The organism is Bacteroides sp. An51A (assembly GCF_002161565.1).
In the GTDB taxonomy this organism is placed as follows: domain Bacteria; phylum Bacteroidota; class Bacteroidia; order Bacteroidales; family Bacteroidaceae; genus Phocaeicola; species Phocaeicola intestinalis.
Genome location: NZ_NFIC01000002.1, coordinates 519043 through 576713, shown reverse-complemented (window position 1 = coordinate 576713; position 57671 = coordinate 519043). Strand labels below are relative to the sequence as shown.

At 44.0% G+C, this 57671-nt stretch carries 51 protein-coding genes, 2 tRNA genes and 1 pseudogene (2 of these 54 only partly in view); 31 read left to right on the top strand and 23 right to left on the bottom strand.

Annotated elements, in window-relative coordinates; all coding sequences use genetic code 11:
• The 4 genes from B5G04_RS06080 to B5G04_RS06065 form a co-directional block, all read left to right on the top strand.
• Nucleotides 1–727, top strand: the 3' portion of a protein-coding gene (locus tag B5G04_RS06080) for a histidine kinase (RefSeq protein WP_087396261.1). Its footprint begins 332 nt before the window's first position; 727 of the gene's 1059 nt are visible here — the last part of the coding sequence; the start codon falls outside the window, past its left edge; the stop codon is at nucleotides 725–727.
• A 20-nt stretch (nucleotides 728–747) separates the two neighbouring features.
• A complete protein-coding gene (locus B5G04_RS06075; RefSeq protein ID WP_087396259.1) occupies nucleotides 748–1470 on the top strand; it encodes a LytTR family DNA-binding domain-containing protein in 723 nt (240 codons plus the stop codon).
• A gap of 510 nt (nucleotides 1471–1980) precedes the next feature.
• Nucleotides 1981–3483, top strand: a complete 1503-nt coding sequence (locus B5G04_RS06070; RefSeq protein WP_087396257.1) for a family 10 glycosylhydrolase — start codon at nucleotides 1981–1983, stop codon at nucleotides 3481–3483.
• A gap of 250 nt (nucleotides 3484–3733) precedes the next feature.
• Nucleotides 3734–4354, top strand: a complete 621-nt coding sequence (locus tag B5G04_RS06065; RefSeq protein WP_022039594.1) for a porin family protein — start codon at nucleotides 3734–3736, stop codon at nucleotides 4352–4354.
• Nucleotides 4355–4453: 99 nt separating this feature from the next.
• On the opposite strand, the gene B5G04_RS06060 is transcribed toward B5G04_RS06065, so the two are convergent.
• From B5G04_RS06060 to B5G04_RS06045, 4 genes are all read right to left on the bottom strand, one after another.
• Nucleotides 4454–5227, bottom strand: coding sequence for a prephenate dehydrogenase/arogenate dehydrogenase family protein (locus B5G04_RS06060; protein ID WP_022039593.1), 774 nt, complete (start codon nucleotides 5225–5227; stop codon nucleotides 4454–4456).
• 115 nt (nucleotides 5228–5342) lie between these two features.
• A complete protein-coding gene (locus tag B5G04_RS06055; RefSeq protein WP_022039592.1) occupies nucleotides 5343–6410 on the bottom strand; it encodes a bifunctional 3-deoxy-7-phosphoheptulonate synthase/chorismate mutase type II in 1068 nt (355 codons plus the stop codon).
• 136 nt (nucleotides 6411–6546) lie between these two features.
• The gene (locus tag B5G04_RS06050) at nucleotides 6547–7731 is read right to left on the bottom strand and encodes an aminotransferase class I/II-fold pyridoxal phosphate-dependent enzyme (protein ID WP_087248948.1); all 1185 of its coding nucleotides are present in this window, start codon (nucleotides 7729–7731) and stop codon (nucleotides 6547–6549) included.
• Nucleotides 7706–8548: a prephenate dehydratase gene (locus B5G04_RS06045; RefSeq protein WP_022039590.1), complete on the bottom strand. Its 843-nt coding sequence runs from the start codon at nucleotides 8546–8548 to the stop codon at nucleotides 7706–7708. Before B5G04_RS06045 ends, B5G04_RS06050 begins: the two co-directional genes overlap by 26 nt.
• Nucleotides 8549–8978: 430 nt before the next feature.
• On the opposite strand from B5G04_RS06045, the gene B5G04_RS06040 reads away from it, so the two are divergent.
• The 3 genes from B5G04_RS06040 to B5G04_RS06030 all read left to right on the top strand — a co-directional run bounded on the left by B5G04_RS06040 (nucleotide 8979) and on the right by B5G04_RS06030 (nucleotide 13149).
• On the top strand, nucleotides 8979–10157 hold the full coding sequence (locus tag B5G04_RS06040; protein ID WP_087208775.1) for a PatB family C-S lyase: 1179 nt from the start codon (nucleotides 8979–8981) through the stop codon (nucleotides 10155–10157).
• Nucleotides 10158–10265: 108 nt separating this feature from the next.
• The gene (locus tag B5G04_RS06035) at nucleotides 10266–11144 is read left to right on the top strand and encodes a hypothetical protein (protein WP_087248946.1); all 879 of its coding nucleotides are present in this window, start codon (nucleotides 10266–10268) and stop codon (nucleotides 11142–11144) included.
• A 46-nt stretch (nucleotides 11145–11190) separates the two neighbouring features.
• Nucleotides 11191–13149 (top strand): biosynthetic peptidoglycan transglycosylase, encoded by a 1959-nt coding sequence (locus B5G04_RS06030; protein ID WP_087248944.1) that lies wholly within the window; start codon nucleotides 11191–11193, stop codon nucleotides 13147–13149.
• 321 nt (nucleotides 13150–13470) lie between these two features.
• On the opposite strand, the gene B5G04_RS06025 is transcribed toward B5G04_RS06030, so the two are convergent.
• Complete coding sequence (locus B5G04_RS06025; RefSeq protein WP_087248942.1) at nucleotides 13471–14445, bottom strand: ROK family protein; 975 nt, start codon at nucleotides 14443–14445, stop codon at nucleotides 13471–13473.
• A gap of 160 nt (nucleotides 14446–14605) precedes the next feature.
• Between B5G04_RS06025 and B5G04_RS06020 the strand changes: the two genes are divergently transcribed.
• The 5 genes from B5G04_RS06020 (at nucleotide 14606) to B5G04_RS06000 (ending at nucleotide 20434) form a co-directional block, all read left to right on the top strand.
• Nucleotides 14606–15325, top strand: a complete 720-nt coding sequence (locus B5G04_RS06020; protein WP_022039062.1) for an ABC transporter ATP-binding protein — start codon at nucleotides 14606–14608, stop codon at nucleotides 15323–15325.
• 8 nt (nucleotides 15326–15333) lie between these two features.
• On the top strand, nucleotides 15334–16584 hold the full coding sequence (locus B5G04_RS06015) for an ABC transporter permease (RefSeq protein WP_087248940.1): 1251 nt from the start codon (nucleotides 15334–15336) through the stop codon (nucleotides 16582–16584).
• Nucleotides 16585–16611: 27 nt separating this feature from the next.
• Nucleotides 16612–17856 (top strand): ABC transporter permease, encoded by a 1245-nt coding sequence (locus B5G04_RS06010; RefSeq protein ID WP_022039060.1) that lies wholly within the window; start codon nucleotides 16612–16614, stop codon nucleotides 17854–17856.
• 142 nt (nucleotides 17857–17998) lie between these two features.
• Nucleotides 17999–19099, top strand: a complete 1101-nt coding sequence (locus tag B5G04_RS06005; protein WP_022039059.1) for an efflux RND transporter periplasmic adaptor subunit — start codon at nucleotides 17999–18001, stop codon at nucleotides 19097–19099.
• A gap of 12 nt (nucleotides 19100–19111) precedes the next feature.
• Entirely contained in the window at nucleotides 19112–20434 is a 1323-nt protein-coding gene (locus tag B5G04_RS06000) for a TolC family protein (RefSeq protein ID WP_022039058.1), read from the top strand.
• Nucleotides 20435–20638: 204 nt separating this feature from the next.
• Here the strand turns inward: B5G04_RS06000 and B5G04_RS05995 are convergent, their stop codons facing one another.
• The 5 genes from B5G04_RS05995 to rsmI form a co-directional block, all read right to left on the bottom strand.
• The gene (locus tag B5G04_RS05995) at nucleotides 20639–21454 is read right to left on the bottom strand and encodes an SDR family oxidoreductase (protein WP_022039057.1); all 816 of its coding nucleotides are present in this window, start codon (nucleotides 21452–21454) and stop codon (nucleotides 20639–20641) included.
• Between the two features lie 28 nt (nucleotides 21455–21482).
• Complete coding sequence (locus B5G04_RS05990) at nucleotides 21483–21932, bottom strand: transcriptional repressor (protein WP_022039056.1); 450 nt, start codon at nucleotides 21930–21932, stop codon at nucleotides 21483–21485.
• A gap of 21 nt (nucleotides 21933–21953) precedes the next feature.
• Complete coding sequence (locus B5G04_RS05985) at nucleotides 21954–22445, bottom strand: DUF4251 domain-containing protein (RefSeq protein WP_087208766.1); 492 nt, start codon at nucleotides 22443–22445, stop codon at nucleotides 21954–21956.
• A gap of 239 nt (nucleotides 22446–22684) precedes the next feature.
• Nucleotides 22685–23539 (bottom strand): hypothetical protein, encoded by an 855-nt coding sequence (locus B5G04_RS05980; RefSeq protein WP_022039842.1) that lies wholly within the window; start codon nucleotides 23537–23539, stop codon nucleotides 22685–22687.
• A gap of 29 nt (nucleotides 23540–23568) precedes the next feature.
• Nucleotides 23569–24243, bottom strand: coding sequence for a 16S rRNA (cytidine(1402)-2'-O)-methyltransferase (rsmI, locus tag B5G04_RS05975; protein WP_022039841.1), 675 nt, complete (start codon nucleotides 24241–24243; stop codon nucleotides 23569–23571).
• A gap of 183 nt (nucleotides 24244–24426) precedes the next feature.
• Between rsmI and B5G04_RS05970 the strand changes: the two genes are divergently transcribed.
• The 3 genes from B5G04_RS05970 to B5G04_RS20400 all read left to right on the top strand — a co-directional run bounded on the left by B5G04_RS05970 (nucleotide 24427) and on the right by B5G04_RS20400 (nucleotide 26335).
• Nucleotides 24427–25032 carry a thymidine kinase gene (locus B5G04_RS05970; RefSeq protein WP_022039840.1) on the top strand — a complete coding sequence of 202 codons (606 nt, stop codon included), beginning with the start codon at nucleotides 24427–24429 and terminating at the stop codon, nucleotides 25030–25032.
• Between the two features lie 120 nt (nucleotides 25033–25152).
• Nucleotides 25153–25225 (top strand) — tRNA-Lys (locus B5G04_RS05965).
• Between the two features lie 243 nt (nucleotides 25226–25468).
• Nucleotides 25469–26335, top strand: coding sequence for an Arm DNA-binding domain-containing protein (locus B5G04_RS20400; protein WP_239414034.1), 867 nt, complete (start codon nucleotides 25469–25471; stop codon nucleotides 26333–26335).
• A 97-nt stretch (nucleotides 26336–26432) separates the two neighbouring features.
• Here the strand turns inward: B5G04_RS20400 and B5G04_RS05955 are convergent, their stop codons facing one another.
• The 7 genes from B5G04_RS05955 to B5G04_RS05925 all read right to left on the bottom strand — a co-directional run bounded on the left by B5G04_RS05955 (nucleotide 26433) and on the right by B5G04_RS05925 (nucleotide 32819).
• Nucleotides 26433–27776: an MATE family efflux transporter gene (locus tag B5G04_RS05955; protein ID WP_087248957.1), complete on the bottom strand. Its 1344-nt coding sequence runs from the start codon at nucleotides 27774–27776 to the stop codon at nucleotides 26433–26435.
• A 126-nt stretch (nucleotides 27777–27902) separates the two neighbouring features.
• The gene (locus B5G04_RS05950) at nucleotides 27903–28406 is read right to left on the bottom strand and encodes an HD domain-containing protein (protein ID WP_072530493.1); all 504 of its coding nucleotides are present in this window, start codon (nucleotides 28404–28406) and stop codon (nucleotides 27903–27905) included.
• A 39-nt stretch (nucleotides 28407–28445) separates the two neighbouring features.
• Nucleotides 28446–29156, bottom strand: coding sequence for a DUF542 domain-containing protein (locus B5G04_RS05945; RefSeq protein WP_087248939.1), 711 nt, complete (start codon nucleotides 29154–29156; stop codon nucleotides 28446–28448).
• Between the two features lie 91 nt (nucleotides 29157–29247).
• Nucleotides 29248–30120: a bifunctional hydroxymethylpyrimidine kinase/phosphomethylpyrimidine kinase gene (thiD, locus tag B5G04_RS05940; RefSeq protein WP_072530490.1), complete on the bottom strand. Its 873-nt coding sequence runs from the start codon at nucleotides 30118–30120 to the stop codon at nucleotides 29248–29250.
• Nucleotides 30113–31261 (bottom strand): aspartate aminotransferase family protein, encoded by a 1149-nt coding sequence (locus B5G04_RS05935; RefSeq protein WP_072542228.1) that lies wholly within the window; start codon nucleotides 31259–31261, stop codon nucleotides 30113–30115. Before B5G04_RS05935 ends, thiD begins: the two co-directional genes overlap by 8 nt.
• 14 nt (nucleotides 31262–31275) lie before the next feature.
• Nucleotides 31276–31791 (bottom strand): pyridoxamine 5'-phosphate oxidase family protein, encoded by a 516-nt coding sequence (locus tag B5G04_RS05930; protein ID WP_072530488.1) that lies wholly within the window; start codon nucleotides 31789–31791, stop codon nucleotides 31276–31278.
• A gap of 254 nt (nucleotides 31792–32045) precedes the next feature.
• Complete coding sequence (locus B5G04_RS05925; protein WP_087396255.1) at nucleotides 32046–32819, bottom strand: IS5 family transposase; 774 nt, start codon at nucleotides 32817–32819, stop codon at nucleotides 32046–32048.
• Between the two features lie 282 nt (nucleotides 32820–33101).
• Here B5G04_RS05925 and B5G04_RS05920 point away from each other — a divergent pair, with 282 nt between their 5' ends.
• Nucleotides 33102–33791: a Crp/Fnr family transcriptional regulator gene (locus B5G04_RS05920; RefSeq protein WP_072532061.1), complete on the top strand. Its 690-nt coding sequence runs from the start codon at nucleotides 33102–33104 to the stop codon at nucleotides 33789–33791.
• A gap of 201 nt (nucleotides 33792–33992) precedes the next feature.
• Here the strand turns inward: B5G04_RS05920 and B5G04_RS05915 are convergent, their stop codons facing one another.
• Entirely contained in the window at nucleotides 33993–34175 is a 183-nt protein-coding gene (locus tag B5G04_RS05915; RefSeq protein ID WP_087248935.1) for a hypothetical protein, read from the bottom strand.
• A 337-nt stretch (nucleotides 34176–34512) separates the two neighbouring features.
• Nucleotides 34513–35811 (bottom strand): tRNA lysidine(34) synthetase TilS, encoded by a 1299-nt coding sequence (gene tilS, locus B5G04_RS05910; protein ID WP_087248933.1) that lies wholly within the window; start codon nucleotides 35809–35811, stop codon nucleotides 34513–34515.
• A 211-nt stretch (nucleotides 35812–36022) separates the two neighbouring features.
• On the opposite strand from tilS, the gene feoB reads away from it, so the two are divergent.
• From feoB to B5G04_RS05840, 14 genes are all read left to right on the top strand, one after another.
• Nucleotides 36023–38503 carry a ferrous iron transport protein B gene (gene feoB, locus B5G04_RS05905; RefSeq protein ID WP_087248931.1) on the top strand — a complete coding sequence of 827 codons (2481 nt, stop codon included), beginning with the start codon at nucleotides 36023–36025 and terminating at the stop codon, nucleotides 38501–38503.
• Between the two features lie 94 nt (nucleotides 38504–38597).
• Nucleotides 38598–38762, top strand: a complete 165-nt coding sequence (locus B5G04_RS05900) for a FeoB-associated Cys-rich membrane protein (RefSeq protein ID WP_022039495.1) — start codon at nucleotides 38598–38600, stop codon at nucleotides 38760–38762.
• 97 nt (nucleotides 38763–38859) lie between these two features.
• Complete coding sequence (locus B5G04_RS05895) at nucleotides 38860–39474, top strand: hypothetical protein (RefSeq protein ID WP_087396253.1); 615 nt, start codon at nucleotides 38860–38862, stop codon at nucleotides 39472–39474.
• Nucleotides 39475–39653: 179 nt separating this feature from the next.
• Nucleotides 39654–41441, top strand: a complete 1788-nt coding sequence (locus B5G04_RS05890; protein ID WP_087248927.1) for a hypothetical protein — start codon at nucleotides 39654–39656, stop codon at nucleotides 41439–41441.
• Between the two features lie 191 nt (nucleotides 41442–41632).
• Nucleotides 41633–42019 carry a hypothetical protein gene (locus tag B5G04_RS05885; RefSeq protein WP_087248925.1) on the top strand — a complete coding sequence of 129 codons (387 nt, stop codon included), beginning with the start codon at nucleotides 41633–41635 and terminating at the stop codon, nucleotides 42017–42019.
• Between the two features lie 187 nt (nucleotides 42020–42206).
• Nucleotides 42207–43289, top strand: coding sequence for a DUF4848 domain-containing protein (locus B5G04_RS05880; protein ID WP_087396252.1), 1083 nt, complete (start codon nucleotides 42207–42209; stop codon nucleotides 43287–43289).
• Nucleotides 43290–43406: 117 nt separating this feature from the next.
• Nucleotides 43407–44108: an outer membrane beta-barrel protein gene (locus tag B5G04_RS05875; protein WP_087396334.1), complete on the top strand. Its 702-nt coding sequence runs from the start codon at nucleotides 43407–43409 to the stop codon at nucleotides 44106–44108.
• A gap of 304 nt (nucleotides 44109–44412) precedes the next feature.
• Nucleotides 44413–44484 (top strand) — tRNA-Cys (locus tag B5G04_RS05870).
• Nucleotides 44485–44572: 88 nt separating this feature from the next.
• The gene (locus B5G04_RS05865; RefSeq protein ID WP_087248921.1) at nucleotides 44573–45832 is read left to right on the top strand and encodes a glycoside hydrolase family 88 protein; all 1260 of its coding nucleotides are present in this window, start codon (nucleotides 44573–44575) and stop codon (nucleotides 45830–45832) included.
• A 354-nt stretch (nucleotides 45833–46186) separates the two neighbouring features.
• Nucleotides 46187–47992: a LysM peptidoglycan-binding domain-containing protein gene (locus tag B5G04_RS05860; protein WP_022039502.1), complete on the top strand. Its 1806-nt coding sequence runs from the start codon at nucleotides 46187–46189 to the stop codon at nucleotides 47990–47992.
• A 281-nt stretch (nucleotides 47993–48273) separates the two neighbouring features.
• Nucleotides 48274–48966 (top strand): porin family protein, encoded by a 693-nt coding sequence (locus tag B5G04_RS05855; RefSeq protein WP_162612717.1) that lies wholly within the window; start codon nucleotides 48274–48276, stop codon nucleotides 48964–48966.
• A 129-nt stretch (nucleotides 48967–49095) separates the two neighbouring features.
• Nucleotides 49096–49851, top strand: coding sequence for an exodeoxyribonuclease III (locus tag B5G04_RS05850; protein ID WP_087396250.1), 756 nt, complete (start codon nucleotides 49096–49098; stop codon nucleotides 49849–49851).
• Nucleotides 49848–50213: a diacylglycerol kinase family protein gene (locus tag B5G04_RS05845; RefSeq protein WP_087396248.1), complete on the top strand. Its 366-nt coding sequence runs from the start codon at nucleotides 49848–49850 to the stop codon at nucleotides 50211–50213. Before B5G04_RS05850 ends, B5G04_RS05845 begins: the two co-directional genes overlap by 4 nt.
• An 8-nt stretch (nucleotides 50214–50221) precedes the next feature.
• Entirely contained in the window at nucleotides 50222–50782 is a 561-nt protein-coding gene (locus tag B5G04_RS05840) for a phosphatase PAP2 family protein (protein WP_087396247.1), read from the top strand.
• A 118-nt stretch (nucleotides 50783–50900) separates the two neighbouring features.
• Here the strand turns inward: B5G04_RS05840 and B5G04_RS05835 are convergent, their stop codons facing one another.
• Nucleotides 50901–52532: a DUF5123 domain-containing protein gene (locus B5G04_RS05835; RefSeq protein ID WP_087396245.1), complete on the bottom strand. Its 1632-nt coding sequence runs from the start codon at nucleotides 52530–52532 to the stop codon at nucleotides 50901–50903.
• Between the two features lie 20 nt (nucleotides 52533–52552).
• On the bottom strand, nucleotides 52553–52837 hold the full coding sequence (locus B5G04_RS05830; protein ID WP_087396243.1) for a hypothetical protein: 285 nt from the start codon (nucleotides 52835–52837) through the stop codon (nucleotides 52553–52555).
• A 37-nt stretch (nucleotides 52838–52874) separates the two neighbouring features.
• On the opposite strand from B5G04_RS05830, the gene B5G04_RS05825 reads away from it, so the two are divergent.
• A complete protein-coding gene (locus tag B5G04_RS05825) occupies nucleotides 52875–53969 on the top strand; it encodes an ISAs1 family transposase (protein ID WP_087396241.1) in 1095 nt (364 codons plus the stop codon).
• A 210-nt stretch (nucleotides 53970–54179) separates the two neighbouring features.
• Here the strand turns inward: B5G04_RS05825 and B5G04_RS05820 are convergent.
• Nucleotides 54180–55775: pseudogene (locus B5G04_RS05820) on the bottom strand (RagB/SusD family nutrient uptake outer membrane protein); the annotation flags it as partial.
• Nucleotides 55776–55834: 59 nt separating this feature from the next.
• Nucleotides 55835–57671, bottom strand: partial view of a TonB-dependent receptor gene (locus B5G04_RS05815; RefSeq protein ID WP_087396239.1) — the 3' portion only. Its footprint extends 1406 nt past the window's final position; 1837 of the gene's 3243 nt are visible here — the last part of the coding sequence; its start codon lies beyond the right edge, outside the window; its stop codon occupies nucleotides 55835–55837.

Sequence of the window (57671 nt, the reverse complement as noted above, 5' to 3'; positions counted from 1 at the left end):
TCCTCCACAATACATCTTTTATCTTCGCGACATGGCAGGCCTCATCTTCTCAACAGGACTGAGTGTTGCCATCCGCATGAGCATCCGTTGGAGCCAAGCTGAAGCCGAACGGCAAGAAGCGGTAAAAAGCCGCACCGAAGCCGAACTGAAAAACCTCCGCAACCAACTGAATCCTCACTTCCTGCTGAACACCTTAAATAATATCTATGCACTGATTGCCTTCGATACAGACAAGGCCCAACAAGCTGTACAGGAACTGAGCAAACTACTGCGATATGTGCTCTACGACAATCAGCAAATGTTCGTACCGCTAATAAAGGAAATCGACTTCATCCGGAATTACATTGAACTGATGCGCATACGCGTTTCCCCACAGGTAACGATAGAAACCGAATTCCACATCAAGCCGGAAAGCCAGACTCCCATTGCACCGCTCATTTTCATTTCCTTAATAGAAAATGCATTCAAGCACGGCATATCTCCTACCCATCCCAGCTTCATCTCCATCACTATCACAGAAACAGATGAAGAAATATGCTGTACCATACGCAACAGCAATTACCCGAAAACCCGTACAGACAAAAGCGGGTCTGGCATCGGGCTGGAACAGGTAAGCAAACGCCTGGAGCTGATTTATCCCGGACGTTACCAATGGGAACGACACGTGTCACACGATGGCAAAGAATATCTGTCCTCTATCAGCATCCGGCCATTTCACTCTGTATAACTCTAAAAATAGAAACTAACATGAACTTACGTTGCGCTATCATCGACGATGAACCTCTGGCATTAGGACTGCTGGAAAGTTATGTAAAAAAGACCCCTGTACTGACTCTATGCGGTACATACTCAAGTGCCATCCAGGCAATGAAGTCATTGCCCGAACATCCGGTCGACCTTTTGTTTCTCGACATCCAAATGCCCGATCTGAACGGACTGGAATTTTCACGTATGGTATCCGATACTACCCGCATCATCTTCACCACGGCATTCAATCAATATGCCATCGACGGCTATCGGGTAAATGCACTCGACTACCTACTGAAACCCATCAGCTATGCCGACTTCATGGAAGCTGTCAACAAAGCCATCCACTGGTTCGAACTCCAACAAAAAGCCGAAATTGCTTTCTCTTCTGCACAAGCCGAAAAATACATTTATGTAAAAAGCGATTACAAACTGATACAAATAGAACTAAGCAAGATTTTATACATCGAAGGCTTGAAAGACTACATTAAAATCCATGTAGAAGGAACAGACAAACCCATCCTGTCACTCATCAGCATGAGAGCCATGGAAGAAAAGCTGCCGGCAAGCCAGTTCATACGGGTTCACCGCTCATTTATCGTCCAAAAGCAGAAAATAAAAATAATCGACAAAGGACGCATTGTCTTCGGAAAAGATTACATTCCGATCTCTGATAGTTATAAGCAAGAGCTCCAAAACTATGTTAACGAACATATTGTTTAAACTTGTTCTCGTTTTTAATCTTCTTTAACGCCCTATAAGTGCGTTTTTCTTTTGATAAGTTTGCCGCTTCTAAATATAAGGCTTATATTTGCCGTGTACATAATAACAACAGAAGTTGTGAAACTTCTTATTGAATAGTTTAGTTAAGTCTAGTTTAGTTTTTGTGTTGTGATACTCCAACCATTAGAGAATGGCTGGAGTATCTTTTTTCGTGGGTCTCAGCCACTTGGAGAAAAGGTACTTTAACAGTTTGTTTCCACGGGCGGCAATATTTATTAGTCGTTTTTTAGTCGAAAACTTAGTCCGATAATCCAATCCGCATGGCCGCCTTACTTGTAAGATTATTAATCTTCACGCCGAAAGATTATTAATCTTCACGCTGTAAGATTAATAATCTTACAAACGATGCAGCTATATTGCGGAGTATTATTTTTCCGAAATCCATCCGTATTTGGGAGAGTTTCCCTATCTTTGTTCCCCGACTAAAAACATTGAAACGAAAAGACAATAATGAAAGCGAAATTTTTCTTGGCGGCTTGCCTCTTCTGCCTGTGCTTCTGGCAGGCAATGACGGCACAGAATGCTTATCCGAAGCGTGAGTTCCGCGGAGCATGGATACAATGTGTAAACGGACAGTTTCAGGGGATGCCTGCACGGACCATGCAGACTGTATTGGTGAACCAACTTGACAAGCTGAAGGAGGCGGGCATCAACGCCATTATCTTTCAGGTACGGGCAGAGTGCGATGCACTTTATCGTTCATCATACGAACCGTGGAGCCGCTTCCTGACCGGTGTACAGGGCCAGGCACCCACTCCGATGTGGGATCCTTTGCAATTCATGATAGACGAGTGCCACAAGCGAGGCATGGAGCTTCATGCGTGGATTAATCCGTACCGGGCACAGACCAAGGGCACGACGGTGCTTTCTCCGCTTCATCCCTATAATAAATATCCCAATCTTTTCGTACGCTATGCGGGTCAGTTGTATTTCGACCCCGGACAACCCGAGTCGCGCAAGTACATTTGCCGCATTGTGCGCGACATTGTCTCGCGTTACGACATAGACGCCATCCACATGGACGATTATTTTTATCCCTATCCGGTGAACGGCATGGACTTTCCGGATAACGTCAGCTTTGCGGCATATGGAAGGGGCTTTACAAACAAGGCAGACTGGAGGCGCGATAATGTGAACGTATTGATAAAAGAGATTCACGAGACCGTACGCCAGTGCAAGCCGTGGGTGAAGTTCGGCGTATCGCCTTTCGGTATCTACCGCAACAAGAAATCAGACCCGAACGGAAGCAATACGAACGGGCTTCAGAACTACGATGACCTGTATGCCGATGTACTGTTGTGGGTGAACAACGGCTGGGTGGATTACAACATCCCGCAGGTATATTGGGAAATCGGGCATCCAGCGGCAGACTATGACACCTTGGTGCGCTGGTGGGCGAAGCATTCGGCTGCACGTCCGTTGTATATCGGTCAAGACGTAATGCGTACGGTTTCGAATGCTGATATAAAGAATCCTCGTCTGAACCAGATGCCGGCAAAGTATCAGTTGCAGCGCTCGCTTCCTGCCATCGGAGGAAGTTGCCAGTGGTATGCCGCCGCTGTGGTGGACAATCCGGGTAATTATCGCGACATGCTGGAAAAGGTTTATCACAAATATCCTGCCCTCCAGCCCCGTTATCCGTTTATGGATGATAAAGCTCCGAAAAAGGTGCGCAAGGTGAAACCAGTATGGACCGAAGACGGATACATTCTGTTCTGGACGGCTCCGAAAGCCAAGGACGTGATGGATGAGGCGGTGCAATACGTGGTGTACCGCTTCGGGAATAAGGAAGATGTCAACCTGAAAGACCCTTCGCACATCGTAGCCATTACGCGCGATTGCTTCTATAAGCTTCCGTATGAGGACGGGAAGACAAAGTACCGCTATGTAGTGACTGCCCTCGACCGCTTGCAGAACGAATCGAAGGCGGTGAAGAAGAAAGTTAAATTATAGTCCTTAATTTGTTCCGGATAGTATCGTTTTATGTTGCGATGGTTATTAAAAAAGGCTTTTAGGCAGACTCTATGTTTGGAAAAGTTTGTATATTCCGTAAAATTTTCTAACTTTGTCTTAGTTTAATTTGCTGGAAGTGGGCTTTCTGTTCTTATCTAAAGGGAGCCATCCCTTCGCTTTCCGGCAAAAGAGATTATAAATGAGTTTCGGTCTGTTAAGGGAAGGGCCATGACTTAAAAAGAAAAGAGCTATGAAAAAGTTAGTGTTAACCGTATTGTTCGGCATGATTGCCTTGGTTGGTTTTTCACAAGTACGTTGGGATGCCCAGTTTGGCGTGAACTTCAGTAACATGACGAAGATGGACGATTCGAAAGCATTGCCTGGCTTTAATTTAGGTATCGGTATGGATTACAGCATCACGGATATGTGGTCGTTTAAGTCGGGGGTGATGTTTTCTTCCAAAGGATGGAAATATAAAGAGGATGGATACAAGGATACGTATCGTCCTGTTTATTTGGAAATACCGCTGATGGGAGCTTGGAAAACAAACATTACAGATAATGTTAAATTTGTTGTAAACGCAGGTCCTTATCTTGCTATCGGGCTTGGTGGAAAGAATAAGGAACATTGGGATAGTGGAGAAGATACTAAACTTTTTTCGGGAGAAGATGGACGTGATGCAATAATGAATCGCTTTGATCTTGGATTGCAATACGGAATTGGTTTTGAATTGGCAGACCGCTATCTGATTAATTTAACGGGACAGAACGGATTTATTTGTCCATTTAATGGTGACGTAATTGATGAAGATGGTGATAAAATTTCTCCAAAGAACATGAGTTTTGCTATTTCGGTAGGCTATATTTTCTGATAATTCAAACAATGTATAAATGTGCAAATGTGCTAATACGGAAATTGGCACATTTGCACATTCTTATATTAGCACATTCTTTATTTTCACATTTCCACATTACTTTATATGTCCTCGAATCTTTTCCAGATAGGCACGCATCCTCCCGGCGTCTTTTTTGCTGATGATGTCCAGCAGCTCGTTCAGTTCGGTGCGGATGCCTTCCACGTGTGCCGGGGTGCGGGGGTTGAACAGGATTTCCTGTAACAGGTAATCGTCTTCGCTCAATACGCCTTTGGCGATAGCCATGTGGCGTTTGAATGTGGTGCCCGGCGCATCCTGGTGCTTCATCACCGCCGCAAAGGCGAAAGTAGACACAAACGGGATGGAAAGCGAGTATGCCATGGTCTCGTCGTGCTCCTCGAACGTATATTCGAAGATGTTCAAGCCCAGGCGTTGATACAGGTCTTTAAAGAATATCTTGCCCAGATGGTCGCCTTCCTTGATGATGATGGCGTTCTCCGAACTCAGTTGGTCTAAGTTGGCAAAGGTCGGTCCGAACATCGGATGGGTAGATACATAACGGAATCCGCATTGCTCGTAGAACGCCTGCAGGTCGGTCTTGACCGAAGCGATATCGCTGATGATGCAATCCTTGGGCAAGAACGGCATTACCTGGTTGAAGGCTTGAAGGGTGTATTTTACGGTTACGGCGTTGATGACCAGTTCGGGACGGAAAGCCTCGATTTCTTCTTCTTTCGTAAACCGGTAGCAATTGTACATGAAGCGCAACCGCTTCGGGTCGGTTTCGAATACAGCCACTTCGTGCTCAAAGCTCAATACATCGGTAAAGAAGGAGCCCATTTTGCCGGCTCCCAATATCAGAATCTTCATCTTTTTTATTTACGATTTACTATTTACGATTTAGCGATTTATCATTTAGTAATTTGTATCTCATTCTTGTTGAAGCCCTAAATTGTAAATAGTAAATCGCTAAATCGTAAATCTTTTATTTATTAATGATTTCCAGTTGCTGGCGCACGCTTTCTTCGTGGATGGCTTCGAATACAGTCTTTACGAATTCGGGATCCATGCCGCAGAGGCTTCCCTGCGCTCCGCGCTTGTCGAGGATTTCGTTGTAACGTCCGGTCTGCAGGACGGTCATGTTGTGTTCCTTCTTGAACGTACCGATTTCGCGGCATACACGCATGCGTTTTGCCAAAATCTCCATCAGGTTATTGTCGCACTCGTCTATCTGCTGGCGCAATTCGTGCAAGCTTTCGGTGGTCTGGTGTTCCTTACGGATGACCAGCAGGTTGAGGATGTAGTCGAGTACATCGGGCGTGACTTGCTGCGAAGCGTCGCTCCAGGCGCTGTCCGGATTGCAGTGCGATTCTACGATGAGTCCGTCAAAACCTAAGTCCATGGCCTGCTGGCAGAGCGGGGCAATCAGTTCACGTTTGCCTCCGATGTGGCTCGGGTCGCACAGGATGGGCAGAGCCGGGATGCGGCGGCGCAATTCGATGGGGATATGCCATTGAGGCAAGTTACGGTAGATTTTCTTGTCGTACGAAGAAAAGCCGCGGTGGATAGCTGCCAGACGTTTCAGCCCTGCGGCGTTGATGCGTTCCAGTGCGCCAATCCATAACTCCAAGTCAGGATTAACAGGGTTCTTTACCAATACCGGGATATCCACGCCTTTCAGGGCATCGGCTATCTCTTGTACGGCAAAGGGGTTTGCCGAGGTGCGTGCGCCAATCCACAGGATATCGATGCCGGCTTTCAGGCATTCGTACACGTGTTTGGCAGTAGCCACTTCGGTAGCTACATACATGCCGGTTTCCTTCTTCACGTTCTTCAGCCAAGCCAGCCCTTCCACGCCGATTCCTTCGAAGCCTCCGGGTTTGGTGCGTGGCTTCCAGATGCCTGCACGGAAGATTTTGACTCCTTTGTTGGCAAGTTGGGTTGCGGTTGACATCACTTGTTCTTCTGTTTCTGCACTGCAGGGACCTGCAATGACAACGGGACGTTCTTTCGATACGCCTTCCAGTTCGATGGGTTGTAATTCGAGTTCCATATCTTTTGAATTTTTTGAGTTCGTAAGTTTAAGTTTGCTAAAACGCAGATTATTGCAGATTTTTATTGTTACAGAAAATGCAGAACTTTAAATTATTATCTGTGAAAATCTGCGTTAATCTGCGTTTCATATCTGATTACATGATTGCTTGAATCCGTTTGAGCGCTTCCGCCAGCTTCTCGTCTTTGGCGCAGAGCGAGATGCGGATATACCGCTTGCCGTTGCTTCCGAAGATGAATCCGGGGGTGATGAATACACGGGCTTCGTGCAATACCTTTTCGGTCAGGTCTTCCACATCGGCATACGTGTCGGGGATTTTCCCCCACAGGAACATGCCTACTTGTTCGGGGTCGAACGTGCAACCTAAGGCGTGCATGATTTCCTCTGCCAGCTTCCGGCGGCGAAAGTACACGTTATAGTTGGCTTCCTCGTGCCATTCCGCGCTGTTCCGGTATGCTTGCGCTGCGGCAAGCTGCAAGGGGCGGAACGTGCCCGAGTCGATGTTGCTCTTTATCTTCAGTATCCATTGGATGAATGTGGCATTTGTGGCAATCATACCTACACGCCAGCCCGGCATGTTGTGGCTTTTGCTCATCGAGTTGAACTCGATGCAGCACTCTTTCGCCCCTTCAATGTTCAGGATGCTGATGGGCTTGCGGTTCAGAATGAAGCTGTACGGGTTGTCGTTTACTATCACGATGTTGTGCCGGCGTGCGAAGTCTACCAGCTTTTGATACAGTTCCAAGGTGGCATTGGCTCCGGTGGGCATGTTCGGATAATTGGTCCACATAATCTTCACGCGGCTCAGGTCCATCCGTTCCAGTTCGTCGAAGTCAGGTTGCCAGTGATTATCTTCTCTGAGTGTATAGTTGACGATTTCGCTTCCCAGTATCTTGTTCAGGGATGTATAGGTAGGATAACCCGGATTGGGCACCAATACCTGATCGCCCGGATTCACCAAAGCCAGTGTCACGTGCAGGATGCCTTCCTTCGAGCCGATAAGCGGTTGGATTTCGGTATCCGGATTCAGGTCTACATCGTACCAGCGCTTGTACCAGTCTGCCATGGCACGGCGCAATTCAGGGATGCCTACGGTAGGCTGATAGCCGTGCGCGTCGGGTTTCTTGGCGTTCTCGCACAACACGTTGATGGTTTCTTCCGAAGGCGGCATGTCAGGGCTTCCGATACCCAAGCTGATGACGTCTTTTCCTTCGGCATTCATGCGTGCCACTTCTTTCAGCTTGCGGCTGAAATAATATTCGCTTACATTCGCCAGCCGGTCGGCAGGCTGGATGTTATAAAGTTGATTCTCCTTCTGCATATTCTCCTAATATTTTAAGTGCTTTGGTAAGCGGGGTTACAGCATCGATAGCTTGTTTATATCTCAGATAGTCGGTGAACATTACATCGACGTAGAACATGTATTCCCATTCGCGTCCGATGATGGGCAGCGACTGTATCTTGGTCAGGTTGATTTTATAGAACGAGAAGATAGACAAAACTTGCGAGAGGCTTCCTTCGTTATGGGGAAGAGAGAAAACGATACTCGACTTGTTCAGCTTCGGGCGTTCGCGTAAATCATCGGCTATCCAAGGGTCGCATACCACGAGAAAGCGGGTGAAGTTGTGTTTATTAGTTTCGATACCTTCTTGCAGGATTTTCATGCCATAGAGTTCGGCAGCATATTTCGAACAAATGGCAGCATGACCTTTCAGCCCTTTTTCTTTGATGTCTCGTGCACTGGCTGCGGTGTCTTCGGTTTCTACTACCTTCAGTTGCGGATGGTGCTGCAGGAAGTCACGGCATTGTGCCAGTGCTACAGGATGCGAGTTGACTTCGGTCAGTGTGCCCCAGTCTTCGCCGGGCAGGCACATAATGCTGTGGCTGATGCGCAATTTGTGTTCGCCTATGATGGTGGCTCCGCTATCACGAAGCAATTCATAGTTATGGAGCAGGCTACCCGCAATGGTATTTTCGATTGCCACCACTCCGAGGACGCTGTCGTCTTGCTTCATTTCGGCAAACACTTCTTCGAATGTGTTGCAACAAATCAGTTCGATGGTTTCATCCTTAAAGTATTTGTGGGCCGCAATGTCGTGATACGAGCCCAAGACTCCTTGTATGGCTACTTTTTTCATTTTCAAAATGCTTTAAATAAAAAAAATCCCGTCTTCGTTTCGGAAGCGGGATTTCGTATCATTTTTTAGTTTGGTTTTCTCTCTTGTTTGTTATCGTTTAACGTATGCATACAAACTCCCGCTTCACTTCATTGCTAAAGTAAAAGTAATAAAAGAAAAAGAAGAAGTATGTAGCAAATGTTTTCATACGTTTGTTTTGTTAGTTTGTTAGCTTTCTGGGTGCAAATGTAATACTTTTCTTTAAAAAACAAACAATTTATGAACTTTTTCTTGAAATAATTTTGGAGATAATCAGAATCGGCTACCTTTGTGAGCTGTTTTCGGGGAAGATTTGACACTGATTGATATCGGTGTCTGACCAATCGGTAAACGAACTTTCCTAACGTTTGATTTCTAGTCTTTATAATGGCTGATACCTAACATATACCGTATGATTTATAATTTTGATGAACAAATAGACCGTCGCGGCACGGATGCCGAGAAGATAGACGGCATGAGAGCAATTTGGGGAAGAAGTGATTTAATTCCGATGTGGGTGGCAGATATGGATTTTGCTACTCCTTCTTTTGTTGTTGATGCCATACGCCGGCGTTGTGAGTGTCCGGTGTTAGGATATACCGCAAAACCGGACAGTTATTATCAGGCTATTATCCGTTGGGTGAAGGCACGCTATGGTATGGAGGTGAAACAAAGCCAGCTTCATTATGTACCAGGTATTGTACCAGGGCTGGGGATGGCACTCAATGCCTTTACCCGTCCGGGCGATAAAGTGTTGATTATGCCTCCTGTCTATCATCCTTTTGCCTGGCTGGTGACCCGTAACCGGCGCGAATTGATTACGTGTCCGCTGGTATTGAAAGACGGGCATTACCGGATGGACTTGGAACTGTTTCGCCGATTGGCGAAAGACATAAAAGTATTTATCTTATGCAATCCTCATAACCCGGGAGGCGTGGTATGGACACGTAAGGAACTGGAAGCCATAGCGGCTATCTGTGCTGAAAACAATGTACTGGTATTCTCTGATGAGATACATGCCGACCTTACGCTTCCTCCCTACAAGCATGTGCCTTTTGCACTTATTTCGGAAGAAGCCCGTGAACATTCGGTTACGTTTATGGCCCCCAGTAAGGCTTTTAATATGCCGGGCTTGGCTGCTTCGCATGTCATCATATATAATAAGGAATTATTGAACCGTTTTCATACTTACGTGGAGGCAGGCGAACTGGATATGGGACACGTTTTTGCTTTCCTTGCAGTAGAGGCAGCCTATTCGCACGGCACGGAGTGGCTGGAACAATGTATCGCCTATATCCAAGGTAATATCGATTATGTAGACGAATGTCTGAAAACGCATATGCCCAAGATAAAGGCTATGCGTCCGATGGCATCCTACTTAATTTGGCTGGATTGCCGGGAACTTGGTTTACCGCAAAAAGAATTGAATGCTTTTTTTGTAGAAAAGGCTGGGCTGGCATTGAACGATGGAGAAATGTTCGGCAAAGAAGGCATTGGTTTCATGCGGATGAACGTAGGCTGTCCACGTGCTGTAGTAGAACGGGCGATGAAACAACTGGAAGCGGCATATCGCGGGTTACCAATTGCCTGAAATCCCTATCACAAATAGGAAAGTCCCTACCAATGTGTGGGGACTTTCTGTTGCAGGAGGAATTTTATCCTCCTATTTTTGTATCAAGAAATTTAAACCGTTACCCATATGAAGACAAAAAAATGTATATGGAGCCTGCTCCTTGTCATCTGTTGCCTGACATCATCGGCCATGGCTTCCGGATTGGGGGATATCCGCATCAATGCCCGCTTCCTTACCGACCGGATGGCGTTTGAACTGAATTTGACCCAAACACAGTACAACGATCTGTACGAGGTCAATTACGACTTTTTTCATTGCGTCGACCCGTATGTAGCCGCTATGGCACGTTCGGAGTCATATGCGCTTGATGCTTATTATCGTTATCTGGACGAACGGAACGATGACTTGCGCTGGATTTTGTCCAGTGCCGAGTATGTGCGGTTTATGGCATTGGATTATTTTTTCCGTCCGGTTTATGCGATGAACAATATCTGTTATCTGCGTGTTTACAAAATGTACCCCAATCGTACGTTCTTTTATTTCGACCGTCCGGCACACTACTTGACTTATTGTGGGGCACATAGCCGGCACCATTGTGGCGGAAGAAGTTTTTATCAGAAACGTTACCCAAGGGTGTACCATCATGCGATATATCGAGGAGATTTCCGTTGTCGTCCCGATAATAGGAAGCACGATTTTATGGCAAGGCGTCCATCCTCTGGACCCGGTTATCATTTTACCCCTGCGCATCGTCCTCCGCATCCGGCAATGAGTCCGGAGAAGCCCCACAGACCTGCGCATCGTCCGGACATCCGGCCTTCTCATCCGGCTAAACCACATCCCCGGCGTCCGAATGTAAAACCATCACGGACGGATAAACCCGGCAAACATCCGATAGCCAAGCCTGTACATCCGAACCGTAAACCACAGGCACGTCCGCGTTCGGAACGTCCGGAACGGAATGTATCAAAAGAAAGAGGCAACAGACTCTTGCACAGAACCTGAGGATGATGTATTTTTGTGGGTGATTAGTTGACAAGATACCCAGAATATGATGATATTGAAGCGAATCGGTATAGTGATAGTCTTGCTCGCGATATTTTCGGGAGCAGGACTTTTTTTGTTCCGTGGCACTTTGCTGCGTCATGTGGTAAAGGGAAAGATAGAAACTTATTCGGACCGTTATGGACTTCGGATAGCGTATGCTTCGTTAAAGATGCCTTCACTTGCTACGGTCCGGGTAGAAGGGGTAAGTGTGGTTCCTTTGCATCGGGATACGTTGTTGAAACTCCGTTCGGCAGAAGTTGAGCTCGAACTCTTACCTTTGTTGCAGGGAAATTTGTCGGTAAAAAGCATGCATACCGATGGCTTGACGTGCCGGTTTGTCAAATGCGGAGGTAAATCGAATTACGATTTGTTCTTTCAGCGTATACCACAGGAGCCGCGTGGGCAGGAAACAGAAGATGTTGTTCCTATCGGTTATGCCAGGCGGGTAGAACAAGCGTTGGGAGCATTGTTTCGTTTGCTCCCCGAAGATGCTACGCTTCGTCACACTACGTTTATGGGTGAGCGTGATTCACTTCAGACCGTTTTTATGATTCCGGACCTTGTATTGGAAGACCGGAAATTTGTTTCTGAAATCGCAGTATCGGAAGAGAAGATGAACGGGAAATGGCGAGTAGCAGGTACACTTGACTGCAAGACGCGCCTGATAGAAGGAAGTATTGCTTCGGCTGAATCCGGAAAGCGTATCGTGGTGCCTTATATTCTTCCGCATTACCAGACGTTTGTGGCATTCGACTCAGTGGCATTCAGTATGAAACAGGAACCGTTTTCGGCCGGCAATCAAACTCTTACCGGATATACCGAAGTGGGTGGGCTGGAAATACATCACAAGGCTTTGTCGCCCGACACGATTGGATTAGACAAGGGAGAAGTAGAATATATGGTACATGTCGGTGAACGTGCGTTCGAGTTGGATAGTGCTACTACCGTCCGTTTCAACCGCCTTTCGTTTCATCCTTTCGTGCGTGCCGACAAGACCGACAGATGGCACTTCACAGCATCTGTTCATCGTCCTTCTTTCCCGGCACAAGATTTGTTTGCTTCTCTTCCTTCTGCCCTGTTCAGTCATTTGCGGGGCTTGGAGGTAGAAGGAGAATTGAGTTATGACCTGAATGCCGATGTGGATTTCAACTGTCTTGACAGTTTGAAATTTTCTTCCAATCTTCGTGGGCACGGATTTCGTATTCATCGTATGGGGACTACCGACTTGTCACGGATGAGTACGGAGTTCGAGTATACGGCTTACGAGCACGACACCCCTGTGCGTACATTTGCCATTGGCCCGTCAAATCCTCATTTCCGTCCGCTTTCGTGCATTTCCCCTTTGCTTCAGATGGCAGTGATGCAATCCGAGGACGGTAGTTTTTATTATCACGATGGCTTTTATCCCGGTGCTATCCAAGAGGCATTGGCATATGATTTACAAAAAGGAGGGTTTGCCCGTGGAGGCAGTTCCATTACGATGCAGTTGGTAAAAAATGTTTTTCTGAATCGCCATAAGAATATTGCACGCAAGCTGGAAGAAGCCTTGATAGTCTGGCTTATCGAGTCGCAGCATCTCACCTCGAAAGAACGTATGTACGAAGTTTATCTGAATATTATCGAATGGGGACCGTTGGTATATGGGGCGGCCGAGGCAAGCCGTTTTTATTTCGAAAAAGAACCGTCTGAGCTGACGGTCAGTGAAGCTATTTTCCTGGCATCCATCATTCCACGGCCGAAACATTTCCGTTCGGTGTTTAATCCTGATGCCACATTGCGTGAAAATCAGTTGGGATATTATCGTGTCATTGCCCGGCGTCTTGCGGTCAAAGGACTGATGACGGAAGAGGAGGCTGAAGCATTTGTGCCTGATGTACAAATCAGAGGGGAGGCCCGTCAGCTGGTGCTTCAGCCAGACACACTGATATCGCCGGTACATGCTACTGCATGGGAGGCTGAATGAATATAGCTGCATCGTACGACGGATATAGCTGCCTTGCTTGTAAGATTATTAATCTTCATGCCGAAAGATTATTAATCTTCACGCTGTAAGATTAATAATCTTACAAACAATGCAGTTATATTGCGAAAAAGCCAATGTCTTGCTTGTCATGCCGGATGTGTAATCCGGCGTAATTGAAAAAGCTGATTTGCAACCCTGCGTGACACTGGAAACAGGCTTTGTTCTACTATAAGTTGTAATTGTAAGGATCTAAAATTAAAGCCGGACGATACATCACGTACCATCCGGATTTGATTGTTTTTTGTCGTTTATACCGACTTGTTAGTTTTCTTTTACTTCCCATCCCAAAGCGCTGGCGCCTAATACGGCTGCATCAGCATCTTTCAGTTGAGAAAGAAGTATTTTTGTTTTGCCTTTGAAGATGTTCAGCACATTGTCTTCCATAGCTTTCTGGATAGGCTTCATGATGTAATCGCCCGATTTGGCCAATCCTCCGAACAGGATGATGGCTTCAGGGCTGGAGAAAGCAATGAAATTAGCCAGCGCACGGCCCAATATGTCGCCCGTGAACTCAAAAATATCTTGAGCCAGCTTGTCGCCTTTTACGGCTGCATCATAAACGTCTTTCGATTGGATTTCTTCGGCCGGGACATTGCGCAGCAGGCTGGGCTCGGAACGTGCTACCAGAAATTCGCGTGCCGTACGTGCCACACCGGTTGCTGAACAATAAGTCTCCAGACATCCTTTACGGCCGCATCCGCAGATACGTCCTTCCTTGTCTACGATGACGTGACCCAGTTCGCCTGCGAATCCATCGTGACCGTATACCAGTTGTCCATTAATGACAATACCGCTTCCTACGCCTGTACCTAAAGTAATCATGATAAAGTCTTTCATACCGCGTGCGGCTCCATAGGTCATTTCACCGATGGCAGCTGCATTGGCATCGTTGGTCAGGGCAGTAGGAATACCCAGACGTTCTTCGAACATGGCAGCCAGGGGGATGATGCCTTTCCATGGCAGGTTAGGCGCAAATTCGATAGTGCCACTATAATAATTGCCGTTGGGCGCACCTACACCCATCCCTTTGATTTTGTCGGAACCTCCGAATTGTTCCAATAACGGACGCATCCGCTCGCATACGGCATCGACGTAATCTTCTACTTTTTCAAATTGGTGTGTCTTGATAGAATCGGAAGCCAGTACGGTTCCGCGTGAATCAACAATACCGAACACGGTGTTTGTTCCACCGATGTCCATACCTACTACGTAGGGTTTTTCCATATTTGTTGCCATGACATTAAATCGTTTAAAGGTTAGTTATGAGAACAAAAGTAAGCAATCGGGCACAACGGAGCAAATTTTTAATGAATTTATTTAAGCTGTTGCGTAACTTTTTATATCTTAGCAGCGTCTAAAGGGCATAAAAACGAAAGAAAAACCAAAGTTTTACATTATGATACAACTAAAGGATATCAATAAAACTTACCACAACGGAGCTCCGCTTCATGTGTTGAAAGGCATTGATTTGACTATCGGGAAGGGAGAATTTGTTTCTATTATGGGAGCTTCAGGTTCGGGAAAATCCACCTTATTAAATATATTGGGCATTCTTGACAATTATGATTCGGGTGAATATTACCTGAATGATGTGCTTATCAAAAATCTGAGCGAGACGCGTGCAGCCGAATACCGCAACCGGATGATCGGGTTTATTTTTCAATCGTTCAACTTGATTTCGTTCAAGAATGCCATGGAGAACGTGGCCCTACCGCTTTTCTACCAAGGTGTGAACCGAAAGAAACGGAACGAACTGGCTATGGAATACCTCGACAAGCTGGGACTGAAAGAGTGGGCACACCATATGCCCAACGAACTTTCGGGCGGGCAAAAGCAACGTGTGGCCATTGCGCGTGCTTTGATATCGAAGCCGCAGATTATTTTGGCTGATGAACCTACCGGTGCACTGGACAGCAAGACTTCGGTGGAAGTGATGAATATCTTGAAAGACCTGCATGACCGGGAGGGACTGACCATCGTGGTGGTGACGCACGAGAGTGGCGTGGCCAACCAGACGAACAAGATAATCCATATCAAAGACGGCGTCATTGAACGTATTGAAGACAACATTGACCATAACGCTTCACCTTTCGGACAAAATGGTTTCATGAAATAAGTAATCTTATGGTAGACTTAATACAAGAAATATATGGCACCATTATGCGTAATAAATTGCGCACGGCTCTGACGGGCTTTTCGGTGGCATGGGGGATATTTATGCTTATTGTGTTGCTGGGTGCAGGCAACGGACTGATACATGCCTTCGAAGGACAATCGGAAGATATGCTAATGAACTCGATGAAAATCTATCCGGGATATACTTCAAAGCCGTTTCAAGGCATGCAGGAAGGAAGAAGCATTTCACTGGATAACCGTGACCGGGAGTTGAGTGCTACGGCTTTTCCCGAACATGTCATTGCTACGGGGGCTACGGTGAGCCAGAGCGATGTCACTCTAACCTATGGCAAAGAGTTTTTAAGCATAGGGGTGGATGGGGTATTTCCCAATTATCCAGAACTGGAAGCAATGAAACTGAAAGAAGGGCGTTTCATCAACGAACGCGATATGGCAGAACGCCGCAAAGTGATGATTCTCCATGAAAAGACTGTAGGAATGCTTTTTCCGCAAGGACATGCAATAGGAAAATACGTCAATGCCAGTGGAGTCGGTTATCAGATAGTCGGGGTCTATAAGGACCAGAATAGCTTCTCGCCTACTGCGCTTGTACCTTTTACTACCTTACAGACGGTGTACAGTAAGGGAGACAGTATTGACAACATTATGTTTACCACCAAGGGCTTGACAAACGAAGCCGACAATGATGCTTTCGAAGCCGACTATCGCCGTATGCTGGGAAGCCAGAAACAATTCGACCCGTCTGACGACAGTGCCATTTGGATATGGAACCGCTTCACGCAATACCTTCAGCAGCAGACTGCCACAAAGATCTTGCATATAGCCATTTGGGTAATCGGAATTTTTACTTTATTAAGCGGCATTGTGGGCGTGAGCAACATTATGCTGATAACGGTACGCGAACGTACGCACGAGTTCGGTATTCGTAAGGCGTTGGGAGCAAAGCCTTTGTCTATTCTCCGGCTGATTATTTCAGAAAGTGTGACCATTACGACTTTTTTCGGATACCTTGGCATGGTAGCAGGTATAGCGGTGACCGAGTATATGAACATGGTGGCAGGTAAGCAGACCATGGATATGGGAGTGTTTTCAATGACTTTCTTTGAAAATCCGACGGTCGACCTTTCCATTGCCATTGAAGCTACTTTGACATTGATTATTGCAGGAACATTAGCTGGACTTTTTCCTGCATTGAAAGCTGTAAAAATCCGTCCGATAGAGGCATTGAGGGCAGACTAGTACATTGACAAGAGAAATATTTAAGTTATGAAACAGTTCGATTTAGATGTTTGGGAAGAGATATTGGTTACCATTACCCGTAACAAAACCCGCAGTTTGCTGACAGCTTTCGGTATCTTTTGGGGGATTTTTATGCTCATTGCACTGATGGGGGGAGCGCAAGGCATGCAGCAGATGCTTTCGCGGGAATTTGAAGGATTTGCCACCAATTCAGGATTCATGGGTGCGAACAAGACCAGCAAGGCTTATAAAGGATTCCAGCAAGGACGGTACTGGGATTTGGAAAATAGTGATGTAGACCGTGTCCGCCGGAGTGTAAACGAAGTAGATATTATTACTCCCAGCTTGGCAAAGTGGGGAGTGGATGTGATTTATAATGAGCAGAAAATTTCGGGAACATTGAAAGGGCTTTATCCCGAATATGGCAAGATAGAGGAACCGATGATTACTTACGGACGATACTTGAATGACATGGATGTGAAAGACCGGCGCAGGGTATGTGTCATAGGAAAACGTATCTACGAGACGCTTTTTCCCGGTAAGGAGAATCCGTGTGGAAGGTTCATCAAGATTAATGGCATCTATTATCAGGTAATTGGAGTAAGTGTTTCATCGGGGAATATTTCTATAAACGGGCGTTCGGAAACTTCTGTGACTATCCCTTTCACTACGATGCAGCAAAACTATAACTTCGGGCAAAAGGTGCAACTCTTGTGTTATACCGCCCGCAAGGGATACTCTATCAGCGAGGTGGAAAAGAAAGTGGCACAAGTGGTGAAACGTGCGCATTACATTCATCCCGATGACAGCCAGGCAATGATACAGGTGAATGCAGAGGCTATGTTCAGTATGATGGACAATTTGTTTTCGGGTATCCGTATCCTGGGATGGATGGTAGGATTAGGTACCCTGCTTGCAGGTGCCATCGGTGTGAGCAATATCATGATGGTAACGGTAAAAGAACGTACGGTGGAAATAGGTATCCGCCGTGCCATCGGTGCCCGGCCGAATGATATTCTGCAACAGATTCTTTCAGAAAGCATGGTTTTGACCATCCTTGCCGGTATGGCGGGAATTGCTTTTGCAGTCTTCTTGCTGAATGTGGTCGAGGTAGGAACTTCCGAGCCGAATGCACCCACACATTTCTTGATTAGTTTTTGGGAAGCTGTCGGGGCATGTGTCCTTTTGCTTTTCCTTGGCTTGCTTGCGGGACTGGCTCCTGCTTATCGTGCAATGTCGGTAAAGCCGATTGATGCGATTCGTGACGAGTGACGCCTACCACAGACTGCACTGATTTAAAAAATAAAAACGGGAATAGAAAATTTGCCATAAGAGTGCACAGACGAGGAAATCTTTTTTATCTGTGTAATCTGTAGTGAACAAAAAAAAGAAACAAATAAAAACCATAACCTATATGAAGAAGTTTATGAAAATTGCTGTACTGGTTCTGATAGCCATTGTGTTTATTGGGACATTTGTATTTCTTTATCAGAAATCGCAGCCGGAAAAAGTGAGTTATCAAGTGTTGAAGGCAGAAACCAAAGACTTGGTACAGACTACTGTTGCCACGGGAAAGATAGAGCCACGTGACGAGGTGGAAATCAAGCCACAAATATCGGGTATCATAGCTGAAGTGTATAAAGAGGCAGGACAGACCGTGAAAGAAGGTGAGGTTATTGCCAAAGTAAAAGTGATTCCTGAACTGGGCACACTTAATGCGGCAGAGAGCCGGGTCCGGCTGGCAGAGATGAACGGCAAACAGGCAGAAATCGATTTGGAACGTATGGAAAAACTTTACCAAGGTAAGCTGGTAAGTAATGAAGAATACGAAAAGACGTTGCTTGCTGCCAAACAGGCACGTGAAGAACTTCAGGCAGCAAAAGACAATCTGGAAATCGTGAAAGAAGGCATTACGAAAAACAGTGCTTCATTCAGTAGTACGTTGATACGTTCTACGATTACCGGATTGATATTGGATGTACCTATCAAGGTGGGAAATTCGGTGATAATGAGTAATACCTTCAATGACGGAACGACGATTGCTACTGTGGCAGATATGAGTGACTTGATATTCCGTGGAAATGTAGATGAGACTGAAGTGGGACGTATCCGCGAAGGGATTCCAGTGAAAATCACCTTAGGAGCCTTACAGAATATGAAGTTTGATGCCGTATTGGAATATATATCTCCTAAAAGTACAGAAAATAATGGCGCCAATCAGTTTGAAATCAAAGCTGCTATCGATGTGCCCGATAGTGTGACTATCCGTTCGGGGTACAGCGCCAATGCAGAGATGGAATTGCAACATGTTGACGGCGCGTTAACTGTTCCCGAAAGTGCCGTCGAATTTAGCGGTGATTCTACTTTTGTTTATGTATTGACAGACAGTGTGCCTGACCAGAAGTTCAAACGCCAGCAAATCGTAACAGGTATCAGTAATGGCATCGATACGGAAGTGAAACAAGGATTAAAGTCCGGTGACAAGGTTCGCGGACTGAAAATAGAAGACCAATAAATATTCGCGATGATGAAATTCAGTTATTTATTTATAGGGATAGGAGCCATGTGTATGCCTGTGCATGCTCAGCAGGCATGGACATTGAAGAAATGCATTGATTATGCCATCGAACATAACCTAACCATCAAGCAGCAGGAAGCTTCTGCCGAGCAGAGCAAGATAGAACTGAGCACAGCGAAAAACAGCCGTCTGCCCGATCTGAACGGAAGTGCATCGCACTCTTTTAGCTTCGGCCGAAGTTTGCAGGCAGACAATACTTACAATAGCATCAATACCCAAAATACAGGCTTCAGCCTTTCTACCAGTGTACCGCTTTTTACCGGATTGCAGATTCCTAACAACATTGCCCTCTCGAAACTTAACCTGCAGGCGGCTCTTGAAGACCTGAATGCTGCTAAAGAAAATGTCAGTATACAAGTGGCATCCAGTTATTTGCAGGTCTTGTTTAATGACGAATTGGCACGTGTGGCGCACGAACAGGTCGACCTCAGCCGTGAAATGCTGGTACAGCGCGAAGCTTATTTCCGAAATGGCAAGGCCTCGGAGTCGGAACTATATGAGGCTAAGTCACGCGTGGCTCAAGATGAGTTGTCGGCAGTGCAGGCAGACAACGACTATCAGTTGGCATTGCTTGACCTCAGTCAACTGCTTGAGTTACCTTCTCCTGACGGATTTGCTATCGTTTCGCCCCAAACTGATGCCGTGGAGAATTTGGGCACCCCGCTTCCACCTGCTGAAATCTATGCCGATGCCTTGCTGATAAAGCCTGTCATCAAGGCGGCGCAATATCGTTTGGAAGGAGCACAAAAGAGCATCCGCATCGCACAAAGTGCTTACTATCCTCAGCTGAGTTTAGGAGCAGGGTTGAGTACTAATTATTATAAAATGTCAGGCATGGACAATGCAGGCTTCGGTTCACAGCTGCGAGATAATTTTAGCCAGTATGTGGGGCTGACATTGAGCATCCCTATCTTCAACCGTCTGGCAACGCGCAATCGTGTACGGAGTGCACGCATCCAACAAACTACGTTGGGATGGCAACTGGAAGATAGCAAAAAAACTTTGTACAAGGAAATACAACAGGCGTATTATAATACGTTGAGTGCGCAGACACAATACACCAGTAGCCGTACTGCAGCCGAAGCTGCTAAGGCATCATTCGACTTAATGAAAGAACGTTACATGAATGGCAAGGCGAATGCTACCGAGTTTAATGAGTCGCGCACGGCATGGATGCGTGCGGTGTCCGATCAGCTGCAGGCGAAATACAACTATATCTTCCGCTTCAAAATACTAGACTTTTACCGTGGCGTGCCTTTGGAGCTGAAATGATGTGCTAAATTTCTTGGCAGTACTGATTCAGAAAAAGGATAATCCTCTTCGTTGAAGAAGATTATCCTCTTTTTTTGAATGTTCGCATAGAAGAAACTGTTTTGAACTTATCATGTGCTGATTGGGGTTTGCAGACTTTCATTTTTTATATGTCGAAACACATAGGATTTATAAATTTGTAATGGTGAGTACACCTGTAGTTAATCAGACGCCGCTGAATGCGCTGAAGCCGCCGTCTACAGCCAATACAGCACCCGTGATGAAGCTGGCAGCATCACTACATAAGAACTGTACAGCACCGTTCAGTTCAGAAATATCACCAAACCGCCGCATCGGGGTTTTGGCAATGACCTTCTTGCTACGGTCGGTTAACGAACCGTCGGGGTTTATCAGGATGGCACGGTTCTGGTTGCCGATGAAGAAACCGGGGGCGATGGCATTGACACGGATTTTCTCGCTGAACTTGATTGCCATTTCCTGTGCCATCCAGCGTGTAAAGTTTTCTACAGCACTTTTCGCCATTGAATAACCAGGTACACGGGTGATGGATTCGTAGGCAGCCATCGAAGAAACGTTAACGATAGCACCACTCTGTTGCTTTGCCATGATTTCACCGAACACCAGACAAGGGTAAACCGTTCCGTTCAGGTTCAGGTCAACCACTTTGTCCAAATCTTCAACTTTCATGTCGAAGATGTTTTGGTCTACTGTCAGTGTACCACCTGGAATATTTCCTCCTGCGGCATTGACCAAAATGTCTACTCGTCCCCACTGGGCCAGTACTTCGTCTTTTACTGCATTCAGACTTTCAATGTCGAGTACGTTACATACTGTACCTCTTATTTCACCTCCTGTCTGTTTCAGGCGTTCTACAGCTGCATCTACGCGGTCTTTGTGGGCACCGATAATGATTACTTTAGCACCGGCACGTAAAAAACCTTCTGCAATATTACTCCCTAACACACCGGAGCCGCCGGTTACGACGGCTACTTTTCCGGCAATACTGAAAATTTCGTTCATAATGTTTTTACTTTAATTAAATGGATATTTAGATTGGTTGTTTATTCGCTTGCCTGCGTTGACGAGTACAATCGCGGCAGATTCCCTTCGCCATATAGTTGATACTGTGCATGTCGAAACCTTCGGGCAGATTTACCACAGGAATGTGTATTCCTTTAAAACAGAATGTACGGTGACACACTTCGCAATAAAAATGCGTATGCATGTCGTCAATGCTGCATGCATTTTCTCCCGAACAGATTTCGTATTTCAGCGACCCGCTGCCGTCTTCGATGTCATGTATCAGATGGTGGGCAAGAAAAGTGTTTAAGGTACGAAATATAGTTGATTTATCAACCGTTTCGAGTATTGTCTCTAAGTCAAGCAACGAAACCGGATGTTCAGCTTCTACCATTGCCTTGAATACTAAAAGACGTATGGAAGTAGGTTTTACGCTTTTCTTTTCCAGCCGGTCAATATAGTATTGGTTATTTTCCATAAAAACGGATATCTTTATTTATTATTGCATTTCTTCGGCCACTATTTCTCCACTGTAACGGATTGGTTGCCTGTTGTGCATCGTGACAGAAACCGTTACAGAACCTCCTGTAGAAATGTCGAGATAAAAATCGAAAACATCTTCTTCGGTTTTCGAAGAAAAGCGGACTTCGTATCCTTTCTTTTTCTTTTCAAGGCAAAAGCCCGTAATTTCCGATTGGAAATGTAAGCCTTTTCCACCTCCGTAAGGCACCGAGTAAGCTCTTCCGAAATAGGGAAGATATACGTCTACCGAGTCGTTTTTCATCTTCAGGCTGTAAGAACTTGTCAACGGAATACTCCTTCCCCGCATGGGATAAGCCATCGATACATCTACCGTGAAACAACGGTTGTCCAGTTGTTTCTCAATGTAAATTTCGGTTGTATCCTTTTTTGTCTCACTTGCCTGCGTTCCGGCATTTCCGGTCAAGCATACACATGCCCAAAGTATGAAAAGCAAACAGATTTTTCTCATTTGTTTTTGTTTATGCTGATTTCGGATTGCAAGTTAGCTAAAAAAAATGAGAACTTACCTTATAAAATGAATAATTGTTTGGATAAATAAAGATAAACTTAGGTATTTGGCTATATTAGATTGGATAATTTTGTTTGGAGAAATTCAAAACAACTCCGAAGTGTTGGTGTGAGAGAACATGTAAAATGAATTGTGCCCAACATTTATCGGGCACAATTCATTGTTTAATATGAGCCGTGTTAACGTACTTGGATAACCAGATAGCGTGATACACTCCAGAACTGGCTGGGGTTTGTGATTTTCAGAGTCAACTGTCCTTTGTCATCTTTTACCAGTTCGTATGAACCTTCAGGATGTGTAGTCAGCAGTTCAGCGCGTTTGGAGTAAAGTTTGATTTCTTTGTCCTGACGGATATCAATTTCAGTAAAATAATCCTTGTTAAATTCGTTATCTTTTAATACATCTCCACGTTTCAGGATTTTCTGGTCTTTCAGTTCCGATTTTGTTCCGAATACATACCAGGCAGTATTCAGTGCCTTGTCTTGTGCCACTACAGTTTCTGTTTTGGCTTCATTTTCTGCCGTCAGTTCGTCTACGTTTTTGTTCAAGTCGGCTACAGCTTCATCCAGTTCAGCAATGCGGATGTTTTTCGAAGCCAGTTCTGCCTGCAAGGTTTCTATTTGCTTTTGTTTCGATTCCAGTTCAGCGGTCAGGTTCTGGATTGCTTTTTTCAGTTGTGCAGACTGGTAGTTGCTATTTTGCAGCTGTTTCTCCAGTTCTGCAATTCGTGCACGATTGGCTTGCAATTTCTGGCTGATGAAACGGATATCTTCCTTGATTTTCTCTGCACTCGATTTGCTTTCCATTGCATCACCTTTCAAGTCAACACGGTTTTCGGCTTCATTAATTTCGCGGAAGCCTTCTTGTATCTCGTTGAAAGCTCCCATAATCTCATCGAGTTCTGCATCCCGATTAGACAATTCCAGCATCAATGAGTCGTTTTGAACTTGTAATGCGTCTTTTTTCTGCCCCGAATTTGTACAGGAAGCCAATAAGGCTGCTGCGCATAGCGAAAATAAAACAACTTTCTTCATAGTTTCTTATCTGTTTAGAATTTATACTTTTATTTTTCTTTCCCTGCAAGTATGATTACTATTTCTCCTTTAGGTTCGGCAACGGTGAAATGCGCTATTACTTCTGCAAGCGTCCCTCGTACGCTTTCCTCATGTATTTTTGAAATTTCCCGACAAACAGAAACCTGCCGTTCTTCACCGAAAAGTTCGGCGAATTGGGTTAAGGTTTTTACCAGCCTGTATGGAGATTCATAAAATATCATCGTCCGTGTCTCTTCTGCCAGTGAGTTCAAACGTGTCATCCGTCCTTTTTTCTGAGGCAAGAAACCTTCGAAACAGAAGCGTTCATCCGGCAGTCCTGAGGCTACCAATGCCGGAACAAAGGCTGTTGCCCCCGGCAGGCATTGCACTTCGATGCCGTTCCTTACGCATTCGCGGACAACCAGAAATCCCGGGTCGGAAATGCCTGGCGTGCCTGCATCCGATATCAAGGCGATGTTTTCTCCAGCCTTGAGCCGCGTGATGATGCTCTCCAGTACCTGATGTTCATTGAACTTATGGTAAGATTGCAGGGCGTTCTTGATTTCGAAGTGCTTCAGCAGAATACCCGATGTGCGGGTGTCTTCCGCTAAAATCAAGTCGACCTCTTTCAGCACCCGTATGGCACGCAATGTCATGTCTTCTAAATTGCCTACTGGAGTAGGTACTACATACAGTTTACCCATATTTGTCATTTATAATATAGCAAAGGTAGAAAGTTTTTGATTGTATGTGTTAATTTGCTCCATTATTTAACAGAAGTTGTATTATTCTAGCCTAAAACATCGTTTTTTAGTCTGGACTGTATTCTTTTTTACTTTAGAAAACGTACTTTTGCAACCGCAATTATTCAAACAGAAGATCATATCATGGTAGTATTTTCAGAAGACCATACACAAGAGACTTTTCGTCGTGGACGAATTGAGGTGATATGCGGTTCGATGTTTTCGGGTAAAACTGAAGAACTGATACGCCGCCTGAAGCGTGCAATGTTTGCTCGTCAACAAGTAGAAATATTCAAACCAGCTATCGACACACGCTATTCGGAGGCGGAAGTGGTGTCACACGATAATAATTCCATTAAGTCAACTCCGGTAGAAACATCAGCGAGCATTCTTTTGCTTGGCTCCGAAATTGATGTGGTTGGTATTGATGAAGCACAATTCTTTGATGAAGGCTTGATAGGTATCTGCAACGAACTGGCTAACCGCGGGGTACGGGTTATCATCGCCGGTTTAGATATGGATTACAAAGGTGTTCCTTTCGGTCCGATACCCGGATTGTGTGCCATAGCCGATGAAGTGACGAAAGTGCATGCTATTTGTGTGAAATGTGGTGATTTGGCATATATTTCTCACCGCACGGTAGCGGATGACAAGCGTGTGTTGCTTGGCGAAAAAGAAGAATACGAGCCTTTATGCCGGAGATGTTACCAAAAAGCGTTACGAGGGAAATCTGGTAGGGAAACAGAGTAAGGAGGTCGGGGAAAGAACCGAAAAATGAAATAATCAGAAAAAAAACTTCAAAAGTTTTGCCAGTTCAAGAAAAGTGTCTATCTTTGCACCCGCAATCAGAAATGATGGCAAAACAGGTTTGATTCGCTAGCTCAGCAGGTAGAGCACAACACTTTTAATGTTGGGGTCTTGGGTTCGAGCCCCAAGCGGATCACTCAAACAAAAAGCAAAACAATGAAAACCGCTGATAATCAATCATTATCAGCGGTTTTTCTTTTTATCCATACCGCAAATTGAAGCAGAATACCGCATCTTACTGGAGGTGAAATAGGTGGACTTGATTTCCACTTAAAAACAAGTCCACCTGATTGGATTATATTTCACTGATTCTCTGCGTTTTGCATAGAACAAACTCTTTTCAAAACATGTATTTTTACACCATCAAAAAAAGAAGAGTATGGCAATGCAAAGAAACTATTTTACGGTATTGTTTTTCCTGAAGAAATCAAAGCTGCTAAAAAATGGAGAAGCACCAATCTGTATGCGTATCACAATAAACGGAAAACGTGCAGAGGTACAAATCAAGTTACTTATTCCATTTATGATAATTACAATTTCAGGAACATTCTTAAGACCTCCATTTCTGCTATTTGTTGCAAACTCATCAATAGCCCCTATACCAGGAACAAACATGGAATCAGAAAACAAATGGAAGGATCTGCTTAGGGCTATTAGATATGACAAGTATAACAATAGTTGGTTAATATATACTTCAGATGGAATGTATGAATTTAAAGACTTATGGACCTCAGAAAGAATATCAAGACTAAATACTCCACCCATAAGTGTCATGGGATTAAACGTAATGGAGCAAATCAATGAAGATGAATGGATTATAGGCTCCTTTAGTGGCCTGTATATATGGAATAAAACTTTTGAAACATATTATGATGCTTTAAACAACAATATAGAAGCTCAAAGTTATGGTTTGCCTTTCTCTAATAATCAAGTATCAGGTCTTGTTTTCTACAACAATGAGCAAACAATACTATTTGATTATAATAATGGAGCTAGCACAATCGAATCTAAAAATGGTTTTATCAAAATGCCAGACAAATACAAAACAAGGCCAATGTCACTATGGAATCTGTCTTTAGAAATACATACTGGCAGAATTGTTACCTTTTTAGGAATCATGACATTACTAATACCATGCATATTAGGTATCACAATTATTATAATTCTTATAAGCGGTTGGAAAATAAGTAAATTAAAATGCTTTATTAGGAGTGCAACTTCTTATATAAAGAAAGTATATAAATAATTTTAAAGTTTATCATATAAATAGGGATATACGGAATTAAGTATTGTTTATGCTTTTTATAATAGACAATACTTGTTCCGTATAATGGATATAAAATTCAGTTATTTATTAACAACGATTTTCTATTAACAAACTTAAATGCAGGTAAAAGAAATAATACAGCAAACGTCCAAGCAATGGGGTCTCCAAAACAAATAGCCCAGAATTTGAATATGGGGACTGCAAAAACACTAACAAATGTCCTTGCCAGCATTTCTGATATTCCGGAAAACAAAGCCAGTCGAGTATAACCTACCCCTTGGATAGTATATCTGAATATAAATGAAACTCCCAATACAATAAAGAATATTGCAGAAATCCTTATGAACAAAGCTGCATTCTCAATAACATCAATCTCTGAGGAATCAATAAACAACAGAACCAATTCTTTTGAGAAACTCCAAACAATTATATTCAATATTAAAACACATACTATTACTATTTTTAAAGCTGATTTTATTCCTAACCATATTCTTTCAGGTTTTCCAGCACCATAGTTCTGTCCACTATAAGTAGCCATAGCTATACCAAGACTTTCAAGCAAACAGACAAAAAATATTTTAATTCTCATTGCGGAAGTATATGCAGCAATATAAACAGTTCCAAGAAAATTATTGGCACTTTGCAGCATAATCATCCCTATAGCTATTATTGAAACCTGCAGTCCCATAGGAATACCTATATACAATAACTGCCTTGCAATTCTTAAATCAAATTTTTTATCGTGTTTGGAACCCTTAAGTATATCATACTTTCTGTAAATGTATATATAACAAAGTAAGGCTGATATTCCTTGTGAAAGCACCGTTGCAATAGCTGCACCAGTTACACCCCAATCCAATAAGAGAATAGTCAATAAATCCAATAATATATTTATCAGAGTTGATAAAGCCAAAAACAAAAAAGGTGTTCTACTATCTCCAATAGCACGTAGAATACTTGAAAAAAGATTATAGAAGAAAGTAAATGGAATACCCAAAAATGTAATGAGCAAATATATATAAGCTTTATTCATTATCTTTTCAGGAGTTTTCATCCAACCCAATATATCCGAGCACAACAGGCTTGTTATTATGGCAATCATTATAGACATTACTGCTGAAATCTTCAGACTAATAAAAATATATCTACGCAATGTCAAATAATCATGTGCACCAAATTTCTGAGCCATAGGGATTCCAAAACCACAACAACAGCCTGTACAAAATCCCAATATAAGGGTTATCACAGAAGTACCTGCACCAACAGCCGCAAGAGAGTTTATACCTAAAAATTTACCAACTATTACTGCATCAACTATAGAGTATGTCTGCTGGAGAAGATTGCCCAACAAAAGAGGGACTGTAAAATTAATCAAAACAGTCAATGGAGATCCAGATGTCATATCTCTATTACTTGCTATTTTCAACATACCAGAATTTATATACTTAAAAATGACTACTAAATAAAAAAATCCCCCAGACAGGGGATTCCTTCATTTAGATCTTACTACAATATAAAAACAGTATTCTCAAGCTATATCATAAAATCAGTTAGCTTTCAAATACATATCTTCTAAACATTGTATTCCTGATTGTGTTCTAAATATCTTATTTCTTACATTCTCAATCATTTCAGCAGAGAATCCATCCTCGAATATATTAACAAGAAAGTCTGCTTCAACAAGCAACTGATAATCTATTCCACTGATATTTGTATATGTGTGATGATGACCGACTAACCAACAAACCCGTTCTATCTGTTCACATGTATAATTACCTGTTTTTATCAAGAGTTTCTCCGCTTCTGCCGGACCTTCAAGTTCCTGGTGTTTTCCATCACAAACTCCATACTTCTGTTCACATATACGTATGCCAATATCATGAACAATTGCTGCTGTTTCAAGAATAAAAAGAGTTTCTTCGTCCAATTGTTCTTGTCTTCCAAGCAATGAAGCAAAATTATATACTTTGATAAAATGTTGTATTCGTTTAGCATCACCCCGATAGTATTCTATCATAGAGGAAATTAGCTGCAAATGTGTTGTATTCATAATTTCATTCTGTAAAAATAGGATTTACGTCATAATTAATCATCTTACCCATTCTCTCTCCAATTTCTCAAATTGAGGAAATAGAATATTATTTTCAATGAATATATGCTCAAATAAATCCTCTACAAACGTTTCCAGTTCAACCATCATCTGTTCATAATTTATACAAAGATTTTCATCCGGTACTCTAAAACCGTTTGTAATCTTTCTCAAATGCATATAGCGCATCCTTTCATTTTCATGCTCCATTGTCATTACTCTGATAGGATTTGAAATTGTTCCACAATGCATAGTCTCTATATATTCTTCATTATGTGAAGCATCGAACAATTCATACAAATATGGGAATAACACACTCTCTTCTTTCTGAAAATGCGATTCCAATTCGTGCATTGACAACTTAACCTGATTAAACAATTCATTTAATTCAGGATATTCCATTCCATAATTGTCCTTCACATTCTCAATCATAGAAAGAAGATAAGCCCCTTTTTCCTTTGTATTCCTGTGATGATACTTTATAATATAATCTAAAAGCAAATCTAAAGGCCATAAATAAAATGGTGTTCCCTGATGTGATATATTTTCCAAATCGTGGAGGACTTCATCTATATTAGCGCTATTTTCTCCAGATAAATCTTCCAAACTCATATTTCCATTGCAATAGTCTATCCCATATCTGAAGAAAACAGACGCACTTGCAGAGTTTTCTAAGACAATATCCTTTACTTTCTTACATCTAAGTTCCATAAAATCAATATCTATTTTAAAATATTATGCAATAATCATTTTATATATCAAGATTTCACACTCTAGATAATTAATAACATCAAACAATATATCACCTATTATTTCTGTCTTGAGAGATATTCATTCTATATCTGAGATTTTCTTTCTGTAATTTAGTATAATTCTTGTAGAATGGAAAAACCGGCCCAAAACCTGTCCCGAAAGAAAATTTTGCTCCATAACTTATGGCCTTATGAATAAAATCTTCAGATTTATCTATTGCATCAATAATATTCCATCCTCTTGCTAAATAAGTAGCAATAGATGATGCGAACATATCACCCGTTCCATTCACATTCTTTGTTTTAATTATAGGTTTAATATATTCCCTAAAATCACCATTTTGTGGACAATAAAAATAATCTGCAAGTTTATCTTTATATGGCACAGATTTTATTATCACAGAATTACCCCAAATAGAAAGTTCCTTCAAGTCGTCTAGAATCCCATGTATATTCAATTTTCGCCCGAGTAGAATCTCTGCCTCTCGCATATTAGGTGTAATGATAGTGGCTAGTGGCATCAGTTTCTTTTTATAACAAAAAATAGCTTCATCTTCAAGAAGTTGATCACCCGAGGAACTAACCATAACAGGATCTACCACCAACGGTATACCAGCATAGTTTTTTATCGTCTCAGAGACTTTCAATACCAAATCTTTCGAATACAGCATTCCAGTCTTAATACAGTCGGCCTCGACATCCTCCATAAAAGACTGTATTTGAGACACTACCATATCAACAGGTATTAAACAAACATCCTTTACATGCTCTGTATCTTCATCAACAACACATGTGATAGCCCCTGCAGCGTATCCTCCACATGCAGATATTGCCTTGACATCTGCCTGTATCCCTGCAGAGCCAAGAGGTTCACTACCTGCTATAACAAAAACCCTGTAAGGGACCTTTCCTTCCTTAATCATTCTTACATCCTAATTTATCCAAACAACATACTAACTTATCAATGAAATAATCAACTTCCGACTTTGTAATACATAATGGAGGCAATATTCTCAGAATATTCCTACCAGAATATCCGGTAAAGATATGGTGATTGAACAGAAGCATCTCTCGGATCTTTGACACAGATATGGCAAACTCAACTCCTATCATTAGCCCACGTCCTCTAACATCAGTGATTAATGGCGATTCAATAGAACGCAGTTTGTGTATGAAATAATCTCCCACATTATTTGCATTTTCTATCAGGTTTTCAGTTTTCATGACCTGTATCACCGACAATGCAGCAGCACACCCAAGATGATTACCGCCAAATGTAGTTCCAAGCATTCCCTTACGAGGTTTGAAAACGTCACTTATCAGAACACCTGAAAATGGAAAGCCGTTGGCTATACCTTTGGCTACAGTAATGATATCCGGTTTAATGCCACTCCATTGATGAGCAAAGAACTTTCCTGTACGCCCGTAGCCAGACTGTATTTCATCCATAATTAGAATTGCGCCATATTGTATAGTCAGCTTACGCAATTCTTTAAGAAAATCATCCTCTGGAACTCTTATTCCACCAACCCCAGAAATACCTTCTATTATTACAGCACAAACATCTCCACTACGCAATACACTTTCCACCTCAGCTATATCCATTCCTGAAAAATATACATTATCATTGCAATTAAGAGGAGCTGTGATCAAAGGATTGTCTGTTACCTCTACTGCTGCTGATGTACGACCATGAAAAGAGTTTCTGAATGCTATCACCTTTTTCTTTCCGGTATGGAACGAGGCTAGTTTAAGGGCATTCTCATTTGCCTCAGCTCCAGAATTTACAAAAAATGCACTATAATCAGAATACCCGGAGATTTCCCCCAATTCATATGCAAGCTTCTCCTGAAGTTTATTAACTACTGAGTTAGAGTAAAACATCAGATTCTGCATCTGCTCATACATACATTTTACAAGGTACGGATGAGAATGCCCTATTGATATTACAGCATGTCCACCATAAAAATCCAAATATGAATTACCGTTGTCATCGTAAACATAACAACCAGAACCCCTAACAATATTTATAGGGAATATAGAATAAACATCAAACAAATTCATAATCTAATATTTTACTACTCCATCCTTCCATACTTCATTTCATCGCCATTCTTATCGTATTGTTTACGCTTGCCTGTTGGAGGAGCCGACAAGGTTACTTTGACTACAGCTGTACGATGAAGGCTTCTTTTAACTGCTTCCTCAAAAGCGTCCATGTGTTTTGGCAGAAAGCGTTGGCTAATTAATCTCAATGCCAAAATCTTTTCTTCATTATCAGTAACAACCTCAGCTTTTCCAAATGCAATAGCCGAACGGTACTGAAGAGTGAAAGTTCCATCTTTAGGACCAACCGTAGGTTGGCATTTTGTAACAGCAGAAAGACATACTTCTGGATTTACTGCTATAGCATCAAGTTTATCACCTTCTGGAGCACAATGAAAATACCAAATATCATCACCATTACTGGCCAAAGATAATGGTACTCCATATGCAGTACCGTCCGGTCTTGTAAAACTAACCGTTATATATGGAGCTTTGCGCATTATTTCCAATGCCCAGTTGCTGTCCATTTCCCTACTTACTTTTCTCATAAAGTTCTAAATATGCTTAAATATTTGCCTAATATTACAGGTAAGAACAACCTCTGTTCTATTACCTAGGTATAAAATATTCTATAACTATACGACAAAATTACCTTAGATGAAAAAAATACGATGTAATAAAAATGACACCATTGATATTTATTAGAGAAAATACCTGATGAAATAATCAATCCAATACATTTTCATTCTTAACTGTATGTTTTATTCAGCGAATATTTCAAATCTAAGAAGCTGTTTTGATTTCATTCGATAAATTTGTTAAGCATGATTTGGATGAATGCGATTTGTACCATGGCTTCCGCAGTTTCAGCGAGGAATTCATAATCGATGGTCAGCCTTCTGAAGTTTTCCAGCCATGAGAAAGAGCGTTCCACAATCCAGCGCTTAGGCAGAACTTGAAACTTGGTTGGACATTCGTCCGGCCTGAGCACGACATCCAATACCCATCCGAATTTCTTCTTGACCCAATCAGCCAACTTTCCCTTATAACCACCGTCTGCCAGGATTTTCACCAAGCGCGGGAATTTATAAGCAAGTTTCTCTATGACTTGCGGAGCGCCTTTGCTGTCATGCAGGTTGGCTTCATGGATTGCGACGGCTAACGGAAGACCAAGCGTATCGACAATTATGTGCTCTTTCCGCCCCTTGGTTTTCTTGTTCCCGTCTATACCGCGGTCAGAATCAACATGATGGGAAGTCTTCACACTTCTGGAATCCATGATGCCAAGGCTGGGGCTTTCCTGATGCCCTGCCTGTTTACGGATGAAAGCGTGCAAGGTATCCATCACCTCTTCAAACACGCCTTCAAGCTTCCATTTACGGAAATAGCAATAGACGGTTTGCCAAGGGGCGAAGTCAGAGGGAAGCATACGCCACTGGCAGCCGGTCTTGTTGATATAAAGGATTGCATTCATTATCTCTTTAAGCGAATGTTTTCGGTCCCTCGCTTGCGGCTCTAAAATATTTTTTATAACTTGCCACTGTTTTTCAGTCAGGTCGGTTGGATAGTGTGTCATAACTTTATAGTTTGGTACCTTTAAAGATATAACATTTTTCCAATTGGCCTGCTGATTTCAAATTTTAAGGAGACTGTAACATTATTCTTGAATCAATTCAAAACAGTTTCTAAACTTTTGAAAAGCATATAATATACATACATGAAACTTCATCTATGAATAAAACACTATGTTCACATAATCCTCAGTAATCTGATAATCAGATTGGATATTAGTCCGGATAAAGTTTCATAATGTCGGCAGAAAATACTAACTTTGTACATTTTCAAAAAGAATAAGATTATGGAGACAATTGAATTTAATGACTATTATAAAGATATATTATTCTCAATACCACTATTCCGTGATTTAAATACTATATTAAAAAAGAGACTCATTCAGGAACTTGATTTTAATTTATTCAAGATTCAAAATAATGAAATAATTGCAGAACAAGGAGAAGCCTGTTCCAGGCTATATATCTTATTAAAAGGAGAATTAGAGGTCAATATTATTGATGCAAATGGCAATGAGGTTCTAATCGAAAATATTGTGGCCCCACGTGCATTTGCAACTCCTCATTTGTTTAAAGAAGACAACAGATTCCCCGCAACATTTAAAACGATTGAAGAATCTATACTTCTGACAGCTACAAAGGATTCCACATTCCGTCTCATCAGTGAATGTCCTGATATTTTAAGAAGTTTTCTTTGTGTATCCGGAAAATGTAATATATGTACAACTGTACGTTTGGATGTTTTATCCAGAAAAACAATTAGAGAACGTATCCTAGTATATCTGTTTAAAAAGCAGGCTAAAGACTCTAATATCATTAAGATGCCTCATACTTTAACGCAGCTGGCTGAATATTTGAATGTTACAAGACCTGCATTATCAACTGAATTCAATAAAATGGAAAAGGAAGGATTAATAAAAAGAATACCTAATGGTAACATAGAATTAAACTTGGCTAAAATTAAAAGGCCCATATAATATCAAGATTAATTTCAATTATAATAGAAGACCTGACAAATAGCTCATTTACTTTTATTTCATGACTATTTGCCAGGTCTTCTATTTTCTACTTACAGTAAATTATATGTAATTTACTCAATTGAGCGTTCTGTTTAATATACATTTTATTATCGAAACTTGAATTCAGAATAATTACCACCAAAACTCATACAGGAATCGTCACTTACAAAAGATTTGTGGGTTTATATTCAGTGATATCCATCCCCAGTCTTGCCAGCTGTTATGGTTACCTCCTTTTACAATATCCATTGTTGAAGTCCCGAACATTACAGAATAGCCTAAAGACAAACTTACATCCTTCATTATCTTCCAGTCCAGCTGATAATCAATTGATAAATCCAAAACAGCTTCTTAATTTTTCTGATAAATTTGTTTTGCGGATATGAATCAATGTATGATTGAAAGGTTCAGTATCTGTTTCAGGCTGTCTTCCTTTTACGTTCTCCATATGGAAACCGTACGGTTTCCATATCGAAAACATACGGTTTCCATATCAAGAACGTACGGTTTTGATATGGAAACTATAAAAGGAAGCTATCTGGATTAATAACGCAACCCAATCAGATACTTCAATTATATGGCTTGGGGAATTTGATTATAAATGCCCATAACATTTTTCTTACCCTGGAGCGACAGGGAAACGACCTTTAAAAACGCCCTATAAAGACTGCTCCAACCATTAGAGAATGGCTGGAGTATCTTTTTTTACCCGCAACATCAATACCCGACGGGTCTGTCCCGTTACCCGGAAACGATTATCGGTACGTTCGTTTACCAGCCATACGATATCATCACCGGCACACACCACATATTGGTTTTCTTTATCGAACAAAGAGTACTTGCGGTCGCGCAAATAGTCGCGCACCTTCTTGAATCCACGCATACCAAAGGGAACGAACTTATCGCCCGCCTGCCATTTACGCAATACCAGCGGAGCCTTTACCTTCGAAGCATCCAGACAAGCCACATGCACATCTTTCGGCACTTGGAAGCCTGCATTCACCTCAACCGTTTCCTGCTGCAAAGTCCATACCACTTCTTCCGTTTCTTCCCGTTTTCTGACCAGCAGGCAATCACGGTCGCGCAGAACCACATAATCCGCCGAATAAAACAACCTGCCCGATTCTCCATCCAAGCTACGGTAAATATCATTCAGTTGCGCCGAATTGAATCCCAGCGGATGCAACAATTCAAACAAAACCGTCTGCGGAGACACTTCCCGCAGCACAGAACTGATATGAATGCGCCCTTCATCATCCTTTACCCGCTTGCAAGACTCTTCCATTGACGAACGATAGACCGCCTCTACATCAGCAAGCCTACGCGCGGTCCCGGCGATGGTCTCGCTTACCGACGGATTGATTTCTTTCAATAGCGGAAGCACATCGAGCCGTATTTTATTACGCATAAACACATCCTTTGCATTAGTACTGTCGGTCACATAGTCCTGCCCCAACTGCTTCAGATAGCACAAAATCTCCTCACGGCTCACCTCCAGAAGCGGACGCACCACCTTGCCGTTCTTTGCCGCAATGCCTTTCAATCCCTGTATGCCTGTTCCCCGAACCAGATTCAACAAGAAAGTCTCTACACTATCGTCACGATGATGAGCCACAGCGATTGCCTGCGCTTGCTCTTGCATACGGATTTGTTCGAACCAAGCATAGCGAAGCTCGCGTGCTGCCATCTCTACCGAGACATGATGCGCAGCGGCATATGCCTTCGTATCAAAATCAGCCACATGCAAAGGCACTTCCAGCCTTGCACACAAAGTCCGCACAAAAGCCTCATCCCGGTCCGATTCCGTCCCGCGCAAATGGAAATTACAATGGGCTGCCACACATCGTACACCCGATTCCACCAGCACACGCAACAAAGCTACCGAGTCGGCTCCCCCACTCAGTGCCACCACAACCGTATCACCTCCGGCAAACAAATCTTTCTCGCGGACAAATCGCAATATTTTCCTTTTAAACATAAAGCAAAGATAAGAAAAATACCTGACTATATGCAATGCCTCATGCACCTATGTGCAAAACCTCTTGCAGATAAGTGCTCCCAACACCCCATATACATACATTCTGAAGCGAAAACCGATGCAACTTCTTTACATTCTATTTAAAAACAATCTAAATAACTTGCATAGCAAAAATCTATCCTATATCTTTGCCGCAAAATAAACGGCAACTATGAGACTATCAGAACTTAAAACTGGAGAAAAAGGAGTCATCATCAAGGTAATGGGGCACGGAGGATTCCGCCGGCGCATCATCGAGATGGGCTTCATCAAGGGAAAGACGGTGGAAGTACTGCTGAACGCACCGCTGAAAGACCCTATCAAATACAAAATCATGGGATACGAGATTTCACTCCGCCGGCAAGAGGCAGAGATGATTGAAGTGATGAGCGAAGAAGAAGCACGTGCCTCCATGCACGAAGACCGGGTGCTCAACCCCATCGAAGAAGACATTCCCGTATCCGAAGAAAAGCTGAAGGAAATAGCACAGGGCAAACGGCGCACCATCAACGTGGCACTGGTGGGGAACCCCAACTGCGGCAAGACTTCACTTTTCAACATCGCTTCGGGAGCGCACGAACATGTAGGCAACTATAGCGGAGTAACGGTAGATGCCAAAGAAGGGCATTTCGATTTCCAAGGCTATCACTTCCGGCTGGTCGACCTGCCGGGCACCTATTCGCTCTCGGCATACAGTCCCGAAGAACTTTACGTGCGTAAGCACATCATCGATGAGACACCCGACGTCATTATCAACGTAGTGGATGCAGGCAACTTGGAGCGCAACCTCTATCTCACCACCCAACTCATCGACATGAATGTGCGCATGGTGGTGGCACTCAACATGTACGACGCACTGGAGCATAGCGGAAATACCCTCGACCATAAAACACTGGGGCAACTGTTAGGCGTACCTATGGTGCCCACCGTAAGCCGCACAGGAAAAGGCATCGATACACTTTTCCACGTCATCATCGGGCTATACGAAGGTGCCGACTTCATGGGGCAAAAAGATGAGATAAAGAATGAAGCCCTGCGCGAACTACGCCAATGGCACGACCAGTACGCGCCCGACCACAAGTTCGGAAGCAAGGAAGAAGAAGTACAAGAGTTTGACTCGAAAAGCTATATCCGCCACATCCACATCAACCACGGACCGGAACTGGAGCGCAGTATCGATGCCGTAAAGAAAGAAATCTGCAAGAACGAGAACATCCGTTACAAATACTCCACCCGCTTCCTGGCCATCAAGCTGCTGGAAAACGACAAGGATATCGAGCAGCACGTCATCTCTACCCTTCCCAACGGCACAGAAGTCATCCAGATACGCGACAGAGAAGCCGAACGCATCCGCCGGGCGATGAACGAAGACAGCGAACAAGCCATCACCGATGCCAAATACGGCTTTATCTCGGGCGCACTGAAAGAAACTTTCGTGGAGAAGAACCAGAACACCGAAGCATTCACCCGTGTGGTAGACAGCATCGTGACCCACAAGATATGGGGCTTCCCCATCTTCTTCCTTTTCCTTTACATCATGTTCGAGTGCACCTTCATCCTTGGTGCCTACCCGCAGGAGTGGATTGAATGGCTGGTAGCACAAATCGGTTCACTGGCCGAACATTACATGCCCGCAGGCCCGCTCAAGGATTTGGTCATCGATGGCATCATCGGAGGTGTGGGAGGCGTCATCGTATTCTTGCCCAACATCCTGCTGCTCTACATCTTCATCTCGTTCATGGAAGATACGGGTTACATGGCACGCGCGGCATTCATCATGGATAAAATCATGCACAAAATGGGATTGCACGGCAAGTCGTTCATCCCCCTCATCATGGGCTTCGGATGCAATGTACCGGCTATCATGGCTTCGCGCATCATCGAAAGCCGCAAGGCACGCCTGGTCACCATGCTCATCAACCCGCTGATGTCGTGCAGCGCCCGCCTGCCCATCTATCTGGTATTGATAGGAGCCTTCTTCCCCAGCCACGCCAGCCTGGTATTGCTCTCGCTCTACGTAGCCGGCATCCTGCTCGCCGTGCTCATGGCACGCATCTTCAGCAAGTTCATCGTAAAAGGCGAAGATGCTCCTTTCGTCATGGAACTTCCACCCTACCGTATGCCTACGGCAAAATCGGTGGCACGCCACACCTGGGAAAAAGGCGCGCAATACCTCAAGAAGATGGGAGGGATCATCATGATAGCGTCCATCATCATCTGGTTCCTCGGATATTATCCCAACCACGACCGGTATGAAACTACCGCCGAACAGCAGGAGAACTCCTACATCGGCCAGATAGGCAAAGCCATCGAGCCCGTTATCGAACCGTTAGGATTCGACTGGAAGATGGGCATCGGCATCTTGTCGGGCGTAGGAGCCAAAGAGCTGGTGGTCAGTACGCTGGGCGTACTCTATACCAACGAAGAAGACATCGAGAATGTCAATCTCTCCGAACGCATCCCCATCACGCCCTTAGTGGCATACGGCTATATGCTCTTCGTACTGATATACTTCCCCTGCATCGCCACCATAGCGGCTATCAAGAACGAGTCGGGAAGCTGGAAGTGGGCAGCTTTTGCGGCTTGCTATACCACCGTACTTGCCTGGATAGTGGCGTTTGCGGTGCATCAGATAGGGAAATTATTTATTTAATTGACTAGTTGACATCGGTTTTAATTAGATAAATACATGCTATTAAAGACCTAGTACCTGGTCAACTAGTGCCTAGTTCCTAAAAATAAAACTCATGGACACACAAACTATCCTTGTTTATATCATCGTGCTGCTCTGCGTTATTTACGCAGGGCGGCACTTCCTGAAGTTCTTCAAGAAGAAGAAACCGGGACAAACCGATTGCGGGTGCGGATGCGGATGTGCCGGATGCCAGAAAGGGAAACACAAGAAACCTTGAAAGCATTGCCCGATTAACCAATATTCACTATCCGCCAATAGGGAGCTTCCGGTTTCTTTCCGTCATACAGATGAAACCAATTAAAGAAGCCAAAGTTATGAAAAAGTTATTCTTTTTATTGTTAGTAATCTTTTCCACCTCCGCCTTCGCGCAGAAGGTGGAACACGGAGTGTTAGTCGGCGGAGGTATCGGATTCCCCATGCAGGACAGCAAGCAACTTATTCCGCCTACCAACGAATTACGCTACGACCATAACCTGAAAGGAAACGGGATGATAGGATACCGCTTACGCTTCCTGCCTCAGCGGAAACACTTCTTCGACCTCGACCTTACCATCGGATTCCAAGGTATGAGCACACAAAAATACGTGCCGTTCCTTTCTAAACAAGACGGCACTTACACCGGCAATGAAGGAGATGAGTTCAGCGAGTTCGTCATGCCCGTATCCATAGCTGCCAGCTGGAACTACCGCATCACCGGGAAGTTCTTCTTCGGGCTGGGTATGGCTCCTACCCTCTATGTACGCCCGCAAGCCGTATTCGACCTGCCCGTCTTGACTAAAGTGGGCTATCGCATAGGAAAGCATTGCGAGCTTGCCCTCTCCTACCAATACGGATGCCTCGACGTGCTGAAGCATTTCAACAAAGGAGCGGCAAACGGACGCAAAGGGCATCTGTCCGACCTCATGCTCTCCGTGTACGTTCCTTTCTGAGCAAACAGAAACAAATAGATGCGAACAACAGACATAAATTGAAAAGTAATCTGCGAAATCTGCGTCAATCTGCGTTTCAACTAACGAACGCAGAGGCGCAGAAGCAGATATTTTTTTAACTGAAACGACATACATATTTCAACGGATTTTGCTTAATTTTGTCATGAAACCCAAAAAGCATGAAAACAAAAGCCCGATATATGTACCGCTTTCTTGTATACGCAATTACCTTTATTTTCTTTTTGACCGGACTTTTCTCCTGTCAAGAAAAAGCTAGTATAGCTACCTACCAATTAACACAAGCCCACAAACTGTTGTACACCCATCCAGAACAAGCATACTTGCTACTGGACAGTATAGAATATCCCGAAAATCTGAATGCACAACAAAATGCCCGATGGTGCATGATGATGGGGCAAATAGCCGACACACTTCATACCGACCTCCCTTATAGTCACCAATTAGAACGAGCGGTACATTACTATCAACATAAAGGAAGTGCAAATGAACAGGCACGCATCTTGCTTTATTTAGGCAGGGCATATGTAGAAGATGGGAACTATGAAGATGCCATGCATACTTATTTAAAAGCACAGGATATAGCTCTAAAAATAAAAGACTTTAATCTTGCTGGTTATATTAACAGTTATATGGGAGATATGTACGAATTCAAAGCTATGTACCCTAAAGCAAAGGATAAATATTTGCAAGCCGCCGATTTCTTTAAATTTGCCAAGAATCAGCGCAGCCAAGCTTTCGCTTTACGCGATGCCGGACGGCAGGCTGCATTCTCTGACTCACTCAATATAGGGTTACATTATATGCAAGAAGCCGAAAAATTAATACGGCCTATAGGAAACCTCTCTGATATTGGAAGTATCATAAATGGCATAGGCAATATTTTCCAAATGAAAGGTGAATATGCTAAAGCTAAAAATTGTTTCAAACAAACGATAAAAGAGAATTACCCCTATTGCCTACCTGATTTTTTAGCCCTAAGCCATATATACATCCAAGAAAATCAATTGGACAGCGCACGTTTATGCCTCCAAGCGGCAGAACAGCTTAACAACAATACAAAATTAACGAACCTAAATGAAGACATTCCCATTGGAATGCTTCAAGCTCGTGCGCTAATAGAAGAGAAAAAGCATAATTACAAACAAGCATTAACATATCTAAAGGAATATATAGAATTATCAGATTCAATCATGTTCCTCAGGAGCCAAAATGAAGTCATCACAGCAGAAAAGAAATACAACCAAAGCAAATTGTCTGCCGAAAACAAACGGCTAAAACTAATAAAACACCGATATTTCACCGGGGGCATACTTCTCCTACTTTTTGCTTCATTAATGACTATTATCTACCAATTACGATTAAACAAGAAAAACAAAAAAATCAACCACCAGGAATTGGAACTTCAAAACAAGAATGCAAAATTAAATATGCTGGCAAAGGATTTGGCTCTCAATAAAGCCGAATTACAAAATCTATCCTTAAAAATAGCTGAACAACAACGGCTCAATATAGACAATGTTTTACTGGAGACCCAATATGTCGAGAAACAACAAGAAACAAAAAACTTAAACCTGCAAATCCAGCAACAACGGTTACAATTATTTCAAGAAGCCAACATTACAAAAAGACTGTACAGATTATCTGAAAAAATAGTTGCCGGTAAACAAAAACCACTATTGGGGAACAAAGATTGGGCAGCCATTGAAACACTCATACGTTCAATCTATCCGCCTATCTACGAATTCTTACAAAATAATAACTTGACCGATAAAGAACAACAATGTGCCTACTTGTCTGTATTTGGATTCGACACTAATAGAGAAGCTGTACTTTTAGGTGTACAAGTAGATTCTGTCAACAAATATCGCTCAAGAGTACGCCAAAAATTACAACTGACCGGACAAAAAATCAACATACACGACTTTTTGCATAGTTTATTAGACTAAAACACTTATTTTCAATAAAATACAGAAAGTTCCATCCTATAATTTGTCCCATACTCTGTCCTATCAATAAAAAGATAACTTCCTATAAATCAACATCTCTTTGTCCCGTTTCTAAAAGCTATTCTTCTTGAAAAATTTTCTTGTCCTACATAACTTTGCACCATTAAAATAACCATAAAACAAAAAACGACATGAAGAAAAAGCAAAAAGTACAACTGATTTTATTAATAGGGATAACTTTACTGACTGCAATTCCTATTCAAAGCAGAAAATGCCATTGGAGAGACACATGGCATACAAATAGCAAAATGCAAACTATATCATTAGATGCCAATCAGCTTATAGAAGGTGACCTTGATGAAATCACCCAAGTTTTGTCTCTTAAATTTTTGCAAGATATAGGTTCTGTATGCCTTACCATTACAAATCAAGAAGGTGAAATTACATACAAAGAAACCATTCAAACTGGGTCAACCCCTTTGTACGTAATTTCCTTAAAACATCTGAATATAGAAAAAGGAATAGTCTCCATTACAGATGGTAAAAACACCATTTACAGTTTTATTGAATTACAATAATGTGAGTGAGTAAAGGCAAGCCCCTTCCTTTTCCCCGCTAAAAGAAACCGGAAGTGCCTGCCCCAACCACCTAAAAAGAAAGGAGGTGAGTGCGAAGATAGAAAGAAAAGAAACCAAAAACAAACAACAATACACTTTAATAGTAAAAAGTCATGTATAATAACTAATTCAAAACCACAATTACATTATGAAAAAACTTTTTTTTACAACCATGCTTTCTTTAGCATTTGTTGCTTGTCAAAATGAAGACATAGTAACCGACAATACGACCGATTCAGACAATAATCAAACTGAAATCCAACTTGTATCAATCAATGGAGGAGAAATCATACCAATAGAAAATAATAGCAGAGCAACAAAAGCCGATAGTACAAATTATGCTTTAAAATTCGCTTCTCTTTCCATTTATCAGGAAACATTGAAAGAACTGGAGTCAATGACTGAAAAAGAAAGAATCGCATTTGCACAACGGTTCGGAATATTTTCCCTGCAAGCCATAGCTCAAAAAGCTGATGCCGAACTTGATGCTATCGGAGAAGAAGCAGCCAATGAAAGCGACTTCACAAAAAAATATGAAGAATACAAAAAGAAATATGAAGGCATTTTAATCGCTAATGAATATGATACAGAAGACCTGTCTCTCTATGTTCCTGATGGAGACAATATGGCTACCTACTTGGTTAATGCTTCTCAAAATATTGTCATCGGAAATAAAGTGAAAACCTTGTCATTCACCCAAGATATGAGCCGCTCTGACAAAGCTGTATTTACCCCACATGTTTCACCACTATCAACAAGTGATGTCAATGGTTTTCAGCGAATATTAAATGGTTCTAAGAAAACAACTTGTTCTGTATTCTTTGATACCCCTTCACTTTTCGTAACTGTAAGCATTGGAATTCAGAAAAAAATGTGGTACGGATGGAAAAGAGACAATAATCGAGATATTTATTATGAAATTGAGTTAACACCTTTTGTCTACAACTTTTGGGGACTATACGGCAATCAAATCAACATAAGCAAACCAGATTTATACTTATTCCAACAAACAGGAAAAATTGATTATAAAACAGGATATTATTATGTTTCATCAAATAAAAAGCCATTAACAGGAAACATTTGGGTTTGGCATGATATTTTGTTACAAGGAGCATCACAAAAGACATACAACAGCGTAGTATGCAACTCTCTCGTACAAAAAATGACATTACCGACATGCAATCATAACGATGAATATTCTTGCAGTATTTCATACAATCCATATCAATAACAAAAGAAAATTTATGAATTTCCAGTCTATTACTTTGTAGTAGCAATAATCGAATAAGGCTTAAGGGTTATGACCTGTCAAATACCTTATGCCTTATTCTATATAAACTATAAAATTATGAACGTAAAATTATCCATTATACTCATACTGTTTCTTCTAAATATCCTGCCAATAGCAGCCCAACAAGTAAAGTTTGGCGTGGAAGCCGGAGCAAACCTGTCACACTATCTGGCAAGTCAAAAGCATACGGCAGAACAAACAGGAGGAATGAAAGCCGGGTTCCAAGTAGGGGCAACCGTCGACTATGAGTTCAAAAAACATTGGACACTTTCAACCGGACTGACACTTTTACAGAACCGGAGCACCATGAAATTCTCGCCTTACATGGTGACACATTTTCCTAAGACAGACACTAAAATAAACAACCTGATCCTGCCCCTCAAAATAGGTTATAACTTCCACATTACCGAGCGTTTCTGCCTGATGCCGTCTATCGGCCTTTATGCAGCATACGGCTTCAGCGCAGGAAGTTCCTCGCTGGAAATTGTACAGCCCGATGGAGAAGGTGCACGCACGGAAACACACCAATGGAATCCGATGAAAGGATATTCGTACCCCATCGAAGGAAGCCCGAACAATGCACATGCCCTTCTCACTCCTTTCCGCCACTGGGAATATGGAGGAACTGCCGGACTGAAAGCAATCATAGCCGAACATTACACCGTCAGTTTCAATTACATGGTAGGCATCAAACAGGTGCACGACCTGTTAGGATTGCGGAACTCTAATTTCCAACTGAATATCGGATACCGGTTTTAAACGGCATACCTTTTTGATGCGATAATGCCCAAGCGCAATCTGCACGCTCTCCACAGAAGAAACAGATTGCGCTGGCTTCGTATTTCAAAAAGACAACGATTCAAACATGCCTTTTGATGAACACAAGTGAGTTCGCCGTTTAACGATGCACATGAGTACAATAAAGAGCATTTCTTGAAAAGACAGATAGAAAACTGATGGAAAACATGAAGAAAAATGAAAAATTTCGGTGGAAAGTATTGCAGATTCAAAAAATAGTCATACCTTTGCAACGCATTTGAGAAACACAAGTGTAACAACCAATGGTTCCTTGGATGAGTGGCTTAGTCAGCGGTCTGCAAAACCGTGCACGGCGGTTCGAATCCGCCAGGAACCTCAAAGCATGAAGGTCGGCTGAATGTTCAGCCGGCCTTTTTTCGTTAACCGTAAAAGAAATAAAACCTAACCCTAAAAAACTATCGAGCATGAAAACATTCGTATGCGCCGTATGCCTGCTTCTTGCCGCCTGCTGCACCCTTTCCACTCATGCGCAAACACGCTATTCGCAACGCATGGCGGAATCACAAGGCAAACAATGGACACACGGCAAATCGTGGGACTACGTGAACGGGCTGGTAGCCAAGTCGCTCCTGAACCTTTGCGAGCAATACCAATATGCCGACTGGACTGCCAACTATTACCAATGGGCTAAAGAATATGCTGATAACGCCATCAATCCCGACGGCACCTTCAAGAACTTCAAGAAAGGAAACATTGACAACATCAATTCGGGCAAGGTGCTCTTCGCCCTTTACCGCCACGAAAAAGCCTTGGACGAGCAGAACGGCACGCACAATGCCGACCGCTACAAAAAGGCTGCCGACTGGCTACGCAATTACCTGGTGAACGACTATTCGCGTATCCAGACAGGCGATGCCAAAGGTTGTTTCTTCCACAAAGATATCTATCCGGGACAGATGTGGCTGGACGGCCTCTATATGGGAGCCGCCTTCTATGCCGAATGGCAAGCCAACTTCGACCCCAACAATACAAAGGCATGGACCGACATTGCGCACCAGTTCAAGACCATCGCCCGTCATACCTACGATGCCGGCAAGCAATTGTATTATCACGCATGGTCTGCCAATCCCGAAGACGCCAACTCGTTCTGGGCAAACAAGACTGAACCGCATAAAGGATGTTCAAAAGAGTTTTGGGGACGGGGCATGGGCTGGTATTTCGCCGCACTGGTCGACGTACTGGAAGTGATGCCCCAGTCGCACCCCGACTGCAATGAGCTGAAGACCATCGTAAATACCGTAGCCAAGGGGCTGGCACGCTGGCAAGACCGAGAGAGCGGCGTATGGTACCAATTGCTGCAATACGACGACTCGTTCGTAAGCCGATGCGGCATCGCCAATTACCTGGAGTCCTCGGCTTCGAGCATGTTTACCTACGCTTATCTGAAAGGCATCCGCCTCGGCATCCTGCCCGAAAGCTATAAGGACGTAGCCGAAAAGGCATACCAAGGATTGCTGAAAACCTTTGTCACCACCAACGAAAACGGCACCATCAACCTGAACCAAAGTTGCCGTTCGGCAGGATTGGGTCCGGCAAAAGATCCCTCGCGCGACGGTACACCCGACTATTACCTGTGCGGTAAAGACGTAACCATCGTAAACAATGAAGGCAAAGCCATCGGCCCTTTCATCATGGCTTGCCTGGAATACGAATTAGTGAAATAAGTTTATCATTTTTCACCACAGAGGACACAGAGCCTTTTAAATTTTTATGAATTCCGCAAAATGCCCATAGTATAAGAGGAAGTTAAAAGAAGTTATACCTTCGGCAGGAGTTAAAAGCCAATAGTCTTGCTATGGCTTCCATGAACTAATGTATTGGCTTCTAACTCCTTTTAACTCCTTGTTGGGAAAATACGGATATTCAATTATATTTTCCTGTGTGGTACCCTGTATCCTGTGGTGAACTTTTTATTTCCCAAAAAATCTTACACGGAGAGCAAATTCTTGGGAATATCCATTAGCCTACCGATAAAAATGCGTATTTTTGCCCGTTCAAACAATTCAAGAGACAAAAAGATGAAATTCATTCATATTCTTTGCGTAGCGGCTGCGTTGTGGATAGGTAATCCCGTACTGAACGCACAGACCGCGGGCGATGCGGGATTTTTCCTGCATACCGTGGCACAGGGGCAAAGCTTATATTCTATTTCACGGATGTACAATGTGCCGGTAAGTGATATCGTGCGTCTGAATCCCGGGAGCGACCAGAAAATCCGCACGGGCGAAACGTTGAAAATCCCGCAAGCATCTGCTGCCAAGCAGGGACCGCAGTATCATACCATTCAGCGGGGGGAAACCCTGTATCAGCTGACTGTGAAATATGGGGTGACTGCGCAAGCCATTTGTGCTGCAAATCCTGGTCTGAGTGCCAGCAATTTCCGTGTGGGGCAGGTTATCGTGGTTCCGGTTCCTGATGAAAAGACAGAGGCACAACCTTCTTCTACTCTTGCAAAACAGGGTTCGGAACAGGCGAAAGACGAATGGAAGACAATGCACAAGGTGCAACGCCGTGAAACCATATTCAGTATCTGCCGCCAGTATGGCATCAGTGAAGAAGAATTGCTGGCGGCGAACCCTGAGCTGAAGAAAGGTAAGCTGAAACGGGGAACCTTTCTTTTTATCCCTTATCCAGAGGCGGAACGCCAGGCTATGGCAGAGGTGATAGAGGCGGCAAAACAGGCTGCTGCCGAGCCTACCAACGAGGAGCTGTTCAGGCAAAATGCTGCTGAAAAGAAGCCTATTAATACGATTAAAGTGGCACTGGTGCTCCCTTTTTCGAAAGAGAACGGTGCACAGCGCGAGCCACAGACACGTATTGTGGAGTTTTACGAAGGTTTTCTGATGGCGGCAGACAGCCTGAAACGTCAGGGAGTGTCGATGGATATCTATGCCTACGATACCAAGGAGACTAAGGCAGGTGCCGAAAAAATTCTGGCAGACAGCCGGATGAAAGAGATGGATTTGATTGTGGGGCCGGTAAATGCCGCTTCGATTGCTCCCTTGACGGATTTTGCCCGGCAGAACAATATCCGGTTGGTGGTGCCGTTTGCTCCTAAGGTAGACCAGGTGTTCAACAATCCTTTGCTTTACCAGGTGAATACGCCACAATCGTATCTGTACTCGGAGGTATACGAACATTTTCTCCGTAAGTTCGGGCGGAGTAATGTGGTGTTCCTTGATGATGGTACGCCCGACCCTGAAAAAGCCGATTTCATTAAGGGAATGAAGGCGGAACTGAAGGATAACGGTGTGCGTTTTACCCAGATACGCCTGGAGGGGGAAATTGACCCTGCCCGGGTTATCAGTGCGATGGACACGCTGCAACAGAACATTTTCGTACCGCTTTCGGCACGCAGTACAGCGTTGACAAAACTGGTTCCTCATCTTACGCTGGTGCGCAAGGAACATCCGCATTTCGACATGCACCTCTTCGGTTATCCTGAATGGCAGACCTACACGCAGGATTTCCTTGCCAACTTTTACGAACTGGACACGTATTTTTATTCGTCGTTTTATACCAACAACCTGTTTCCAGCCGCCGTGGACTTCACACATGCCTACCGGCACTGGTATAGCAAGGATATGGCGAATATCTATCCCAAATACGGCATGCTGGGGTTTGACATCGGTTATTATTTCCTGAAAGGGCTTTCGCAGTATGGCAACAAATTGGAAGACAATCTGGACCGTATGAAGGTGGTACCGATACAGACCGGATTCAAGTTTGAGCGGGTCAATAACTGGGGCGGATTCATCAACCGCAAGATATTCTTCGTACATTTCTCGCAAAATTACGAACTGGTCAAACTTGATTTTGAATAAGTAAGTATGCAAAATGAAATGATATTATCAGAAACACAGATTTTCGCGGATTAACGCAGATTACTTTAATTTACGATTTGACAATTTACTATTTGAGCATTAAATCGTACTTCGTAAATCGAAAAATAGTAAATCAAAAGAATCCGCGAAAATCTGCGTTAATCTGCGTTTCTGAGCTGACACATTATATAAACTATTTGAATATCCGCAAACATCCCATGTAGGGGCAATTAGGTGGAATGCGGATATTAAAATAAACTAATTCTCAACATCTACTTATGATGAAAAGACTTTACATACTTATCATTACCGGACTATGCCTGCTGGGGGCATCTCCCGCCCAGGCGCAACTGCAAGACCAGCGGAGCAACCTCTCCATAGGCGTAAACGGCGGCGTCAATTTCAGCTCTATCAGTATCACGCCCAGTTTCAAGCAAGGCAAACAGGTAGGGCCGGCATTTGGACTGACCGTGCGTTATATCGGCGAAAAATATTTCAAGATGATATGCGGTATACAGGGAGAAGTGAATTTCTCGCAACGCGGATGGAAGGAAGTGATAGAAGATGGGACAGGCGATACATATCACCGCTCGATGAGCTACATCGAAATCCCCCTGCTCGCCCACCTGGCTTTCGGTAAGGACAAGGGGAACGGCGTGCGTTTCGTGCTCAACCTGGGACCGCAAGTGGGATACCTGATAGGGGAAAAAGAAACGATGAGCGACCCTTGGGACCCTTCGGGACGCACTCCCAACGAGCAATACGGCAAGATGGCAGACCGGAAGTTCGATTATGGCATTGTAGGCGGGGGCGGCATGGAGGTACGTACGGGTATCGGTCATTTTGTGCTGGAAGCCCGTTATTACTTCGGCTTGTCGGATTTTTACAACAATTCAAAGAAGGACCCGTTTTCGCGCTCGGCACATTCGTACATCGGTGCCCGGCTGACTTATCTGTTTGACTTAAAGAAATAAGGGAATCAGGTATTAGGGACTAGTTGACTAGGTACTAGGTAACTAGATTTTAGATACCATTAGTAAAACTATTCAGAACCTGGTCAACTAGTACCTGATACCTGGTCAACTAGTAAAAAACAAAAATATATGAAACTCATCTCTTGGAACGTAAACGGACTGCGGGCGTGCTGCGACAAAGGCTTCCGCGACGCATTCACCCGGCTAAATGCCGATTTCTTCTGCCTGCAGGAGACCAAAATGCAGTCAGGGCAGCTCGACCTGGCTTTCGACGGCTATACCTCGTATTGGAACTATGCCGAGAAGAAAGGCTATTCGGGCACCGCCATCTTTACCCGCCACCAGCCCCTGAACGTAAGCTACGGCATGGGCATCGACGAACACGACCGTGAAGGACGTGTCATCACCTTGGAAATGGAGAACTTCTATTTAGTAACGGTCTATACCCCCAACTCGCAGGACGGACTGAAGCGCCTGGACTACCGGATGACGTGGGAGGATGCCTTCCGCCGGTACCTCTTGGAACTTGACGCAAAGAAGCCCGTGCTGGTATGCGGCGACCTGAACGTGGCGCACAAGGAAATAGACCTGAAGAATCCGAAGACCAACCGCATGAACGCAGGCTTCACCGACCAGGAACGCGAGAAGTTCCAGACCCTGCTGGACGCGGGATTCATCGATACGTTCCGCTATTTCTATCCCGAACAGGAAGGAATTTACTCGTGGTGGTCGTACCGCTTCCGGGCACGCGAGAAGAACGCGGGGTGGCGCATCGATTACTTCCTCGCCTCGGCACGGCTCGCCGGCAAGCTGGAGAGCGCAGCCATCCATACCGAAATATTCGGTTCCGACCATTGCCCGGTAGAGGTGTGCGTAAGGATATGAAAAACGACGGCTTTACCTTCCGCAAGCGGATGAAGAGTTTCCGCTATGCATTCCGCGGGATATACCTGCTCGTCCGCTACGAACACAATGCGTGGATACATTGTGCCATCACGGCATGCGTGCTGGCGGCAGGCTTTCTTGCCGGATTATCGCGCATGGAATGGGTCGCCATCGTCCTGTGCATCGGCATGGTATTTGCCGCCGAAGCCGTCAATTCTTCGATAGAAGCGCTTGCCGACCGCGTGTCGGAGGAATACGACGAGGCCATCAAGCGCACCAAAGACCTTGCCGCCGGAGCGGTATTGATTCTTGCCATGGCTTCGGCAACAATCGGGCTTTTGATATTTATCCCCAAACTATAAACCGACAAATGAAAAAGAACCTTTTGACACTGCTCGCCTTGCTCATGCTGGCGTTGCCCGTGTCCGCCCAAGAACTGGAAGTGACAGGCTCGCGCAAGGCGGTACGCACTTCGGGAGACATCGGAGCGGTATTGCTTCCCGTTGCGGGACTGACCGCCGTATTGGTCCGGCAAGACTGGCAGGGATTGAAGCAAGGGGCATTTTCCGCCCTCGCCACGGCAGGCATCACGTATGCCCTGAAATATAGCGTCAAGAAAGACCGCCCCGACCATAGCGACCGCCACTCATTCCCCTCGATGCACACCGCCACCTCGTTTGCCTCGGCGGCATTCATCCAAAGGCGGTACGGCTGGAAATGGGGGCTTCCGGCATACGTGCTCTCCGCCTACGTGGGCTGGAGCCGGATATACGGCAAGAAGCATGACGGATGGGACGTACTTGCCGGAGCCGCCATCGGCGCCGGATGCTCGTACATCTTCACCCGCCCGTTTGCCCAAAAGCACCAGCTGGCAATCAATCCCGTAGCCGGCGACGGATGTATGGGGATTTATGCTTCGATGAGGTTTTAAGACAGAGCCCCCTCAACTCCCCCCCGAGGGGAGCTTTTGAATAATAGCTAAGCTCCTCCACGAGGGAAATTGAGGGGGCCTGAAAGACTCTCTTAATTCAACTTAACGATTTAGCATCTTATTTTGTCCACCAGCGTGAATCACCGGCTTCGCCATCGCCCTCAAAATGCAAATCCGGATTGAAATGGAAATCACCGTTGTCCGGATCTACAAACAATTCGGTTGCCGTATAGCTCAATACACGCGCATCGGTAAATTCACGACTATCAATCTGCAAATCGGACGTACGGTAACAACCGGCATAACTCAGCCAATTGTAATTGCTATTTCCTGCATTCGTCTTGCTTCCGCCATTCGGGCCCGAGAAAATGGAACTGGTTACCCTAATTGACTTTGGCTGCTTGTCAAGACGGAAAAACTTAGGAATTCCCGTATTCGCATCATTATAGAACGTGTTCTGTGTATATTCGAATTTCTCTACTTCTACACGCAAGTCGATAATCTGGTCGGTAATATTCCAAAGGGTATTATTACGGATAGCAATCGACTGGAGCGATTTAGCTTTACCTATATTCAATAATCCGTAACCGCTCAACGCCACATTATGAATCAAGCAACCACTGATTGTAATACTTTCCACTTCTGCATCTCCTGAATTCAGGCGGACAATGCTACGAGGCACATCACTGATGTTGCATCCTTCGAACGTAATGTTCTTGAAGAAGTTCGCATCACCTATTTCAACCAAGAATTGCGCGCTTCCGTCGCTGACAATATCCACGTATTGCACATAGACATTATTCAGCGGAGCCTGGAACGTAAACTTACCCATCGACAACTTCGGCATCTGCCCGTTCACCATATTACCGGCAATGTACAGATTGGCAATGCCTTCCGGTACAATCAGTTCTCCGGCTGTATAGGCCGCATCGCCACTGAACGATAGCGTTACATCACCCGTCTGCCCGGCCAACAACGCATTGATGTCATCCCCAGCCTTTACTTCAATCGGTGCCGCCGTAGCCGAACCTAATGTACGGAAATCGTATGTCCCCCGCAGCACCTCATCTGCCGTATTGTTCCAAATCTGGGCAATGTAATTAGTTCCGCTCTTCAGCCCTTCCAATGTAAGCTGTCCTTGCATATCGGATGTCAATGCAATCGGCTCCACCCAAATGGTATCCAGAACCGCCGGAGTCGTTTCCGTCTCAGGCTGCGTTTCCACTTCTTCGCCGTACTTAATGGTAGTAGCTTCTTTTGTCGCATCCCAATTCAATACCGCAGAATTAGTGCCCGGAATCACATTGGTAAAGATTTGCTCGTTCGGCGTATCAAAACAAAGGGCGATATATCCCGACTCACGGCCTGTTTTCTCATCAACTCCTTTCATCCGAATCGAGTAACGGGACGTCCCGTCCAAATTCTGAAACCAAACACGATACTCTGTAGAAACCACCAACGGCGATTCGCTGTAAGGGGTCAACGTATCCGCCAACACTTCATCAGTGCGCACAATGTTATTAAACAACAGGCTATCGCCCTTGCTAAACTCAAACACATACTTCGTCGCATCCTGTACACCTTTGAAGCTGACTTGCACTGAAGTAGGAAGCTCTTCTACCGTTTCAAACTGCGTAGGACGGAACGGGCGGTCATGGGCTGCGTCATATCCCCAGTCATTGGCTTCTTCACAAGCGGCCATTCCCCCGATGAATAGCCCTGCCAATAAATATAATTCAGTCTTTTTCATACAACTCGTTTTTTCAATTATCAATACCCATAAGAATTAGACAAGTAACCATCAGACTTATAGATGTCTTCGTAATAAATCGGGTAAAGATGCCGATAATTACACTCATTATTACCTAATTGGTGAATATTCTGATTCATCCAAGTTTGAATTTCATTTCCCCAACGCAAAGTACCGATTAAATTGCTATAATCATACGAAGCGCGCAATCCGGAAGCACATGCCAAAACCTTTCCCGAATTCTTAATCAGCGTTTCAGCGTCATCGGCCGTCTGCGGCAGGGCAAACGCATCTAAATTTTGCATAAAGATTAAACATTGCTATCTTTGAAAGCAAAAAACGATGACAAGTCCTTTACCATTCTTTTCAGAGTTGACCGATCCTCGTGTTGACCGTACTAAAGCCCATATGTTGGAAGATATCCTGTTCATAGCCATAGCGTCCGTAATCTGCGGGGCGGAAAGCTGGAATGACATGGAGAATTTTGGCAAAGCCAAGGAAGGATGGCTCCGCACCTTTCTCCGCTTGCCTGAAGGCATCCCCTCTCATGACACGTTCAACCGCGTGTTCTCCGCCCTCAATCCCGAAGAGTTGGAATCCTCTTTCCTGTCGTGGACCCGTTCCGTTGCAGAACTGACAGACAATGAAGTGGTCAGCATTGACGGGAAAAGCATGCGCGGCACTCGTGAGCACGGCTCCAAAAGCATCGTCCACATGGTCAGCGCATGGGCCTCGGCGAATCATATCGTGCTCGGGCAGTTGAAGGTGGACGAGAAAAGCAACGAGATAACCGCCATTCCCAAGCTGTTGGATTTGCTTGTCGTCAAGGGATGCATCGTGACCATTGACGCAATGGGCTGTCAGAAAGACATCGTGTCCGCAATCGTTGAAAAGGAGGCGAACTACCTGATTGCCGTAAAAGGGAATCAAGGCAGCCTTCAAGAGCAGGTGAAGGACAGCTTCCGTTTTCTGCCCGCCGTGTCCGTTTCAGAAGATACCGACTGCGGCCATGGGCGGGTTGAGACAAGACGATGTTCCGTCATCAGCGACTTGTCACTGATAGAACACAGGGAAGAATGGAAAAACCTGCGCTCCTTGATAAAGATAGAGACGGAACGTTACGACAAATGCCGACAGGCGACATTGAAGGAGACCAGACTGTATATTAGCAGTCTTGAGGCGGATGCGGACCTGATAAACAGGTCTGTCCGTTCCCATTGGGGAGTCGAGAACTCCCTTCATTGGGTGTTGGATGTCGCTTTCAATGAGGACCATAGCAGGAAGAGGGCTGGAAACGCAGCGCAAAACTTTTCGTTGATTAATAGAATCGCATTGAATCTGCTTAAGAACGAGAAGTCTGCCAAAGTCGGAGTCAGGGGAAAAAGGCTCAAAGCCGGATGGGACAATGATTATTTGCTGAAAATATTGACAGATTAGATGCGTTTGCCCTGCCGTCTGCGGATTCTCAGGATCATTATCCCAATAATTATTGGGGAACCAATTGATTTCACGATACACATTCGGGTCGGGATTCGCATTACGTTGCGAATAAAAGTTCACCGTAGACCAATCGATAAATTCCTTATTGCCATCGTATGCATAATACAACTTGGTCGGGAAACTGCTCGGCTGGTAAACCTTATCAAATATCCTCACTTCCTTCGTCCCGTCCATCATGTACAACATCGCTTGCTTCATCTCTTCGATTTTGCTATCCAGCAATCCCCAACGCACCAAGTCAAGCTTACGGATACTTTCTCCGCCGAATTCCCACGCACGTTCGTTTACAATAGCTTCAAAGAAATCGGAATCATAGTTGGCTATTTCCGGAGAACCTGCACCAAACGCACGTTCGCGCACTTGCTCCAAAGCCTGGCGAGGGCTGATGCCAGCCACCGGGTCAATCTGATTGGCATTGCCATCGAGCGCATACCGCGCCTCGGCAAACATCAGCAAGACATCCGGATAACGCATCAGAATCCAGTTGATGCCGGTCGGAGTACGGGCTGTAGCCGTAGCCGCAATCGAACGGTATGTATCCGATGTCCACCAGAAACTCCATTTGCCCAGACGTACATTCATAATATCATTATTCATCACTTCGCGGTTGGCTTTATCTCCCCAGTCGGAATCGGCTTTATAAGTAGGCCAATAGCAAGCATAGTCGCGACGTTGATCCGTCGGAGTGAACGAATAGAAGTAATAAGCGTTCGTGCTGACGTATGTGCCGCCGAAGCCACGCTGCCCGTATCCTAAATTTCCATCCATCTGACGCCCCATCAACGTACCGATATCACCACTATAACCCACGCCATTAGCTACTTCAAACATATTCTCATTATACTTATTATATTGGTCTGCACAAACAGTCTTCCAAATATCACCATAATCAGGGTCTAACTGATGCGGATTCTCCGGATCGCCAATCAATTCGGCACACTGTTGCGCCGCAATTTCATAATAATCACGCCAATTAACCGGACGGCCAATATAATACCCGTTCACTTCCGCCATTCCCGGATTTCCTTCCGTATTAGGATAGCGTTCTACCTTCCCATTATCAGGGAATTGATTGCCGTCGCGCACCGACCATCCTCCGGCAAACAAAGCGATACGTGCCAAGAGTCCTTTGGCAAACCCTTTCGTCACACGTTCCGCATTATAATCGGAAGCTCCCATCCAAGGCAAATAATCAATCGCTTCCTCCATATCACGAATGATACCGCTATATATACTGTCGCGGTCTATCTTGCCCATATATACATTAGAAAGGTCTGAATTTGAAGTACCTTCCTTGTAAGGAATATCACCGTAACGGCGAACCAACTCGAAGTAGGCTAACGAACGCAACACTAACGCTTCGCCTAAATACCCTCTCAAGGTAGAAGAACTTCCCAACATAGAAGAATTCCGAATGCCTTCCACCGCCGTACTCGCCAGTTCCGCCATTTTAAAAATATCTTCCCATTTCGTATTTTCCAAGTACCAATTACAAAAATAATTGGCGATGCCATTATCCGCGCCGGCAGTAGACGGATCTTCTTGATAACCGCTTGCCAACTCAATATCCGACACACCCTGCCAGTTGACCGACATCTTCTGTCCATAAACGTATGTGCCGGTCATAATAGAATAAACTCCCATAAGGGCAGAACGTGCCAATCCCTCATTCTCATAAATGACTTGTGATGTCTGTTCGGACGGGGACTCCGTATCTAAAAAATCGCTGCAAGACCCCAACATCAAACCTCCTGCAAGCAAAACAGCTAAATATCTATATACTTTCATACGTGTTCTATTATTCAAAATGTAACATTTAAACCAACAATATAAGAACGTGATTTCGGATAAGCCGACAAATCGTATCCCAAGACCATATTATTAGAACTGGTATTTACTTCAGGGTCTTGCCCGCTATATCCTGTAAGGCAAAACAAGTTATTTCCGGTCACGTAAAGGCGCAGGTTTTTCGCCCCAAACTTCTTAGTCCATTGCTTGGGGAACGTATATCCTAACGTCAATGTGCCCAAACGCAAAAACGAACCGTCTTCTACCGCCCAATCCGTCATCACCGAATTATTCATCAACGGGTGCCACATCGTTGCATTCGCATTCAACGCTTGCAAACGTTCCGGATCGGCAAACTTGCCGGAATAAATGTTCTGGCCGGTTTCCGGATCAATTGTTGTGAAACGATTGGCAAGGCTCATTTCCGTACTCATGTTTTGGTAACGTTTCGAACCCTGATAAGATGTGTAGTCAATCTTGCTGGCATTGAACACATCGTTACCGTATGACCAGTTAAACAAAGCTGTTAAATCAAATCCTTTCCAACCTGCCGTCAGGCCGAAACCGCCCGTATGCTTAGGTAACGCACGACCGATAATCTGCCGATCGTTATCCGGGTCTATCTTTCCGTCACCGTTCAAATCTTTCAGCTTAATATGTCCGGGACCGAAATTATCCCCACTGTTAGTCAATACTTCTTCCGTTACGTTAGGAACACCTTCTTTCAGCACCCACTTCTTAGAAGCATCATCAAAAGTGAAATCATCAAATGAATACATGCCGTCGCATACATAACCATACATCAATCCGACTTCTTCGCCGACAAAAATACGATAGTTATCACTTCCGACTTCCACAGCACCGCCATTAATAATCATTTCTGTATCACCTCCAGAACCATAAAGTTCATCCACTGTATTCTTATTGAACGAAATGTTGAAATTAAAGTCGAGGAAGAAATCCTTCTTGTTAACCAAGTTCGCGTTCAACGTCAACTCTACACCTCTATTGGTAGTCTGTCCCAGATTCTGATATTGTGTGCGATACCCCGAATTGGAAGGGAGCTGCACCTCCATTATCAAATCTTTCGTCACATCGTTATAGAAATCAAATATTAAGTTAACGCGATTATTCCAAAAGCCCATATCCAAACCGACATTAGTAGAATACTTAGATTCCCATGTCAAGTTTTCGTTACGCAAACGGGTAGCAGGCTGCAAGCCGCTCTGCCCTATGCCATTCTGATAATACAGATTTTTGATATTGGTCACCGGACTATAAGTCTGACGCCAATAAGAGCCTACACGCGCATTACCCGACTTACCGTAGCTGGCACGCAATTTCAGGTTACTCAACCACTTCTTAGTCGGTTCCATAAACTTTTCGTCACTGATACGCCAAGCGGCCGAACCTGCAGGGAAAATACCCCACTTATTGCCGGGAGCAAATACATTCGTACCATCAGCACGCAATGTAAAAGTCAAGTAGTATTTATCCTTCAACACATAATTCAAACGCCCGAAATAGGAAAGGCTCCGGCTGGGTTCTTCTATCGTAGTGTAAGTAGGCTCCGCTGTACCGTTATTCCACATAGAAAGAATATTTTCTACGGTATAATCTCCCGGGAAATAGTCGGAATTGATTTCCATTTCATCACGTGCTGAATGTTTGGCTTCGATACCTGCCATCAGGTCCAGACGATGTATATCCGCCAACTTAACATCATAATTCAACGTCGTACGCAACGTCCAATTATTACCGTTCCAATACTGGCGTTGCGCCACCGGTTGTCCGGCACGTCCGTTTGCCGTGCTTGTATTAGCCAGCCAGATATTGTCCGTACGGTCGTAA

Excerpts from the sequence above, each read along its gene's own strand:
- B5G04_RS20400 (WP_239414034.1), top strand. The coding sequence starts at position 25,469 with ATGGCAATGCAAAGAAACTATTTTACGGTATTGTTTTTCCTGAAGAAA.
- B5G04_RS05930 (WP_072530488.1), bottom strand. The coding sequence starts at position 31,791 with ATGAGAAAAGTAAGTAGGGAAATGGACAGCAACTGGGCATTGGAAATA.
- B5G04_RS05950 (WP_072530493.1), bottom strand. The coding sequence starts at position 28,406 with ATGAATACAACACATTTGCAGCTAATTTCCTCTATGATAGAATACTAT.
- B5G04_RS06055 (WP_022039592.1), bottom strand. The coding sequence starts at position 6,410 with ATGGAACTCGAATTACAACCCATCGAACTGGAAGGCGTATCGAAAGAA.
- B5G04_RS05860 (WP_022039502.1), top strand. The coding sequence starts at position 46,187 with ATGAAATTCATTCATATTCTTTGCGTAGCGGCTGCGTTGTGGATAGGT.
- B5G04_RS05880 (WP_087396252.1), top strand. The coding sequence starts at position 42,207 with ATGAAAAAACTTTTTTTTACAACCATGCTTTCTTTAGCATTTGTTGCT.
- B5G04_RS05985 (WP_087208766.1), bottom strand. The coding sequence starts at position 22,445 with ATGAGAAAAATCTGTTTGCTTTTCATACTTTGGGCATGTGTATGCTTG.
- B5G04_RS05980 (WP_022039842.1), bottom strand. The coding sequence starts at position 23,539 with ATGAAGAAAGTTGTTTTATTTTCGCTATGCGCAGCAGCCTTATTGGCT.
- B5G04_RS05835 (WP_087396245.1), bottom strand. The coding sequence starts at position 52,532 with ATGAAAAAGACTGAATTATATTTATTGGCAGGGCTATTCATCGGGGGA.
- feoB (WP_087248931.1), top strand. The coding sequence starts at position 36,023 with ATGAGACTATCAGAACTTAAAACTGGAGAAAAAGGAGTCATCATCAAG.
- B5G04_RS05925 (WP_087396255.1), bottom strand. The coding sequence starts at position 32,819 with ATGACACACTATCCAACCGACCTGACTGAAAAACAGTGGCAAGTTATA.
- B5G04_RS05990 (WP_022039056.1), bottom strand. The coding sequence starts at position 21,932 with ATGGAAAATAACCAATACTATATTGACCGGCTGGAAAAGAAAAGCGTA.
- B5G04_RS06050 (WP_087248948.1), bottom strand. The coding sequence starts at position 7,731 with ATGCAGAAGGAGAATCAACTTTATAACATCCAGCCTGCCGACCGGCTG.
- B5G04_RS05865 (WP_087248921.1), top strand. The coding sequence starts at position 44,573 with ATGAAAACATTCGTATGCGCCGTATGCCTGCTTCTTGCCGCCTGCTGC.
- B5G04_RS06020 (WP_022039062.1), top strand. The coding sequence starts at position 14,606 with ATGATACAACTAAAGGATATCAATAAAACTTACCACAACGGAGCTCCG.
- B5G04_RS05830 (WP_087396243.1), bottom strand. The coding sequence starts at position 52,837 with ATGCAAAATTTAGATGCGTTTGCCCTGCCGCAGACGGCCGATGACGCT.
- B5G04_RS06015 (WP_087248940.1), top strand. The coding sequence starts at position 15,334 with ATGGTAGACTTAATACAAGAAATATATGGCACCATTATGCGTAATAAA.
- B5G04_RS05875 (WP_087396334.1), top strand. The coding sequence starts at position 43,407 with ATGAACGTAAAATTATCCATTATACTCATACTGTTTCTTCTAAATATC.
- B5G04_RS06070 (WP_087396257.1), top strand. The coding sequence starts at position 1,981 with ATGAAAGCGAAATTTTTCTTGGCGGCTTGCCTCTTCTGCCTGTGCTTC.
- thiD (WP_072530490.1), bottom strand. The coding sequence starts at position 30,120 with ATGATTAAGGAAGGAAAGGTCCCTTACAGGGTTTTTGTTATAGCAGGT.
- B5G04_RS05855 (WP_162612717.1), top strand. The coding sequence starts at position 48,274 with ATGAAAAGACTTTACATACTTATCATTACCGGACTATGCCTGCTGGGG.
- rsmI (WP_022039841.1), bottom strand. The coding sequence starts at position 24,243 with ATGGGTAAACTGTATGTAGTACCTACTCCAGTAGGCAATTTAGAAGAC.
- B5G04_RS06040 (WP_087208775.1), top strand. The coding sequence starts at position 8,979 with ATGATTTATAATTTTGATGAACAAATAGACCGTCGCGGCACGGATGCC.
- B5G04_RS06075 (WP_087396259.1), top strand. The coding sequence starts at position 748 with ATGAACTTACGTTGCGCTATCATCGACGATGAACCTCTGGCATTAGGA.
- B5G04_RS05900 (WP_022039495.1), top strand. The coding sequence starts at position 38,598 with ATGGACACACAAACTATCCTTGTTTATATCATCGTGCTGCTCTGCGTT.
- B5G04_RS06045 (WP_022039590.1), bottom strand. The coding sequence starts at position 8,548 with ATGAAAAAAGTAGCCATACAAGGAGTCTTGGGCTCGTATCACGACATT.
- B5G04_RS05840 (WP_087396247.1), top strand. The coding sequence starts at position 50,222 with ATGAAAAAGAACCTTTTGACACTGCTCGCCTTGCTCATGCTGGCGTTG.
- B5G04_RS06065 (WP_022039594.1), top strand. The coding sequence starts at position 3,734 with ATGAAAAAGTTAGTGTTAACCGTATTGTTCGGCATGATTGCCTTGGTT.
- B5G04_RS06035 (WP_087248946.1), top strand. The coding sequence starts at position 10,266 with ATGAAGACAAAAAAATGTATATGGAGCCTGCTCCTTGTCATCTGTTGC.
- tilS (WP_087248933.1), bottom strand. The coding sequence starts at position 35,811 with ATGTTTAAAAGGAAAATATTGCGATTTGTCCGCGAGAAAGATTTGTTT.
- B5G04_RS05885 (WP_087248925.1), top strand. The coding sequence starts at position 41,633 with ATGAAGAAAAAGCAAAAAGTACAACTGATTTTATTAATAGGGATAACT.
- B5G04_RS05845 (WP_087396248.1), top strand. The coding sequence starts at position 49,848 with ATGAAAAACGACGGCTTTACCTTCCGCAAGCGGATGAAGAGTTTCCGC.
- B5G04_RS05825 (WP_087396241.1), top strand. The coding sequence starts at position 52,875 with ATGACAAGTCCTTTACCATTCTTTTCAGAGTTGACCGATCCTCGTGTT.
- B5G04_RS06010 (WP_022039060.1), top strand. The coding sequence starts at position 16,612 with ATGAAACAGTTCGATTTAGATGTTTGGGAAGAGATATTGGTTACCATT.
- B5G04_RS05895 (WP_087396253.1), top strand. The coding sequence starts at position 38,860 with ATGAAAAAGTTATTCTTTTTATTGTTAGTAATCTTTTCCACCTCCGCC.
- B5G04_RS05920 (WP_072532061.1), top strand. The coding sequence starts at position 33,102 with ATGGAGACAATTGAATTTAATGACTATTATAAAGATATATTATTCTCA.
- B5G04_RS05995 (WP_022039057.1), bottom strand. The coding sequence starts at position 21,454 with ATGAACGAAATTTTCAGTATTGCCGGAAAAGTAGCCGTCGTAACCGGC.
- B5G04_RS05850 (WP_087396250.1), top strand. The coding sequence starts at position 49,096 with ATGAAACTCATCTCTTGGAACGTAAACGGACTGCGGGCGTGCTGCGAC.
- B5G04_RS06030 (WP_087248944.1), top strand. The coding sequence starts at position 11,191 with ATGATGATATTGAAGCGAATCGGTATAGTGATAGTCTTGCTCGCGATA.
- B5G04_RS06005 (WP_022039059.1), top strand. The coding sequence starts at position 17,999 with ATGAAGAAGTTTATGAAAATTGCTGTACTGGTTCTGATAGCCATTGTG.
- B5G04_RS06060 (WP_022039593.1), bottom strand. The coding sequence starts at position 5,227 with ATGAAGATTCTGATATTGGGAGCCGGCAAAATGGGCTCCTTCTTTACC.
- B5G04_RS05945 (WP_087248939.1), bottom strand. The coding sequence starts at position 29,156 with ATGGAACTTAGATGTAAGAAAGTAAAGGATATTGTCTTAGAAAACTCT.
- B5G04_RS06000 (WP_022039058.1), top strand. The coding sequence starts at position 19,112 with ATGAAATTCAGTTATTTATTTATAGGGATAGGAGCCATGTGTATGCCT.
- B5G04_RS05935 (WP_072542228.1), bottom strand. The coding sequence starts at position 31,261 with ATGAATTTGTTTGATGTTTATTCTATATTCCCTATAAATATTGTTAGG.
- B5G04_RS05890 (WP_087248927.1), top strand. The coding sequence starts at position 39,654 with ATGAAAACAAAAGCCCGATATATGTACCGCTTTCTTGTATACGCAATT.
- B5G04_RS06025 (WP_087248942.1), bottom strand. The coding sequence starts at position 14,445 with ATGGCAACAAATATGGAAAAACCCTACGTAGTAGGTATGGACATCGGT.
- B5G04_RS05970 (WP_022039840.1), top strand. The coding sequence starts at position 24,427 with ATGGTAGTATTTTCAGAAGACCATACACAAGAGACTTTTCGTCGTGGA.